This window comes from Acidovorax sp. sic0104, from assembly GCF_019219095.1.
In the GTDB taxonomy this organism is placed as follows: domain Bacteria; phylum Pseudomonadota; class Gammaproteobacteria; order Burkholderiales; family Burkholderiaceae_C; genus Acidovorax.
This window is the reverse complement of sequence record NZ_JAHUWH010000017.1, coordinates 56085-112813: the sequence shown is the minus strand read 5'-3', so window position 1 is coordinate 112813 and position 56729 is coordinate 56085. Positions and strand designations below refer to the sequence as shown.

Here is a 56729-nt window from a genome sequence, read left to right as displayed (position 1 = left end):
CCTTCACATCGCTCACCCAGGCGGACTTGACCCCGGCGGGCGGGTTCAGGCTTTCCACAGTGCCCGACAGCCGCAGGATCTTCTTCCAGGTCTTGCTTTGCTGTGGCGATGTCTTCTGGCTGCTTTCGGCCGCGTCGGCTTTCTGCAGGTCGCCCAGGGAGTTGTAGGCGATGGTCCAGTCGGCCAGGCGGGTGTCGCGGCGGATGTGGTCGGCGGCGAGCATCAGGTTCTCGGTCCAGTTGCCGCATGCGTTCTTCTTCTTGCACAGGGGCCAGGCGGTCTTGATCCAGCGCGACAGCTGCTCGGCCTTGTCGTGGCCGCCCATCTCCAGCGCCACGCCCGCCCCCAGCACGGCAGCGGCCTGGCCTTGCTCGGGGGCCGCCACGAGTACCGCGCCGTTGCCCACGTCCAGCTTGCCCACGCGCAACTGGCGCATCATGGCGTGGGCGTATTCCTCGGCGGTCTTGCCATCCAGGTCTTTCACCAGCAGGGTGACGATCTCCACGCCGGTCTGCTGGGCGTGGTCGTGCATCTGCTTTTCGAATTGCGCGCGGATCGCGGGGTCGAGGATGCCGAATTCGTCGTAGATGAACTGGCCGCCCTTGGAGGGCAGGGCGCCCGCGTCCGCCTTGGGCAGGACCTGGGCCACGGCGGCAGGTGTGGCGGGCATCGGTGCGGGCGATGCCGCGACGGCGGGCGCGGTGGCCGGCGTGCCGGACGGTGCAGGTGCGGGCTTGGCCGCCGGTGCCGAGGACGGGGCTGGCGCGGCTGCGGGCGCCTGGGCCACGGCAATGGCCTTGCCGGGCGCGGTGCCACCCTGGCAGGCAGCGCCGCCGCCCTGCAGCTCGCAGGCCTCGGTCCAGCCTGCGGCGATGGCGGCCAGGCGCTTGCGCCGGCCGGGGTGGGTCTCCCCGTCCTTCTCGGGAATCAGCGTGGCGATGGCGTTCTGCGCGTCCTTGAGCGGTGCGCCCATCTTGAAGAGCACGAAGCCGCTGAACTTGTCGGACTCCAGCTCAATGGGCGGCTGGCTGCCGCCGGGCACGATGGTGTGGCCCGACAGGTGGTGGCCGATCTCGTGCGCCATGATGCTCACGGGGGCCCAGTTGTTGGCCTTGGTGGCGCGGATCACGTCACCCATGAACGAAGGGTTGTACGCGATCACGCGGCGCGGCAGCTTGTCGGGGCCCGCCATGATGACTGCCGCGGCGTTGGGCACCTGGCCCTCCACCACCACGAAGTTGGCGGGCAGGCCGGTGTACTTCATGATCTCGGCCACCACCTGCTTGCCTGTGCCGCCGCCCTTGGACAGATCGGGCGGCGAGAACGCCACGGGGCTGCCGTCGTATGAGCAGGCCTGCAGCGTCGCGGCCAGCTCGGCCACCAGTTGCGCCTTGGTGGGTTTGGGGCCGGCGGTGGCGGCGGCCTTCTGGGCCAGAGCGACGCCAGCGCATGCCAGGCCCAGCAGTGCTGCGCAGGCGATGGCGACGGGACGGATGTTGGCGTTCGGGGTGTGCTTCATGCAGTCAGGCTCCTCAAGTGGCGATTCGGAAGTTCAGGGATGGACGAGGGCCGCCACGCGGAGCACGCGCTGGGCCAGTTCGGTCTGGCCGCGTGTTCCGGTCTTGGCATAGAGGCTTGCCAGCTGGGTACGCACCGTGGGCATCTTCACGCCCTGGTTCTCGGCCATCTCGCGGGGCGTCATGCCCTGCAGCAGCAGGGGCACCAGGGCGGCTTCGGCGGGCGTGAGGCCGTAGAGAGCGCTGCACACCGGCATGGCGGCGCGGGTGTCCTGCACCGTCTCGGGCACCAGCACGAACTGCACGAGCGGATCGCGCATCGCTGCGCCCGGCTGCGCGCGCAGCGGTGCGGCCAGGGCCACCAGCGCATGGTTGTGCGGCGTGTGCAGCCGCGCTGACACCGGGGTTCGCGCGCTCAGGCATGCGGCGAGCAAAGGCGGCAATGCGGCATGGACCTGGCCCAGCTGCAGCGGCTGGCGCGCATGCCATCCGGTGGCATGCCGCAGCAGCAGGCTGCAGTCGTCCGCCACGCCCAGCCAGTTGCGCGCATGGTCGTTCAGGTAGCGCACGGTGCCGTGGGGGTTCACGTGCGCGAGGCCCAGCGGCAGCTGGTCGAGCGTGCGCTCCAGCGCGGCGGTGTGGCGCTCGGCCAGCCGCAGGCGGCGCTGCGCACGCATGAGGCTGCGGACCCAGGGCGTCACTGCGCGCAGCTGTGCGAACTGCGCGGGGGTGAACTCGGGCTGGCCCAGTTCGTTGTACAGCGCCAGCACGTGCATGCCGCACTCGGGGGAGGCCTCGACGATGCTGTTGACCATGGCGTCTATGCCCAGCGGACGCAGGTAGTCGGCATAGAAGCCGCTCTTGCGCAGGTCGCTCGTGGCGATCAGCTGCTGGCTGAGCGAGCCTCCCCGCCCCAGCGCCTGGGCATGCTGGCGTTCGAGCGCGTCGCTCCAGGCGTCCTTCACCTGGATGAGGTCCGCATAGCGCTGCAGGAAGTCGTCGGGCATGCCCCATTGGCTGGCGGCGAGCGGGTCTCCCTCGCCGGGCAGCGGGCAGAACAGCACCAGCTTGCGGCTGCCCAGCGCCTCCCCCAGGTGCCGCAACAGGCGGGGCGCCATGTCGGGCTCGCCCAGGGATTCCAGGCTTTCGGCCATCAGGGTTTCGAACCCGGGGATCCCCAGGTGCTGCCCGTGCCAGTCCTTGCTGCTGCTCAAATGCTCTCCGCGGTCGGTGGTGGATGAATGGGCCGGATGGTAGGAGCGGGCTGGCGGTGGTCACATCATTCAGGTGAATGATGTGACGGACTTTTCACACATTCCGCACACATTCCGCGCGCATATGCGGCGCCGGAACGGGTTCCCGGCCGCGCGGGTGGGGGTTCTACATGCCCATCTGCCACAGCACGAACTCCACCACGCCCCGGGCGTAGAGCGCCGTGGCCTGCCACTTGAGCAGGGCGAACAGGGCGCCGGCCAGCAGCAGCCGCAAGCCGTCGCGGCGCGCATCGAGCAGGTAGAACTGCCGCAGCGCCACCATGAAGGCCAGCGACTGCAATGCGGTCATGTACCAGGGCGACCACTGCTTGTGCCACTTGAGCAGGCCCGCGGAGTGGGCCAGTACCAGCGGCAGCTGGTTGGCCATCTGCAGTGCGATGAACACGGCCTGGCAGTACAGCGCCAGCGTGAGCAGTTCGGTCGCGTTGTAGCCCAGGCGGCCGCGAAACAGCAGCCAGGCGCTGGCGAATGCCGCCGCCGCGCCCAGCGAGAACGACCACTTCGAATAGGCGCTGACCAGGGCGTACATGCTGGCAGCGGCTTCGCTCGGAAACTGGGGCTTGAGGTAGTCGGTGTGGCCCAGCACGATCAGCAGCAGTCCGATGGCCAGGCACAGCAGCGTGAGCGGGTGCGGATGGTCCTTGCGCTGCCCCAGCACGTATTCGCGCGCCAGCGTGCCGGGCTGCGGCAGCACCCGCAGTGCGTTGCGGATAACGTCCCATTCGAACCAGCGAAAGCGCGCCCAGGCCTCCTTGCGCACCGTGGCCGCGCCCATGCGGGTGGCTTTCTTCTGGCCGCACTGCGCGCAGTAGGGGCCTGTGAGCAGGGTGGAGCAGTTCAGGCACTCTGGGGTGTCGAAAAGCGCGTCGGAGGTGGTGTGTGTCACGAACTGGCCGGCAGGACAACAAGGGCCGCGCATGGTAGGGCGGACAGCCCGCACTTGGCATCGTTCAGGTGAATGATGAGCCCGCCGCCAGGCAGCCCGCCCACCGTCTGGAGGACAATGTTCCGCACAGGCTTGCGCGAAAGGCGGCACGTCGTTCACCTGAACGATGACGCCCCGGCGGCGCGTGCCTACCATCCGCCCCTTTCCCGAAAGGACTTCTCTTGAACCCTGCCTTGGGCGAACTGATGGGATCCGTGGCCGACGGCGAGCGGTTCAGCCAGGCGCTGGCCGGCTATGCGGCGAGCTTTCGCGCCGACCTGTTGGGGGGCGCGTTCCTGGCCAGCGGCCTGGATCAACTGGCGCAGTGGGGTGCGCAGTTCGCCGAACACCCGCATGTGGACTACTGGCTGCAGTCCCCGTCGAGCGACGGCGCGCCGGCGCTGCTGGCCATGGGCGTGACCCCGGAGGCGGCGCAGCGCTATGCCACCCACTACCGGCTGAACGACCCGCTGTGGGACGACGCCATGGCGCGGCGCGCGCGCCTGGGGCTCTCGGGCGTGTGGGTGGCGACCGATGCGCCGGAGCAAGCCGCGCGCGGATTTCGCAGTACCGAAATCTATAACGACTTCCTGCGCCAGTACGGCATTGGCACCCGGATGTTCGGCGGCAGCCAGGGGGCATCGAGCCCGGTGGGCAATCTGTTCATGTCGGTGTTTCGCCATGGCGACGACGAAGGCTTCACGCGCGAGGAGGTCACCCGCTTCGAAGCGGAGTTCTCCACCGTGCAGCGCGCCGCCTACCTGCACCGCGAGATGGTGGCGCTGCGCGCCCGCACGCGCGGCATGGAGGCGCTGATGGAGCAGATGCCCATGGGCATCCTGTTCTTCGATACCGCCGGCAGGCTGCTGCATGCCAACGCCCGTGTGCGGGCGCTGTGGGCGGGGGCTGGGCGGGGCAGCCTGCTGCACACGCTGCAGCGGGGGTCGGTGCTGGCGAGCACGTCGGAGCCCGGGCTGCGCGCGCTCTTCATGCAGTCGCTGCAGGGGCGCAGCGGCTGCGTGGAGCTGGACGGCGGGCTGCTGCTGGTCGCGCTGTCGCTGAGCGACCTGGCCTCGCTGGGCATGCTGCACCAGTCCCCCGGCGTGGCCTGGGTGGTGATGGAGCGCAGCCTGGGCTGCGATGCCGCGGTGGCCCTGGCGCGGCAGGCCTACCGCCTGAGCCCTGCGGAAGCCGACCTGCTGCTGGCGCTGATGCGCGGGCAGACCCCGCAGGACTTTGCCGACGCACGCGGGGTGCGCATCACGACGGTGCGCACGCAACTGAGCGCGCTGCTGTTCAAGACCCGCACCGCCCGCCAGCAGGATCTGGTGGCGCTGGTGGCGCGCCTGATGCTGCTGGCGCCCGGCGGCCAGCCGCTGGCCTGACCGGCCCTGGCCCAAGAAGGCGCCCCGCCTTCCATGTTGCACTGCACTGCATAATGCGCGCACGCGGCCCGGCAGGCCGCAGGGAGCTAGGCTCCCCAGGGCCGGGGCCAACGTCATTCGCCAGACAGGAGACAACCAGCCATGGCCCAGAACGTGCTCGCCGTATACCCCGGAACCTTCGACCCCATCACCCTGGGTCATGAAGACGTGGTGCGCAGGGCCACCCAGTTGTTCGAGCGTGTGATCGTCGCGGTGGCGGCGGGCCACCACAAGAAAACCCTGTTCTCGCTGGAAGAGCGGATCGACATGGTCAAGGAAGCCGTCAAGAACTACCCGCAGGTGCAGGTGGAGGCCTTCTCGGGCCTGCTGCGCGACTTCGTGGTGGCACGCGGCGGCAAGGCCATGGTGCGCGGCCTGCGCGCCGTGACCGACTTCGACTACGAGTTCCAGCTGGCGGGCATGAACCGCAGCCTCATGCCCCAGGTGGAAACGGTGTTTCTGACGCCCAGCGACAAGTACCAGTTCATCAGCAGCACCTTCGTGCGCGAGATCGCCGTGCTGGGCGGCGAGGTGGTCAAGTTCGTCTCGCCCTCGGTGCAGGAGCGGCTGGCGGTGAAGGTGAGGTCGCTCACGCCTCCCTGAGCGGCTTTGGCCGGTGTACCGGGGCCGCACAATGCGGTCCAGGCGTTAGGAATTCATCAAATCGATCGCCAGGGTCCTATGGCAGGGCGCGTTCAGCTATCAAATAGGTAGCATTAGCCGGGCGGTGACCGAGGCCGCTTCCTCGCGCAGGGCCTGCAGCATGGGTGCCACTTCCGGCAGCGGCGGGCGGTACAGCGGCAGCAGTGCAGCCACGCTGAACGGGATGGAAAAGGCCAGCCGGCGCAGCACCAGGCGCTCATCGGCCTCGGCCAAGGCGGTGAGCGGGTTCACGATGGCGACGCCCAGGCCGTGCTGCACCATGGCGCAGACGGCGGCGGCACTGTGGGTCTCCACCCGCAGGGGGCGTGACACGCCGGCTTGCTCAAAGCATGCATCGATCTGGCGGCGATAGGGGTCGTCCGCGGAGAGGCTCACAAACGGCTGTCCGGCGAAGTCCTGCGGCAAAAGTACGGAGCGCTGCGCGAGCGCGTGGCCGGCAGGCACGACCGCGACCTCGTCCAGCGTGAGCAACACCTCGGCCCGCGTGCCCGGCGGCGCGGTGGTCTGTTCGGACAGGCCCACGTCGAAGCGCTGGGCGCTCATCCACTCTTCCAGCAGCGGCGACTCCTGCGGGGTGACCGACAACTGCGTCTGGGGGCGGGCCCTGAGAAGGCGCCCGGCAGCGCCGGGCAGCAGGGCATGCGCCAGCGCGGGCAGGCACAGCACCGACAGCTGCACCGCCCCGTCGCGCCCCAGGGTGACGGCACGGTCCACCACCCGCTCGAGCCCCTGCCAGGACCGCTGCACTTCGTCCCACAGCACCAGCGCGCGGGCATTGGCGCGCAGGCGGCCCTGCACACGCTCGAATAGCGCGTAGCCCAGCAGCGACTCGAGCCGGGCCAGCTCCCGGCTCACGGTCGGTTGCGAGCTGTGCAACAGGTCGGCCGCGCCCGTGGCGCTGCCTGCCGTCATCACGGCACGGAAGACTTCGATGTGCCGGTGGGTGATGCGCGAGGCCGGGATGGATTGCATGTCTGAAGCATATCGAATGTGAATGGTTGGCGGAAATTTTGGTATTTGATCAAATACTCTGTGGGAGGCATCATGCTGGGCTTGTCATTGCCGCCACGAGCCGGAGTCCTTCCCATGTCCAACCCCTTTTCCCCCGCCCAGCTGTGGGCCCTGGCCGACCAGTTCGGCACCCCCCTGTGGGTGTATGACGCGGCCACTATCCGCCAGCGCATCGCCCAGGTGTCCAACTTCGAGACTGTGCGCTTTGCGCAGAAGGCCTGCTCCAACATCCACATCCTTCGCCTCATGCGCGAGCAGGGCGTGAAGGTGGACGCCGTCTCGCGTGGCGAGATCCTGCGTGCGCTGGCGGCGGGCTATGTGGCTGGCGGCGAGCCGTCCGAGATCGTGTTCACGGCCGACCTGTTCGACGCGGCCACGCTTGACTGCGTGGTCGAACACGGCGTGCCGGTCAATGCCGGTTCCATCGACATGCTGCACCAGCTGGGCCGCCGCTCGCCCGGCCATGGCGTCTGGCTGCGCATCAACCCGGGCTTCGGCCACGGTCACAGCAACAAGACGAACACGGGCGGCGAGCACAGCAAGCACGGCATCTGGCACACCGACCTGCCAGCCGCCCTGGCGGCCATCGCGCAGCATGGCCTCAAGCTCGTGGGGCTGCACATGCACATCGGCTCCGGCGTGGACTACAGCCACCTGGCCGAGGTCTGCGGCGCGATGGTCAACCTGGTGCGCACCACGCATGCGGCGGGGCACGACCTGCACGCCATCTCCGCCGGTGGCGGCCTGTCCATTCCGTACCGCAGCGGCGACCCGGTGGTGGACACGCAGCATTACCACGGCCTGTGGGACGCGGCCCGCCAGCAGGCCGAAGCGGTGGTGGGCCACAAGCTGGGCCTGGAGATCGAGCCGGGTCGCTATCTGGTGGCCGAATCCGGCGTGCTGCTGGGCGAGGTGCGTGCCGCCAAGAATGCGGGCACCAACCGATTCGTGCTGGTGGACACGGGCTTCAATGAACTCATGCGCCCGTCGATGTACGGCAGCTTCCACGCCATGGAGCTGCTGCGCCGCGACGGCTCCGCCGCTGCTGCCGCTGCGCAACCGACGGTGGTGGCCGGTCCGCTGTGCGAATCGGGCGATGTGTTCACCCAGGGCGACGGCGGCGTGGTGCTGCCGCGCGATCTGCCTGCGGCCGAGGTGGGCGACCTGCTCGTGATCCACGACACGGGCGCCTATGGCGCATCGATGTCCTCCAACTACAACACGCGCCCGCTGATCGGGGAAGTGCTGGTGGACGCCGGCCAGGCCCGCCTGATCCGCCGCCGCCAGACCGTGGACGAACTGCTGGCGCTCGAACTGGGCCTTTGATGGCGGGCTGCTCCGGGGTGGGCGTGGGGCCGACACCCGGTAGGCACGGGACTACGCGCACGCGCAGTGCTGGCGCACAGAGGGGCTGACAGTGCAGCGATAAGGTGGAAACACCTCAGCACTTCACCCCCCTTATCAAGGAGTTCATCATGCCCATCATTGCCTGGCTTCTCGGCGTCCCACTGTCTGTTGTTCTGCTGCTCATGCTGCTTGGCGTTTTCTGATCCAGCCGCCCCCGCAGGGCAACTCATTCGCCGCAGAGCGCTCTTTCGCAGCGCGCTGCGGCGTTTTTCATGGTCCAGTGAACAACACCTTGGCGCGCGCCTCCCACCGCTCGCGCACGGCAGGCTGCCGTTCGTCGCGCTGCACAAATCCTGTCACGACATCTTCTGTGCATGCCGGTAAGCTGACAGCCTCAACCACCCACAGGACTGGCCTTGAGCCTTCACGCGCATTGCACATGGCCAGCCCCTGGAGCCTGTCCACACCGCCTTTGGACTGGCTCTGCGCCCACGGAGGCCGCCTATGCATGCCGAAGGACACACCATCGTCGAGCTCGCCTACCCTGGGGAGTATCTGAGCCGTCTGGGCGCTGTCGAAACCAAGACCTGCAAGATCCGCCTGTCTCGCAAGGGGCAAGGATTGCTTGCCCGCATGTACGCCAGCCGGGGCTATCACATGCAGGCCACGCTGTCGCATGACTGCGACCTGAGCAGCATCGTGGTGCAGATCGACGGGCAGGCCCAGGGGACGCTGTCGGTGCACATGGACGATGGCCATCTGGGAGCTGAGGAGCAGTACCCCGAATACGTCCAGGCCATGCGCGAGCGCGGTGCCCGCATCTGCGAGATCGGCAAGCTGGCCATGGACCCCGGTGTGCGCTCCAAGCAGGTGCTGGGCGCGATCTTCCACATCGGGTGCATCGTGGCCTTCCGCGCCCGCAGGGCCACGGACATCATCGTCGAGGTGAATCCGCGCCATGCACCGTTTTACCAGCGCATGCTGCGCTTCGACCAGCTCGGGCCCGAGCGCATCTGCCAGCGCGTGGGGGCGCCTGCGGTGCTGCTGCACATGAGCGCGGAGAAAGCGCGCCGGCTCATCGACCAGTTTGGCGGCAGGCCTGCCATGTCGAAGGAGGAGCGCAGCTTCTACCCCTACTTCTTCCACCCGGACGATGAAGAGGGGCTGCTGCGCAGGCTGTCTGTCAATCCGTGACGCAAGCTGCCGGGCTGCGCGTGGCCTTGCCTGGCGGGCGCCCGGTCAGGATGTTTTCTTCTTGGGCGGCGGCGCGGGTTTGCGCGCTGGCGCCGCCGCCGGGGCTGCAGGCGCGGCAACGGGTGCAGCGGCAGCGGCGGGTTTGGGGTGAACACGCTGGGCCACAGTCATTGGGGCGCCGCCGGCAAAACTCTCCAGGTTCTTGCCCATGGCCAGCTCCAGCTGCTCAAGGCGTGCCTGTGCAGGCGGGTGGGTTGCCAGGGCCAGTGTGAACATGGGGTTGTCGGGCGTGGCTGTGCGCAGCTGCTGCAGCACCGCCACCAGGCCGTAGGGGTCGAAGCCCGCGCGGGTGGCCAGTGCCACCCCGGTGCGGTCGGCATCGTACTCGTCGGCCTGGTCCAGGCCGCGTGCGTACAGGTTGCGACCGAGTGCCAGCACTTGGGACGCCACCAGGTTGCCCACGGCGTTGGTCTTGATCTGCGACGCCACGAGCTGCGTGAACATGCCCGACTGCGCGGTCTTGCGCATTGCGTGCAAGTGGTGCTTGGCGGTCACGTGCGTGATCTCGTGCGCGAGGATGCCGGCCAGCTCGGCTTCGTCCGCGCAGCGGTCGATGAGCCCCTTGGTAACGAACACATAGCCGCCGGGCGCGGCGAAGGCGTTGTAGCCGGCGTCGTCCAGCACGACGAATGTCCAGGGCAGGTTGGGGCGCTCCGATTGCAGGCTGATCCAGCGACCGAGCTGGTTCACATAGCGCTGCAGCGCCATGTCCGGATGCAGTGGCTTGCTGCCCAGCAGCACGGCGGCCAGCTGACGGCCGATCTCGATCTCGCGGGGCTCGTCGATGCTCTCTACCGAGCGGGTCAGCAGGCTGACGAGGTCATCGCCACGTGCCGCATTGCCGCCGCCGGTCACGGCGCCCAGCAGGCCGCCTGCACTGCTGTTGCTGCTGCCGCCGCCCAGCGAGTTGAGCAGGTTCATCACGTTCTGGCTGTGCCCTGCGGCAGGCAGCAGGCACAAGGCCAGGGCGGCACACGCCGCAGCCAGCCGCTGAGGCTTCATGAAGTTCGGTGATCGCATCGGTGCGGTCCTCAGTTGGGGCTGAAATTGGGGTCGGACGGGTTGGACGACGAGCCGCTGGCTCCCCCTCCCGAGGTCGGGCGGGCGGGCGCCGCAAGCGTTGGCACCGTGCGCGGCTGCAGCGCGGCGTTGGACGCGAACTGGCGTGCCTGGTCCGCATTCACCCGCAACGCTTCCGCCTGACCGACGGCAGCTGGGTTGGGCTGAGCATTGGCGATGTCTTCTGCACCCAGGCCTCGGATACCGACGGTCGATGTGGCCGTGGTGGTGGGGCCGCTGCTGCCGCCGAAGATGCTGCCCACGCCGCGCAGGCCGCTGGTGGCCGAATTGTTGCTGGCGGTGGCCGAGCCGGACTGCGGCCCGAGATCGAACATGTGCACCCAGCCCGTGGCGCCCTGCGGGGTGCTGACCTTGGTCCACGCGCCCTTGCGCTCGTTGCTGCGCGTGACGACCGTGTTGGCGTCCAGCGGCGCCACGCTGGCGCCGGTGTCGGCGGGGGAGTCGCGCAATTGCGTGGCGCGCTTGACCACGGCAGCTTCCTGCGCGTGCACGGCACCGGCCGTGAACGCCATTGCGGCCAATGCCAGCCCAGCGGCAAGGGCTCCGCGATGCAGCCAGTCCATCTTCAACTCCCCAATTTATGATGATTCGGTCATGCTGCAGTCGCAGCGTCAGAACAGGAGATTGTTATGGATTTGGGTATTGCAGGCAAATGGGCACTGGTGTGCGGCGCGAGCAAGGGCTTGGGCTACGGCAGCGCGCTGGCGCTGGTTCAGGAAGGGGTGAACGTGGTCATCAATGCGCGCAACGGCGATGCACTGGCGCACGCTGCTACTCAATTGATAGCGGAAGGCGGCCGTGCAGCCGGCGGTAGGGGCAAAGACGCTCCCAAGGTATTGGCCGTGGCTGCGGACATCACCACGCCCGAGGGGCGCGAGGCCGTGTTTTCTGTGGCGGGCGGGCCCGGCCGGGATTTCGACATCGTGGTGACGAATGCCGGCGGGCCCCCGACGGGCGACTTCCGCGACTGGAACCGCGACGCCTGGATCAAGGCGGTGGATGCCAACATGCTCACGCCCATCGAACTCATCCAGGCCACGGTGGACGGCATGGCGGCCCGGGGATTTGGCCGCATCGTCAACATCACCTCCAGCGCGGTGAAGGCGCCCATCGACATCCTGGGCCTGTCCAACGGCGCGCGCAGCGGGCTCACGGGCTTCGTGGCGGGGGTCTCGCGCAGCAAGATCGCGGCGCGGGGCGTGACCATCAACAACCTGCTGCCGGGCAAGTTCGACACCGACCGGCTCGCGGCCACCGTGAACGCCGCCGCCACCAAGGCCGGCAGGAGCGTGGACGAATTGCGGACCGCGCAGCAGGCACAGATCCCTGCCGGGCGCTACGGCACGGCGCAGGAGTTCGGCGCCATCTGTGCCTTCCTGTGCAGCCAGCAGGCAGGCTATATGACCGGCCAGAACGTGCTGGCTGACGGCGGCGCCTACCCCGGCACCTTCTGACCCGTGCCGCGGCTGGTGATTCGTGGCCCAGTGCTGCGGGTGCAGCCAGTCCTGTCGGCAGTGGGGGTTCTTCTGTGGTCAGGTACACCGTTGGGTTGATATAAACAAAACAGGGCCGCGGCAGCACCTGTTGTCTTCGTGGCTTTTTGCCGACAATCTTTTCGCTAGGTGGAAAAACTTGGTGAAAAATGTCGGCCTACCCGTTGCCATGTACTCAAGGCCCTTCCTGACCCATCGTCTTCGCCCTGCGTTCGCCAGTCTTGCATTGGCCGCGCTGTGCTGCCTGCCCCAGGCCGAGGCGCAAAGCCCTGCGGCTCCGGGTGGCGCCAGCGCGGTGGCGCCCTACCGCCTGCGCATCGTCGGCGGCCTGGCGGGCATCAACCAGTACACGCGGCAGGAGGAGCCCTTCTGGAGCAAGGAGCTCTCGCGCCTGAGCGGTGGGCGGTTCGAGGCCGAGATCGTGCCGTTTGACCGGGCGGGTGTTCCGGGCGCGGAGATGCTGCGCCTGCTGCAGCTGGGGGTCGTGCCTTTCGGCACCACGCTCATGAGCTCCTTCACCGCCCAGTATCCCGAGTACACCGCCCCGGACCTGGCGGGCCTGAACCCGGACATCGCCACGCTCAAGTCCACGCTGACCGCATTCCGCCCCTACCTGGAAAAAGCCCTGCGTGACCAGCACGGCGTGGAGGCGCTGGCGGTGTATGTCTACCCGGCGCAGGTGGTGTTCTGCAAGAAGCCGCTGCGCACGCTGGCCGACCTGGCGGGGCGGCGCACGCGCGTGTCATCGTCCACGCAGGCCGATTTCGTCGGCGCCCTGGGCGGCGTGCCGGTGCTGACGGGCTTTGCGCAGATCATGCCCAGCCTCACGGCCGGAAACACCGAGTGCGCGATCACCGGCACCATGTCCGGCAACACACTGGGCCTGCCCACTGTCACCTCGCATGTGCATGCGCTGCCGGTGACCTGGGGCCTGGCGATCTTCGGTGCCAATCAGGCCGCCTGGGAGGCCCTGCCGCCAGACCTGCGGGCGCTGTTGCGGCGTGAGCTGCCGCGGCTGGAGGCCGCCATCTGGGACGAGTCCGAGCGTGAAACCTCGAACGGCATGGCGTGCAACCGTGGTGCCCCTGCCTGCGTGGGCGGCCGCAAGGGCAGCATGGTGGTGGTGCCCGTGTCACCGCAGGACGAGCGCAGCCGGCAGGAGATACTGGCCTCCACCGTGCTGCCGCGATGGGTGCAGCGCTGTGGCGCGCGGTGCGCCCAGGTCTGGAACCAGACCATCGGTCCAGTGCGGGGCCTGACGGCGGTGCCTGCAAAGCCATGACGAGCAACCCACGCGCAAGGACAACGGCGACAGGCCGCACACCCCGGCCAAGGCGCCCGCGGCAAGACTGCATCCGCGTTGCCGGCGCATGCACTGAATGAGCGAGTCCACCACCCCGCTTCGTATCAAGGCCTTCGTCTGGGCCGCAGTGGCGGTGTTCATGCTGGCGGTGGCTGCCGTGTCTGCAGCGCTGGTGTGGAACGCCCGCAAGGTGGCGCTGGACGACAACGCGGCGCAGGCCACACGGTTCGTGGCAGGGGCCGAAGCGGCGCTCAACCGCTCGCTGCTCTCCGTCGATGTGCTGCTGGCGAGCCTGGATGAACTGCTGGGCCTCTCGGGCGCGATGAGCGACTGGATCGATCCGGAGTCCGCGAGCCAGCGGCTGCGCAGCTCTGCGCGGCAGAACCTCATGGTGCGGTACGTGGCGCTGCTCGATGCCCAGGGCAAGATCATCGCCTCGTCCGACGCCTCTGGCAGCGCGCTGGCGGTGCAATTGCCCGCCGGTTTCCTTGAATCGGTGCTCCAGCAGCCGGTCTCCACCTTGATGATCAGCCCGCCGGTCGTGAGCTTTGCGACGGCCGAGCGCGTGCTGTACTTCGCGCGCCACTTGCGCATGGCCGATAGCGCGCGCGTGATCGCCATTGCCGAGCTGCCGGTGAGCGCGCTCAGCTCGGTGCTGGTCCAGGGCGTGGACATCAGCGGCCTGCAGGTGACGCTGGAGCGCGCGGGCGGGCAGCTGCTGCTGAGCGTGCCCCACCGCGAGGAAAACGTGGCGCCCACACTCAGCCCGCCGCTGGCGGAAGCGGCGCTTGACGGGCCGTCCTGGAGCGCGCCGGCCCGCCTCAGTGGTGAGCCTGCGTTCGTGGTCTACAGGCCCATCCTGTACCAGGACCTGCGCATCTCGGCGAGCGTGCCGCGCAGCGATGCGCTGTCTGGGTGGCGCCAGCAGAGCACCGCGATCGGGCTCACGGGCATGCTGTTCGCCGCCATGATCCTGGCCGCCGGCTGGCTGGCGCTGCGGTATCTGGACCGGCTGTCGCAGGCGCGGATCGCCATCGCGCAGTCCAAGGCCACGCTCGACCAGGCGCTCGAGTCCATGGTGAGCGGATTTCTGCTGCTCGATGCACAGAACCGAGTGGTGCAGTGGAACAGCCGGTTCGAAGAGATCTTCCCGTGGATGCGCACCGTGATGGCGCCCACGGTGCCCTTTCGCCGCGTGATGGAGGAAACCTCCAGGCACCATATGCCGCGTGCCAGCGATGATGAGCGCATGCGCTGGGTGGAGCAGCGCCTTCTCAAGCAAAACCAGCACCTGGAGCCGCACGAGCAGGTGCTGCCCAACGGCCGCACCATCCAGATCACCGAGCGCCCCACGCCCGAAGGTGGGCTCGTGATCACCTACCACGACGTGACGGCCCTGCGCCGCGCGAGCGCCGAGATCGAGAGCCTGGCGTTCTACGACCCGCTGACCAACCTGCCCAACCGCCGCCTGCTGATGGACCGCATGCAGCAGGTGATCGCTGCCAGCGTGCGCAGCGGGCAATACGGCGCGCTGCTGTTCCTGGACCTGGACCACTTCAAGACGCTGAACGACACCCTGGGGCACGAAGTGGGCGACATGCTGCTGCGCCAGGTGGCCGAGCGTCTGAAGACCTGCGTGCGCCGCGAGGACACCGTGGCGCGGCTGGGGGGCGACGAGTTCGTGGTCATGCTGCACGAGCTGTCGCTGCACAGCGAAGAGGCCGCCGCGTACGCCCGCCGCGTTGGCCAGAAGATCCTGCGCAAGCTCAACGTGCCGTATTCGCTGAACGGGCACACCCACCACAGCACCCCCAGCATCGGCGCCACCCTGATGGGCGGCACGCTGCAGCCATCGGTCGATCTGCTCAAGCAGGCGGACATTGCCATGTACCAGGTCAAGTCACAGGGCCGCAACGCGCTGTGCTTCTTCGACCCTCAGATGCAGATCGCGATCAGCGTGCGCGCGCAACTCGAAAGCGACCTTCAACTGGCGCTGACGGGACGCCAGTTCGTCTTGCACTACCAGCCCCAGTTCCATCTGGACGGCCGCATCGTCGGCGCCGAAGCCTTGATCCGCTGGCAGCACCCCGAGCGTGGCCTGGTCGCGCCCGGTGCCTTCATCAGCGTGGCCGAAGAGAGCGAGCTCATCGTGCCCATGGGCCACTGGGTACTGCGCACCGCGTGCGAGCAACTGGCACAGTGGCAGAACGACGCCCGCTACCGGCACGTGCAGCTGTCCGTCAACGTGAGCGCACGGCAATTCCGCCAGCGCGACTTCGTGGCCCGCGTGGTCGAGGTGCTGCGCGAGACCGGCGCGCGGCCCCACCTGCTCAAGCTGGAGCTCACCGAGTCGCTGGTGCTCGACAACGTGGACGACACGGTGGCCAAGATGGGCCTGCTCAAGACCAAGGGCGTGCGCTTTTCGGTGGACGACTTCGGCACGGGCTACTCGTCGCTCGCCTACCTCACGCGGCTGCCGCTCGACCAGCTCAAGATCGACCAGTCGTTCGTGCACAACCTCGGGGTGCGGCATACCGACGACGTCATCGTGCAGACCATCATCGGCATGGCCCGCAACCTGGAGCTGGACGTGATCGCAGAAGGCGTGGAGACACCGGCGCAGAAGGCCGTGCTGGCCGAGTACGGCTGCCAGCTGTTCCAGGGCTATCTGCTGGGCATGCCGGGGCCGGTGGCCACGTTGGAGGCCTTGCTGCGCACGGCAGCGGGCGAAGAAGACGCTGCCTCGCCGGAGGCTCGCTCATAGCATGCCTGGTTCGGCAGCTGCCTTGCTGCCGGTGTCGAAGGGGCCCGTGCAGCGTCGGCGGCCGCGCGCTAGGCCTTTCTGGAAGAGACGACGATCCCGCCCACGATCAGCGCGAACGCCACGCCGTGAAAGAGTTGCGGAGTCTCTCCCAGGAACGCGGCGGACAGGATGCCGGCGAACAGCGGCGTGAGGTTCACGAAGAAGCCCGCAACCGCAGGCCCTGCGCGCTGCACACCCACTCCCCAGAAGCGGTAGGCCAGCACGGCGGGCCCCACCGCGATGAACACCAGCGCGGCCACCAGCGGCCAGCCCCATGTCGCGTGAAAGTGGCCCGTGGCCCACTCCACGCCCGCAAAGCTGCCGGACCACGCCAGGCCGAACACCATCTGCGCCATCAGGAAAGCAGCCCAGTCGCCACGAATGCGGGTGGGCTCGGTGGTGCGCGAGAGCAGCCAGCTGTAGAACGCCCATGAGATGGTGGCCAGCATCATGAACAGGTCCCCTGGCACGAGGCGGAAGGCCAGCAACTGCGCCCATTCCCCCCGGCTGAGCACCAGCAGCACGCCGCAGATCGACAGCAGCGCGCCCAGCAACTGGCGCTGCGTCACGCGCACGCCGAAGAACAGGCTGCCCACGGCCAGCATCCATACCGGCATGCTGGAGCCCACCAGCGTCACGTTGATGGGGGTGGAGGTCTGCAGCGCCATGTACTGGAACGCGTTGTACAGGCCGATGCCCAGCAGCCCCAGCAGCGCATAGCGGCGCCAATGTGGCCACAGCGGGCTGTCCTTGCGCAGCACGCCGTGCGCCAGCGGCAGCAGTACGCCGAAGGCCAGGACCCAGCGGATGAAGTTCAGGGCGATGGGCGAAATCAGCTCGTGCACTAGCCGTCCCACCACGGCATTGCCGGCCCACAGCATCGGCGGAATCACCAGCATCGCCGCCGTGCCGGGCGTCAGTTTTTGTGTCATGGGGCTGCACTGTAACGGTGCGCTGCCGGCAGTGCTGCCCGGTGTGCCAAAGTCCTTGGCGAATGGCGGTTGCCCGCGGGCGGCAAGGGGACGGGATTCGTGGCAGGATGGCCGCCGTTGTTTTGCATCCCCCATTCCAGGAGACCCAGTCCATGAGCCTTGCCGTCCAGATCCGCCAGCACGGCGGTCCCGAAGAACTCCACCTGGCCGATGTCACCGTGGGCGCGCCCGGCCCCGGCGAGATCCGCATCCGCCACCACGCCATCGGCCTGAACTTCATCGACGTGTACCACCGCACGGGCCTGTACCCGCTGAAGATGCCTGCGGGCATCGGCATGGAAGGCGCCGGTGTGGTCGAGGCGGTGGGCGAGGGCGTCACGCACCTGAAGGCGGGCGACCGAGCGGCCTATGCCAGCCAGCCGCCCGGCAGCTACTGCGAAGTGCGCGTGATGCCCGCCAAGACGGTGTGCAAGCTGCCCGACGCCATCAGCTTCGAGACCGGCGCGGCCATGATGCTCAAGGGCCTGACAGCACAGTACCTGCTCAAGAAAACGCTGCCGGTGGAAGGCCTGCAGCCCGGCGACCATGTGCTGTTCCACGCTGCTGCGGGTGGGGTGGGCCTGATCGCCAGCCAGTGGGCCAAGGCGCTGGGCCTGCAGCTCATCGGCACGGCAGGCTCCGACGCGAAATGCCAGCTGGCCCTGGCCAACGGCGCGGCGCACGCCATCAACTATCAACAAGAGGATTTCGCGGCCCGCGTGAAGGAGATCACCGGCGGCAAGGGCGTGAAGGTAGTCTACGACTCGGTGGGCAAGGATACGTGGGACAAGTCCCTCGACTGCCTGCGGCCCTTCGGCCTGATGGCCAGTTTCGGCAATGCCTCGGGCCCCGCACCGGCGTTCGCGCCCGGCTCCCTCGGTGCCAAGGGCTCGCTCTACGTCACGCGCCAGACGCTGTTCACCCACATCGCCACGCGCGAGAGCACGCAGGCCATGGCCGACGACCTGTTCGCGGTGGTGGCCAGCGGCCAGGTCAAGATCCACATCGACCAGCGCTACCCGCTGGCCGATGTGCAGCAGGCGCACCGCGACCTCGAAGCCCGCAAGACCACTGGCTGCACCATCCTCACGCTGTGAGCGCTGTTGTGCAGAACCTGTCGTTCGAGGCCTGGGTGGCGGGCGCGCGGCAGTCCGCCCGGCGCCCGCCTGCGCAGCCCCGCCAGCCGTTGGTGGCGGCGGGGCAGGTGGTGGGGTCGCTGGCGGAAGGATTTTTGAACCAGATCAGCCACCAGCGCTTGCTGGATAAGCGCTATAAGCTATCAAATAAGGAGCATTCGGGTGCCATGGCATGGTGCCTCGATGTGCCTGCCGATGCCACGACCGATGCGCTCAACACGCTGGCGGCGGCTGTGCGCGACGCGGGGCTGTGCGGCCCCTGGCGCGACGAGCAACTGGCTGTGTGCAACCCGGCGGGCCAGGTCGTGGGCACGGTGGAGCGCGGCGCCGTGCGCGTGCTGGGCATCACCACCCGCGCGGTCCACCTGGTGGGCCTGGCGCCTGATGGTCGCATGTGGGTGCAAAAGCGCTCCATGACCAAGCCCAACAACCCCGGCCTGTGGGACACGCTGATGGGTGGCATGGTGTCGGCCGCCGACACGCTGCCCGAGGCGCTCGCGCGTGAAACCTGGGAAGAGGCGGGACTGCGGGTAGGGGCGCTCACGGCCCTGCGGCACGGCGGCCATGTCGACTTCAGCCGCCCCAGCCGCGAAGGCGGTGGCGCGGGCTACATGCTCGAGCGCATCGACTGGTTTCGCGCCGAGGTGCCCGAAGGCATGCAGCCCTGCAACCAGGACGGCGAGGTCGAGCGGTTCGACCTGTTGCCGACCGATGCCGTGCGCGATCAGGTGGCGCAAGGCCTTTTCACGCTGGAAGCCGGGCTGGTGATTGCGGGGTTTCTGGGGCTTTGACGGATGGATCCGTGGGCAGGCAGCCCAGCCCCAGCAGCGTGGTCCGCACGGCCTCGTCGAGCGGCGTGTGGGGCTCGGTGCCCAGGACGGCCCGCAGCTTGTCGTTGGCCATGCGCACGGGCTCGCGCCACAGGTAGCGCATCTCGCGCAGTTCGCGCAAGGTGGCCACGAACGGCGAAGCCAGCGCGACCAGCCACCATGGAAACGCACGCACAGCGGGCTGCGCGCCGCCGCTGGTCACCACGGCGCGGCGGATCGCGCCGGCCATCTGCTGGCCGTCCGCGTCCCAGTGCCCGGCCATGTGGAACGGGGCGAACCCCGGCAGGTCGGCACGTCGCTCGATCAGCTGCACCATGGTGCGCGCCACGTCGGGCAGGTAGGACCACTGGTGGCCCACGCCGGCATTGCCTGGCAGCGAGACCATGGCGACGGGCCTGCCGGGCTTGACCAGGCCCTGCGCGAACCAGCTGTTGCCCACCTGCGGCCCGAAGTAGTCGCCCGCACGCACGATGATCACGCGGCAGGTCGCAGGCGTCAGCGGGTGCGGCACGGTGGCCTGTTGCAGTCGCCGTTCCAGTTCCACACGCACGGCGCCCTTGCGGGTCAGGGGGCGTTGCGGCGCGTCTTCACGCAGTACCGGAAACGCATCGGGCCCGTAGTTGTAGACCGTGCCGGGCAGCACCACCGAAGCGCCCACGGCGGTGGCGGCGGCGATGGTGTTGTCGATCATGGGCAGCACCAGCTCGCCCCAGCGCCGGTAGCCCGGCGGGTTGACGGCGTGCACGATCACGGCGCAGCCCTCGGCGGCGGCCAGCACGTCCTCGGGGCGCATGGCGTCGCCGCGCCGCCACGCCATGCCGTCACGCTGCTCGCCCGCATGCGGTGCACTGCGGTGCAGCGCCACCACCTGCCAGCCCGCGCCGCGCAACTGTCGCGCCACCTCGCCACCGATGCCGCCCGTGGCGCCCAGAACCAGAACCTTGTTGCCGTGTGCCATCAGACCACTCCTCGAAACTGTTGCGATGCAGGGCAGTGTGCGCGGGGTGTCGGCAAAATGAAATTACTGAAAACAGGTGCGAGGCTATACATTTATGTATGACTCAAGCATCCCATGATCCGGTTGGCTGGGAGCTGTACCGCTCCTACCTCGGTGTGTTGCGCGAGGGCTCGCTCTCCGGCGCGGCCCGCGCACTGGGCGTGACCCAACCCACGGTGGGCCGCCATGTCGCCGCGCTGGAGCAAGCGCTGGGCCTCACGCTGTTCACCCGGTCGCAGCAAGGCCTGCTGCCCACGGAGGCGGCCCTTGCGCTGCAGCCGCACGCCGAGGCCATGGGCCATTCGGCGGCCGCCCTGGTGCGGGCTGCCAGCGGCCACGGCGACGGTGTGCGCGGCACGGTGCGCGTGACGGCCAGCGAGGTGATCGGCGTGGAGGTGCTGCCCCCCATCCTGGCGCAACTGCAGGCCGACCACCCGGCACTGCGCATCGAGCTGGTACTGAGCAACCGCGTGCAGGACCTGCTGCACCGCGAGGCTGACATCGCCATCCGCATGACCGAGCCGCGCCAGGAGGCGCTGATCGCCCGGCGCGTGGGCGTGGTGGACATCGGGCTTTACGCGCATTCCCGCTACCTGCAGGCGCACGGCATGCCTGCATCGCTGGCGGACCTGCAGCACCACCGCCTCATCGGGTTCGACGAAGAAACCCCGTTCCTGCGCACAGCCCGCAAGGCCGTGCCAGCCTGGCGCCGCGAGTCGTTTGCCTTGCGCAGCGACAGCGACCTGGCGCAACTGGCCCTGGTGCGGGCGGGGTGCGGCATCGGTGTGTGCCAGGTGGCGCTGGCGCGGCGCGCGCCCGAGCTGCTGCGCGTGCTGGGGCCGCAGTTCGCGGTAGGGCTGCAGACCTGGGTGGTGATGCACGAAGACCTGCGCAGCAGCCCGCGCTGCCAGCGCACTTTCGAGGCGCTGGCGCGGGGGCTGCAGCAGTACATCGACGGCGCCGCCTCCGCGGGGCAGTGACGGGGCCATGACGGGGCTGTGACCCGCCGGGGTGGCCACGGCTACCCGGCGCCCGTGCGTTGCGCCGCCACCGCCTTCACCAGATCCCACGCGGCCTGCGCGATGGGCGACAGCGCGCGGTTGCGGCGGTGCACCAGCATCACCTCGCGGTCCACGCGCGGCACCAGCGGGCGCACGGCCAGGCGGGCCAGGCCTTCCGGGGGCAGGGCCAGCGTGGGGATGACCGAGATGCCCAGGCCCGCGTCGAGCATGCGGAAGATGGTGGTGGGGTGGCCCACTTCCTGCGCCACGGTGTGGGCCACGCCGTGTTCGGCCAGGGCGCGGTCGATCAGGCGGCGGCTGCCGGAGTCGTGGTCCAGCAGCACCAGGGGCTCGCCCTGCAGGTCGCTCCAGCGCACCTGGCGCTTGCGGGCGAGGCGGTGGCCGGGCAGGCATGCCAGGCAGAACGGCTCGGTCAGGATGCTCTCGCAGTGCAGCGCGTCGCGCTCGCCAGGGTCGATCACCACGCCAAAGTCCACCTCGCCCGACAGCACGCTGGCCAGCACCGCGCTCTGCATGCGGTCCAGCAGCACCAGCTCCAGCCCCGGCAGGCGCACCTGGGCCTGTGCGATGCAGTCGGGCAGGAGGTTGGCCGACAGGGTGGGGCTGCTGGCCACGCGCACGCGCCCGCGCCGTTCGGTGGCCATGTCCTGCACATCCTGCAAGGTGCTCTCCAGCTCCTCCAGCACCCGGGGCAGGCGGGCCGCCAGGCGCTGGCCGGCGGCTGTCAGCGTGACCTCGCGGGTGGTGCGGTTGAGCAGCTGCAGGCCCAGCTGGCCTTCCAGTTCGGTGATGGACCGGCTCACGGCCGGCTGCGTGAGGCCCACGGCGTCGCCGGTGCGGCTGAAGTTGCGTGTCGTGGCCACGGACTGGAAGACATGCAGTTGACGCAGGGTGACATTCATGCGCATGAATCATAAATCCATCAGAGAAATCCATTTCTCTTTTCAATCTGCCACCTTTCCAATAGCCGAACCGCCCGATGTTCTGCCCGCCTGGGCAGGGGTTACCGGGCCGGATCTGCTTGTTCTGCTTTTTTGGTGGTGTTCCATGGCCCGTTCCCGATTTCTCCCCGACAACTTCACGCTCGCCCTGCTCGGCACGGTGGCCCTGGCAAGCCTGCTGCCCGCGTCAGGGGCTGCGGCCCAGTTCTTGGAGGGGGCTACCTTGGCGGCGGTCGCGCTGCTGTTCTTCCTGCACGGCGCCAAGCTCTCGCGCGATGCGATCGTGGCGGGGCTGTCGCACTGGCGGCTGCACCTGATGGTGGTGGGCAGCACGTTCGTGCTCTTCCCGCTGCTGGGCTGGGCGCTGCGGCCGGTGCTGCTGCCGCTGGTCACACCGCAGCTGTATACGGGCGTGCTCTACCTGTGCGTGCTGCCGGCCACGGTGCAGTCGGCCATTGCGTTCACCGCCGTGGCGCGGGGGAACATGCCGGCGGCCATCTGCAGCGCGTCGGCCTCCACGCTGCTGGGCATCGTGATCACGCCGATGCTGGTAGGGCTGCTGCTGCCCGAGGCCCAGGCGCACGGTGCGGCGGCGCAGCAGGGCACATTGGCCAACATCGGCCGCATCATGCTGCAGTTGCTCGTGCCTTTCGTGGCCGGCCACCTGCTGCGGCCCTGGATCGGCGGTTTTGTGCAGCGCCGGGCGGCGGTGCTCAAGTATGTGGACCAGGGCTCCATCCTGCTGGTGGTGTACACCGCGTTCAGCGCTGCGGTGGTGCAGGGGCTGTGGCGGCAGCTGCCCCTGCCCGCGCTGCTGGGCCTGGTGGTGGTGTGCGCGGTGCTGCTGGCCCTGGCGCTGGGCCTGACCACCTGGACTGCGCGGCGCATGGGCTTTTCGACCGAGGATGAGATCACGCTGGTGTTCTGCGGCTCCAAGAAGAGCCTGGCCAGCGGCGTGCCCATGGCCAAGGTGCTGTTCGCATCGCACGCCGTGGGGGCCATCGTGCTGCCGCTGATGGTGTTCCATCAGATGCAGCTGATGGTGTGCGCCGTGCTGGCCCAGCGCTATGCTCGGCGCAGTGTGCAGCCGAATGATGCTACTGAAAACGTAGCTGTCAGCGCTTGATGGGAGAGCGTTGCAGGCCTTTTTTGGCTCAGGCCTGGTCGTTCAGCGCGCGCAGGCGGCTGGGTGCCAGCGCCCCTGCGGATTCGAGAATGGGGTAGGCCACCGAGCACAGCAGCGAGTTGATGCGCTTGAGCTCGCTGATCAGGTCGATGTGCAGCGAACTGGTCTCGATGCTCTGCACCGTGTTGTCCGACAGGCGTGCGAGGTGGGTGGCCGAGTAGGCGTGTTCCAGGTCGCGAAAGCGTGCTTTTTCTTCCAGCAGCTTCTGCGCGTCGCGCACGCTGCCGTTGAGGAACACGCTCATCGCCAGCCGCAGGTTGTCGATCAGGCGAGCGTGCAGCTCGTTGATCTCTTCCATGCCGGCTTCGGAGAAGCGCCGACCCTTCTTGATCTTCTTGTCCTCGATGTCGATGAGCACGCGCTCGATGATGTCGCCGATCTGCTCCATGTTGATGGTGAAGCTGATAATGTCCGCCCAGCGCCGGCCCTCTCGCTCATCCAGCGCCTCGCGCGAGATCTTGGTCATGTAGTACTTGATGGCCGAGTACAGTCCGTCCACCTCGTCGTCGAGCTTGCGCAGCTCTTCGGCCAGCTTGATGTCGTCTGTGCGGATCACCTTGTGCAGCCCGAGCAGCATGGACTCGACCACGTCGGCCTGGTGCAGGGCCTCGCGCGCGGCGCAGGAGATGGCGAGCGACGGCGTGGCCAGCGCGGACGGGTCCAGATGCTGGGGCCGCGCGCCGGCGGCGGCCTCGGCCTTTTCCTGCGGCAGCAGGCGCTGCACGGTGCGCGCCACGGTGCCCGTGAGACTGATGCAGACAATGCCCACCACCAGGTTGAAAGCCAGGTGGAACAGTACGACCAGCGAAGCGATTTCGGGCACGTAGGGCCGCACATGCTCCAGCCACAGGCCGGTGAGCGGCGTCATGATGACCACGCCGATGATCTTGAAGAACAGGTTGCCCAGCGGCACCTGGCGCGTCTGCACGTTGGCTTTCATGGTGGTCAGCACCGCCAGCACGCCGCTGCCCAGGTTGGCTCCCAGCACCAGCCCCAGCGCCACGTCGGGCGGGATGCCGCCCGAGCCGGCAAGCGCCGCGGTGAGCAGCACGGTGGCAAGGCTGGAGTACGCGACGATGGCCAGCAGCGCGCCGGTGAAGATCTCCAGCAGCAGGTCGCTGGTGAGCGCCCCCAGCAGGGTGCGTACCGTGGGCGACTGGGTGAGCACGGTGGTCGATTCGGTGATCAGGCGCAGCGCCAGCAGCATCAGCCCCAGGCCGATCAGCACCCGCCCCACGCGGCCCACGGCGGTGCCCTTGCGCGCGGTGAACAGCACCACGCCGACGAAGATCAAAAGCGGCGAGAGCCAGGACAGGTCCATGGAGAACACCACCGCCATCACGCTGGTGCCCACGTCGGCGCCCAGCATCACGGCCAGCGCCGCAGGCAGGCTGACCAGCCCCTGGCCCACGAACGAGGACACGATGAGCGCCGTGGCGGTGCTCGACTGCACGACGGCCGTCACCCCGATGCCCGAGAGCACGGCGGTGAACCGGCTGCTCACGCTGTGGGCGATCAACTGGCGCAGGTTGGCGCCGAACACGCTCAGGATGCCGGTGCGCACCAGGTGGGTGCCCCAGATCAGCAGCGACACGGCTGCCAGCAGATTCAAAAGATGCTTCATCGAAAGACCGTCGTTTCTTTTCTTCTTCTTGTTGGTTGCGCTCGCAAACAGCATGCCCCCGGCCCGCTGAGGACACAAGGTGCATGTCACGTGGTATCTGAACGGTTGTTCAGAGGGCGACGTTTACATTTTTGTGCCCGGAGGCGGTGGCAGACAGGTGCAGGTCTGCGGTGCCGGGCTGCGCGACTTCCGGGGCAGGCGGGCACAAATCCTTGCACGCGCCGGCCTTTGTCACAAAACTGACACATAAGCATACTCCTGATTCCATAGCGTGGGGGGATGCCCATGTTGCGCCAGGGGTACGGGCGGGCAGCCGTGGCGGGGACGGCAACAGACTGCAATGGCAAGCCCCAAAAGGAAACGGCCCGCACGGGGCGGGCCGGGAGCGAATGCGCGGTGCGCAGTCCGGTGGCGGCGCGCGCTGTCAGCGTGCGTGCGCCCGCTCGCGCCGCATCCGCAGCAGCTCGTCCAGGATCAGGCAGGCTGCCCCGACGCTGATGGCCGTGTCGGCCAGGTTGAACGCCGGAAAGTGGCCGCCAGGGAACATGCCCGACAGGAAGTCCCAGTGAAAGTCCAGGAAGTCCACCACGTAGCCGTGCATCAGCCGGTCGACCACATTGCCCACTGCGCCGCCCAGGATGCTGGCCAGCGAGAAGCAAAACAGCTTCTGCCCCGGGTGTGCGCGCAGCTGCCACACGATGAAGATCGTCGCCGCCACGCCGATGCCGGTGAACAGCCAGCGCTGCCAGCCCCCCGCATCCGCCAGGAACGAGAACGCCGCCCCGGTGTTGTGCGCCCGCACGATGTTGAAGAAGCCGGTGATGAAGGTGGAGTCCCCCAGCCGGTAGTTGTCCAGGATGAGGGTCTTGGTGATCTGGTCGGCCACCAGCAGGAACACGGCCCAGGCCAGCCAGGGCCAGATGCTGGGGCCCGAGCGCCTCGAGGGGGAGGTGCCGCGCGCCATCACGCGTGCCTCCGGTTCTCGCCCGTGCCGTACAGGTTGCTGGTGCAACGGCCGCAGATGGTGGGGTGCGCCGCATCCTGGCCCACATCGCCGCGGTAGTGCCAGCAGCGCTCGCACTTGGCATCGGAGCTGGGCTTGACGCTTATCTGCAAAGCGCTGCCAGCTACCAATTCGATAGCAGAGGTGATGAACACAAACTTCAGGTCGTCGCCCAGGCTGGCCAAGAGCGCGTGGTCCTCGGGGGCTGCCGTCAGCACCACGTTGGCCTGCAGGGACGAGCCCACCTGGCCGCCCGCGCGCAGGGCCTCGATCTCCTTGTTCACCACGTCGCGGATCTCGCGCAGGCGGCTCCACTTGGCCAGCAGGCCTTCGTCGGCACCGGCGATGGATCCGTAGGTTTCCAGGAAGATGGAGTCGGACGAGCCGAACACCTTCCAAGCCTCTTCGGCCGTGAACGAGAGGAACGGCGCCATCCAGCGCAGCATGGCGTGCGTGATCTGGTAGAGCGCGGTCTGCGCGCTGCGGCGCGCCAGGCTCTTGGGTGCCGTGGTGTACAGGCGGTCCTTGAGCACATCCAGGTAGAAGCCGCCCAGGTCTTCGGAGCAGTACAGCTGCAGCTTGGCCACCACGGGGTGGAACTCGTAGACCTTGTAGTGCGCGAGCACGGTGGCCTGGAACTCGGCCGCGCGCGTGAGCGCATAGCGGTCGATCTCCAGCATCTGGTCGAAAGGCACGGCATCCTTGGCCGGGTCGAAGTCGCTCACGTTGGCCAGCAAGAAGCGCAGCGTGTTGCGGATGCGGCGGTAGGCGTCGACCACGCGCGCAAGGATCTTCTCGTCGCCTGCGATGTCGCCCGAGTAGTCGCTCGCGGCCACCCACAGGCGGATGATCTCGGCGCCCAGCTTCTTGTTGATCTCCTGCGGGTCGATGCCGTTGCCCAGCGACTTGCTCATCTTGCGGCCCTGGCTGTCCACGGTGAAGCCGTGGGTCAGCAGGCCCTTGTAGGGCGCACGGCCTTCCAGGGCGCTCGCCAGCAGCAGCGAGCTGTGGAACCAGCCGCGGTGCTGGTCATGGCCTTCCAGGTACAGGTCGGCCTCGGGGCCGCTGTCGTGGTGCACATCGGGGTGTGTGCCGCGCAGCACGTGAAAGAAGGTGGAGCCGGAGTCGAACCACACTTCCAGGATGTCGGTGCTCTTGGTGTAGCAGACGGCGTCCTCGGCGCCCAGGATCTCCTCGGGCGTCACGCGGCTCCAGGCCTCGATGCCGCCCTTCTCGACTATTGTTGCCGCCTGGTCCATGATCTCCATGGTGCGCGGGTGCAGCTCGCCCGAGTCCTTGTGCAGGAAGAAGGGGATGGGCACGCCCCAGCTGCGCTGGCGCGAGATGCACCAGTCGGGCCGGTTGGCGATCATGTCGTGCAGGCGGGTCTTGCCGTTCTCGGGGTAGAAGCTGGTGTGCTCGATGGCGTCCAGCGCGATCTGGCGCAGCGTCTTGGCGGGCTTTTCGCCGGCCTTGGTGAACACGCCTTCGCCTTCGTCCATGCGGATGAACCACTGCGCCGCGGCGCGGTAGATCACCGGCGTCTTGTGGCGCCAGCAGTGCGGGTAGCTGTGCGTGATCTCCTTGGTGGCCATCAGGCGGCCGGCATTGCGCAGCGCCTCGATGATGACGGGCACGGCCTTCCAGATGTGCTGGCCGCCGAACAGCGGGAAGTCGGGCGCATAGGTGCCGTTGCCCTGCACGGGGTTCAGGATGTCGTCCAGGGCCAGGCCGTGCGATACGCAGGAGTTGAAATCCTCCAGCCCGTAGGCGGGCGAGGAGTGAACGATACCGGTGCCGTCGTCGGCCGTGGCGTAGTCGGCCAGGTACACGGGCGAGAGGCGGCGGTAGCCGGCATCGACGTCGTACAGCGGGTGCTCGAAATCCAGGCCGCCCAGGTTCTTGCCGGCGGTGGTGGCCAGCACCTGGCCGGTCAGGCCGTAGCGCTCCAGGCACGAGGCCACCAGCGGCTCGGCCACGAGCAGCAGGCGCTCGCCGGCATCCACCAGCGCGTAGGTGATCTCGGGGTTCAGGTTGAGCGCCTGGTTGGCGGGGATGGTCCAGGCGGTGGTGGTCCAGATCACCACGAAGGCGTCTTTCGTCAGCGCGGGCAGGCCGAAGGCCGCCGCCAGCTTCGCCGGTTCATGGGCCTTGAATGCCACATCAAGCGTGGTGCTCTTCTTGTCGGCGTATTCGATCTCGAACTCGGCCAGCGAACTGCCGCAGTCGAAGCACCAGTACACGGGCTTCAATCCCCGGTACACGAAGCCACGCTCCATCACGCGCTTGAACGCTCGGATCTCGCCCGCCTCGTTGGCGAAGTTCATGGTCTTGTAGGGGTTGTCCCATTCGCCCAGCACGCCCAGGCGCTGGAAGTCGCCCATCTGCTGCGCGATCTGCTCGGTGGCAAACGCCCGGCTCTTGGCCTGCATGTCGTCGCGGGACAGGTTGCGGCCGTGCTTCTTCTCGATGGCGTTTTCGATGGGCAGGCCGTGGCAGTCCCAGCCGGGCACGTACAGCGCGTCGAAGCCTTCGAGCTGGCGCGCCTTGGTGATCATGTCCTTCAGGATCTTGTTGACCGCGTGGCCCATGTGGATCTGGCCGTTGGCGTAGGGCGGGCCGTCGTGCAGGATGAACTTGGGCGCGCCCCGGCGCGCATCGCGCAGGCGCTTGTAGATGCCCTTTTCGTCCCACTCCTTGACCCAGCCCGGCTCGCGCTTGGGCAGGTCGCCGCGCATGGGGAACGGGGTGTCGGGCAGGTTCAGGGTGCTGCGGTAATCCGGTGCGGTGGATTCGGGGCTGGCGTTGTCGGACATGGGGGAGCCTTAAAACGGGGCATTCCGGGGCAGGCCCGGAGCAAATGCGGGAAGCAACAAGGAGGGGCGAACGGTTTCCGGCCTGCAGGGCAGGCGCTGCGCAGGCAGCCCCCTAAATTCGGTCGCGCGTGGTCTGGCGCCGGGTCTCGGTGTGGTTGGTGGCTGCGTGGGCCGATGCGAAGTAGGCGCGCGCATCGGCACAGTCCTTGGCGATGCCCTTCGTCAAGGCATCCAGACCGTCGTACTTGAGCTCGTCGTGCAGTTTGTGCAGCAGTTCCACGCGGACGATTTTACCGTACGCCCCTTCCGGGCCCAGTTCGGCGGGCCATTGCAGGCAATGGGTTTCCAGCAGCACGCGCCCGCCATTGACGTCGTCGGGATCGAGCGAGGGGCGCACGCCCAGGTTGGCCACGCCCTGCAGAGGGGCTTCTCCCAGGCCGTGCACCAACACCGCAAAGATGCCGCTGGCGGCGGGCTTCCAGTGCGCAAAGCGCAGGTTCAACGTTCGAAACCCGTCGCCGGCGCCTGCGCCGGTGGCGCCCAGCTCCCGGCCGAGCTTGCGCCCGTGCACCACGTGGCCGGAGATGGTGTAGGGCCGCCCGAGCAGGCGCGCGGCCGATTCCATGTCGCCACGGGCCAGCGCCTCGCGCACAGCCGAGCTCGACACCCTGAGGCCGTGCACCTCGTAGCTGTTCATGCGCGCCACGTCGAAGCCCCGGGCCTGGCCGGCGGCGTCCAGCATGGCGTAGTCGCCCGCGCGCTGGCGCCCGAACCGGAAATCGTCACCCACCAGTACATAGCGCGCGCCCAGGCCGCGGATGAGCACCTCGTCGATGAACTCGGCCGGTGACTGGGCCGCCAGCCGCGCGTCGAACGGCAGCACCACGGTCTGCTGCACGCCGCAGCGCGCCAGTTCGGTGAGCTTGTCGCGCAGCGTGCCGATGCGCGCGGGCGCCAGCTCGGGCTTGTTGTGGGCGCCTGCGAAGTAGTCGCGCGGGTGGGGCTCGAAGGTCAGCACGCAGCTCTCCACCCCCCGGTGCGCAGCCTCGCTGTTGAGCAAGGCCAGCATCGCCTGGTGGCCCCGGTGCACCCCATCGAAGTTGCCGATGGTGAGCGCGCAGGCGTTGGCGATGCCTCGGTGGTGGAATCCGCGGAAGATCTTCATTGGTTTGTTATCTTTTTGATAGCAGCACGCGCATATCCATCAAGCGCAGGACGTCAATATGTCATCGAAACGGAGTATATTGTGACCGAGGGGCCTTCCAGAGCAGGGTGGCCCGCGAGACATCCGCGTTCCGATTGCTAGGGAGCCTCTGTACGAATCGGGCGGCAAGTGGGCGCTGCGGATTGGGATGGGCTGCAAGGCGTAAAGCGCAGCAATAGCCGTAGCTATTGCAAGCATTTGCAACGCCGCAGACCGCCCGAGACCGCAGATGCACACGGCGCGCCGATTCGTGCAGAGGTTTCCTGGTGTTCATTCTTGTTCCAGGAGGCGTGTTTTGAAGGTCTTGAAGCTGTCGGCCCAAGGGCTGCCCCAATCTTGGATTTCGCTCGAACAGGCGGTCATCCACTACGCCGCCGACGAGGTGCGCTGGGAATCGGGCGCCCACATCGCCCTGTACCGCGGCGGGCACAACGCCGTCACGGGCGAGCAGTCGGTGATCGCGGTGAACAGCATCATCGGCACCAAGGGCGTGCCGGGCATCAACCCGTTCGGCCTGAAACCCAGCCTGACCAACAGCAAGCTCTTCGCCCGCGACCGCAATGTCTGCGCCTACTGCGGCGGCCACTTTCACGAAGAAGACCTCACGCGCGAACATATCGTGCCCTTTGCGCGCAACGGGCAGGACCACTGGATGAACGTGGTGACCGCGTGCCGGCCATGCAACCACCGCAAGGGCCCGCGCACCCCCGAGCAGGCCCACATGCCGCTGCTGTACACGCCCTATGTGCCCAGCCTCTGGGAGGACTTCATCCTGCGCAACCGGCGCATCCTGGCCGACCAGATGGAATTCTTGATGGCCCATGTCCCCAAGTCGTCCCGTCTTCTTGCTTAGGGCAGCGGTCAATACGACCCCGCTGGCGTCGTTGCTCGGTCTTGCCGTACTGGGGCCTGCCTACCCTTTTTCGGGCATCGCGTTGCCCGGCCTGGGGGCTGGTTGCAAGGCGCGCGTGCGCAGCAAGGCAGGCACCTTGCAAGTGCGGGCAACGCCGCAGGCAGTCCCCAGGCCGAGCAACCCGGAGGGAAGGCCCTTGCCGGCGCGCCACTCGTCGTTGCGCTGCGTGCGTGTGCAAAAGGCACACGCGGCGTCGCGCGCCTAGATTGGCAAGCGGGCAATGGCCTTCGCGACCCCGAAAAGAGGGTAGGCAGGCGCTCAGTACTGCCCGCGACCGGGCGCCTAGCCATCGGGGCCGTCTTGGCCGCTCTGGGTGGTGCGCAGCGCGGAGTACAGACACCGCACTGCGCCCGTCACTTCGTCACTTCAGTAGGTCAGCTCCAGAAGCACCACATGGCCGCTCGCCGCAGGCCATGTCTGTCCCACCACGCGCTCTCCGTTGAACTCGGCGGCAATCGGGCGCTGTCCGCCTGCGGGTTTGACCTTGGCGGACGCTACACCGGCGCCGGCCGGCACGCCTGCGGGCGCCGCGCCGTCCAGCAGCATCTTGTCCCGCGCGGGGTCCAGGTAGCCACGGGGCCGGGTGAGGGTGACGATGGCGTCTGCGCCCTTGTCGGCGTCGGCGATGCGCTCGGGGCGCAGGTGGATCAGATCGCTGCTGCGCGGGAAGCCGCTGCGGTAGATGTGGGTGGTGGCATAGCCGGGGGCCGACACCACGAACTCGTGCGGCACGCCGGGCTGGGTGGCCAGCGGTCCCCAGGTGCCGTCCGCGCCGACCGTTTTGCGCAGCAGGGGCCCGCCGGCGCGGGCGCCGGTGGCGGGGTCGGTGGCGTAGACCACCAGCTGAGCGCCGGCCAGGGGCAGGTTGTTGCTGAAGTTGCCGGTCTTCGCGTCGGCGGAATCCACGCCCAGGCCCGTGATCTTGCCGTTCAGCACCACGGATTTTTCAGCGGCGATGTCGACGCGCGCCGGGGCCTTGCCGGTGATGAAGCGGTAGGTGGCTTCGAACGCGGCGGCCGAATACGAGGTCTCGCGGTGATCGATGCGCGGGATCACGACATTGGTGGCCCCCTTGAGCTCGGGCCCTGCGGCGGTGACGTTGGTGGGCGTGCCCTTCTGGCCGATCCACAGTCCATCGGGCTGCGCGAACTTGTCGTTGCCGTCCGAGCGGATGGTCATCCATTTCACCGGGCCGCCCACCTCGTCGCCGGCGGCGTTCTTGGGCGCATTCAGGCCGGTGAGGAAGGGGCCGGTGCCCGAGAACTCATTGCCTTCTCGAAATCCGGGGATGGCCCACACGCCATGGTTGGGCGTGCCGCCAAGGATGGCGTGGCTCACCGCTCGGTCGCCGCCGCCGTTGTAGACGTAGTTGCGGATCGCGTTGCCGCCGCGCGAGTTGCCCACCAGCACCACCTGGCGGGCGCCGGTGCGCTGCAGCACCTTGTCCACCTCGGCCTTCAGGTAGGCCATGTGCTCGGCCGCCGAGGTGCGGCCCGGCTGCGGCTTGGCGTCGTCATCGCGCGAGAGCGGGTAGGGCAGGTCGATGGCGTGCAGGCGCTCGCGCGGCCAGCCGTTGGACTCGAAGCGCCACACGGTGGCCTGCCACAGTGCGGCGGTGTCGCCGTTGCCGTGCACGAAGACGATGGGCGGCGCTTCGGCGAGGCTCGGTGCGCGGGTTGCGCAACCCGCCAGGGCCAGTGCGGCGGCCGCAGCGGCGCCCCACAGAAGCGATCGGCGGGGCAGTGAAAACGTATTCATCGCAAGAGCTCCAGAAAAGAAAAAATGCCCGTGGACCGGGGAATCCACGAGCATCGTTCAAGGGTGTTACGCGCCTGCGTCAGGCAAAGACGCCCGCCGTATCCTGCATGCGGGCCGACACTTCGCCCAGGTGGTGCAGCGTGTCGCCGAACGTCATCTCCAGCTGCGTGAGCTTCTTGAAGTAGTGGCTGCCGATGTACTCGTCCGTCACGCCGATGCCGCCATGCAGTTGCACGGACTGCTGGCCCACGAAGCGCATCGATTGGCCCAACTGCACCTTGGCGCGGGCCATGGCCGCGCGGCGCTCGGCCGCCGGGGCGCCGAGCTTCAGGCTGGCGTAGTAGCTCATCGAGCGGGCGAGTTCGAGCTGCATCTTCATGTCGGCCACGCGATGGCGCAGCGCCTGGAAGCTGGCGATGAACACGCCGAATTGCTTGCGCTGGTTCATGTATTCGACGGTGAGCGATACCGTCTTGTCCATCACGCCCACGGCCTCGGCGCAGGTGGCGGCGATGCCGGTGTCCACGGCCAGTTCCAGCGCGGCCAGGCCGTCGGTGGTGATGAGCGTGGCGGGCGCGTTGGCCAGCCGCAGTTCGGCCGCACGGCTGCCGTCCTGCGTGACGTAGCCGCTGGCGGTCACGCCCGATGCGGAGCGCTCGACCAGGAAGAGGGCGATCTTGCCCTCCAACTGCGCGGGCACGATGAAGGCGTCGGCCTGGTCACCGGCGGGTACTATGCTTTTAGTAGCTGTCAGCGCATATCCAGATTGCGCTGGAGCCGCTTTTGCATCGCAAACGTCCAGGCGGTAGCGCGCCTTGCGCTCCTGGTAGGCCAGCACCACCAGGGCTTCGCCGCTGGCCACGCGGGGCAGCCAGGCGCCCTGCACATCGGCGGGTGCGTAGTGCGACAGCACGCTGCTGGCGATGAAGGCCTGGGCGATGGGCTCGAGCACCATGCCGCGGCCCAGTTCCTCGGCCACCACCATCGCATCGATGGCGCCCTGGCCCATGCCGTCGTGGGCCTCGGGCACGGTGAGCGCGGTCAGGCCCAGTTCGGCCAGTTCGCCCCAGGCGGCGCGGTCGAAGCCGCCGGCGGCCACTGCGGCGCGGCGGCGCTCGAAGGTGTAGCCCTTGTCCACCCACTTGCGCACGGCGTCGCGCAGTTGTTCCTGGTCGTCAGAAAAATCGAAATCCATGTTCTTGTCTCCTTAGCCCAGCACAGTCTGCGCGACGATATTTCTTTGCACTTCATTGCTGCCACCATAGATGGTGGTCTTGCGCAGGTTGAAGTAGGTGGACGCCAGCGGCGCGTTGGCGGTGACGCCGCCAGGGAAGTCGCCCTGCCAGCCGGCTTCCATCGCCTCTTCGATGAAGGGCAGGCTGAACGGGCCGGCGGCCAGCATCATCAGCTCGGCGTAGCGCTGCTGGATCTCGCTGCCCTTGATCTTGAGCAGGCCGGCGATGTCGAGCGAGTTCTTGCCCGACTTCTCGGCCGACAGCACGCGCAGCACGAGCATCTCAAGCGCCACGATGTCCACTTCGAGCAGGGCGATCTGGTCGCGAAAGCGTGTGTCGTCCCACATGCCTTCGGTCTTGGCGATGCGCTTCAAGCGCTCCAGCTCGCGCTTGCTGCGGTTCACGTCGGCGATGTTGGTGCGCTCGTGGCTCAGCAGGTGCTTGGCGTAGGTCCAGCCCTTGTTCTCCTCGCCGATCAGGTTCTCGGCGGGCACCTCGACGTTGTCGAAGAACACTTCGTTGACCTCGCACTCGCCGTCCAGCAGCTTGATGGGGCGCACCGTGACGCCCTTGGACTTCATGTCCAGCAGCAGGAACGAGATGCCGGTCTGCGGTTTGCCCTCGGTGCTGGTGCGCACCAGGTTGAACATCCAGTCGCCATGCTGGCCCAGGGTGGTCCAGGTCTTCTGGCCGTTGACGATGTACTTGTCGCCCACGCGCTCTGCGCGGGTCTTGACGCTGGCCAGGTCCGAACCCGATCCGGGTTCGCTGTAGCCCTGGCTCCACCACACTTCGCCGCTGGCGATCCCGGGCAAGAAGCGCTTTTGCTGCTCGGCACTGCCAAAGGCCATGATCACCGGGGCCACCATCACCGGGCCGAAAGGCACGATGCGGGGCGCGCCGGCCAGGGCGCACTCTTCCTCGAACAAATGCTTTTGCACGGCCGTCCAGCCGGGGCCGCCGAACTCCTTGGGCCAGCCGAATCCCAGCCAGCCCTTCTTGCCCAGGATCTTGGCCCAGCCTTGCAGATCGTCGCGGGTCAGGCGCAAGGCGTTGTGCACCTTGTGGGAGATTTCTTTTGGAAGGTTGGCGTGTACCCACGCGCGAATCTCTTCGCGGAAGGCCTGCTCTTCGGGGGTGAATGCGAGATCCATGCGGTTTGTCTCCAAGTGATCCCGCATTTGTAGCACGGTCGTTCGTTTTAGTCCTGTCCGGGTGGTGACATTTCGTGGGCGATGCCCAGCTCGGCGCACAGGCGCTGCACCGTGGCCTGCAGGGCGGCCACCTGCCCTTCGAGGGCATCCACCCGCGTCTGCAGTGCGGCGGCGGCGGTGCCCCCGCTACCGCTGGTGGCGGGCGCTGCGGCGCTGGTATCCACTGGCCCGCACATCAGGTGGGCCCACCGCTGCTCGCGCGCGCCGGGCGCGCGGGGCAGCAGCACCACCAGCGGGCCTCCTTTTTCAGCGTTGCGCTCCTGCAGCTCGTCGAGGAAGGCTTCCACCGACGAGATGTCGGCAAAGCGGTACCAGCGCTCGGCATTGATGCGCAACTCGCCCGCCGTCTGCGGCCCGCGCAGCATCAGAAGGCCCAGCAGCACGGCCGACTGTTCGGGCACGCCCACGCCGCGCTGGAAGTTGTGCTCCCAGCGCGTGGTGCGGTTGCCGCTGGTCTCAAAGGCCAGCGTCAGCAGCTTGAGCGAATCCAGCGCTTCCTGGGCCTCGGCGTCGCTCAGGCTCATCACCGGATCGCGGCTGGTCTTCTGGTTGCAGCCGGTGACCAGGCCGTTGAGCGACATGGGGTAGCTGTCGGGCACGGTGCGGGCTTTTTCCATCAGGGTGGCGAGCACGCGGGCTTCGTGGAGGGTAAGGGGGCGGATGGCGGGGTCGAAGGGCATGGCTGGGATAATCCGGTGCAATTTATGAAGAACATCGTCATTCTGATCTCGGGCGGCGGCTCCAACATGGCGGCCATCGTCCGCACCGCGCAGCAAGAGGGCTGGGAGCAGCGCTACGGCGCGCGCGTGGTGGCCGTCGTCAGCAACAAGCCCGAGGCCGCCGGCCTGGCCTTCGCGCGAGAGCAGGGCATTGCCGCCGAAGCGCTGGACCACAGGGGGTTCGCCAGCCGCGAGGCGTTCGATGCCGAACTGGCCGCGCTGATCGACCGGCACGAGCCAGCGCTGGTGGTGCTGGCGGGCTTCATGCGCATCCTCACGTCGGGCTTCGTGGCGCGGTACGCGGGGCGCCTGATCAATATCCACCCGTCTCTGCTGCCGGCCTTCACCGGCCTGAACACCCACCAGCGCGCGATCGATGCGGGTTGCAAGGTGGCTGGCGTGACGGTGCACCAGGTGACGGCCGAACTGGATGTGGGCCCCATACTGGACCAGGCCGTGGTGCCGGTTCTGCCCGGCGACACGGCCGACGCGCTGGCGGCCCGGGTGCTCGCGCAGGAGCACCTGATCTACCCACGGGCCGTGCGGGCTCTGGTGCAGCGGCCGTAGACATTTTTCCAGCGCTCGATTGCTATCTTTTTGGTAGCTTCTTACGCTTGTCAGTAAAGCGTTGGCGGCCATTTTGTGGCCGGGAGGCGACCGGAGAGCCCGGGTCGCTCACAGTGCGGCAGGTTCAGCCGGCGGCGTATCGTCCGCACATTTCTCGAAGCGTGGGCGCAGCACGCCGTCCACCAGCACCGGCTCCTCGAACATCGCGGCAGGCCGTACCCACAGGCCGTGCTGGCCGTAGAGCGCGCGGTACAGCGTCATGGGCTCCAGCGTCTCGCTGTGGCGCACGGTGTCGAGCACTTCATAGAGCATGCCCTTGTAGTGGCGGTACAGCCCCGGCGGAGTGCGGATGAGGTCGGGAAGATCGTCGTCGGTCATGAGGGGGCGTTTTGGTGGTTGGCAGGTGGTTCGTTAGGATGGCGGGCTGCGCCAGTATTTTGTGCGGCGAAGGCGGTGTTCGGCGCTAGATTCATGCGCGGACCGCCCGGCAGCAGAACAAAACCAACCGTACCGAGTGAGAGGGACACCGTGGACCAGGCAGATTTTGTGCACCTAGTGCGCATGAGCGAGCATGCCAGTGCCGACAACAGCAGTGCGTACCGGCGCAGCGTGGCCGCCTTTGCGGCACTGGGCTATGCCTGGGTGCTGGGTTGCCTTGTGCTCGCTGGCGCCATCGTGGTGTGGGTGGTGCCCCAACTGCTGCACGGGCGCTTTCGCTTCGCCATGGTGTGGCTGCTGCTGGGCGCGGGCGGCCTGCTGTGGGTGAGCCTGCGCGCTCTGTGGGTGCGGCTGGACGAGCCCGAGGGCGTGGAGATCACCCCCCTGGAGGCGCCCGAGCTCTTCGAGGCGCTCGAGCGCATTCGCCGCAAGATCAAGGGCCCGCCCATCCACAAGGTGCGGCTCGACAGCGAGTTCAATGCCAGCATCCAGCAGCTGCCACGCTACGGGTTGCTGGGAGGCGCCGTCAACCATCTCACCATCGGCCTGCCGCTGCTGATGGCCCTGGACCGTCCGCGCTTCCTGGCCGTGCTGGCCCACGAATACGGCCACTTGCGCGGCGACCATGGCCGCTTCGCCGCCTGGATCTACCGCACCCGGCTGTCGTGGATGCGGCTGAACCACAGTCTGTCCGACGACGAGGGTGTGGCGGGAGCTGCCACGCAGGCCTTCATGCGCTGGTACTTCCCGCGCTTCTCGGCCAAGACCTTCGCGCTGGCGAGGCAGGACGAGTACGAGGCCGACCGCATCGCCGGCCGTCTGCTGGGGCGCGAGGTCACGGCGGCCGCGCTGGCCGAGATCGAAATACGCGGGGCCTGGCTGCAGGAGGAGTTCTGGGGAAACCACTGGTGCGCTGCCGCTGGCAACCCGCTGCCCGTGGGGCCGTTTCGCAGCATGCGCCGCCGCCTGGCCGAGCCGCCGGACGCGGCCTTTGCCAACGATGCCATGCGCCAGGCGCTCAAGCGCATCAGCAGCGTGGACGACACACATCCCGGCCTGCGCGACCGCATCGAGGCGCTGGACGCCGCACCCACCGTGCCCGACTGGTCGCGCGGCAACGCGCTGAGCCTGCTGGGCCCCGAGGCCAAGCGCTGGGTGGCGCATTTCGACAAGGAGTGGTGCCGTGAGAACGCCACGGAGTGGAAGCAGCACCACGCGTGGCTGGAGCGTGTGCGCGCGCGTGCCGAGGTGCTGGGCGCATCGACCGCCCAGAGCAGCGCAGCCGACCTGGTGGAGCTGGCGCGCCTGAAACGCCACCTGGACCCGCGCGCCGATGTGCGCGCGCTGTACGAGACCGCGCTGGCACGCAGCCCCGAGCACCCCGCCGCGTTGCGCGGGCTGGTCACCTGCCTTGCCGAGGACGACCGCGATGGCAAGCTCGCACTGCTGCACCGGCTGTGGGACACCGGCAGCGGCGATCGCTATTGGGCGGCGCGCACGGCGCTGGCCGAGCTGGAAACCCCGCGGCTGGGGAAGGACCACGATGCCGCCGCCTTCAAGCAGTGGCGCAAGCGGCTCGAGCGCGCGCAGGAGTCCGAGGATCGTGCGTGGGAGGAACTCTCGGGCACGTCATTCTTCGGTCAGATCTCACGCCACGACCTGAGCGAATTCGAGTTGGCCGAACTGAAGGCGGAGCTGGCCCGCTGCACGCCGCTGTCGCGCTGCTGGCTGGTGCGCAAGAACCTGCGCGAGTACCCCCAGCGCCGCGCCTACCTGCTCTTTGTGGAACTCCCCGGCATGGACGATGACGGCCGCTATCACCTGTGCCGAGCGCTGGAGCGCAATCTGAGCATTCCGGGGCCCACCCTCGCGCTGTGGGCGGGCGAATCGCCCACGCTCAAGGAAATCCAGCGCTACGCGTTCGATCCGATCTTCACGAGGTAAGCCAGGCCTCCTGAGCCGCATAGTGTCCTCACTCAAAGGCGGGGCGCGCAGGCAGAGACTGGCGCACCCCAAGCCAGTGCCACCGTGGAGCTGGCTCTGCCAGGCCACGGGTGGCGTCCCCCTTGGGAGGAAGGCGCGAAGCGACACAGGGGGGCTTTCAGAATGGGACAATAGGGGGATGCACCCCAAAGTTCTTCTCGACGCCTGCGCCGAACTCGTCCGCCTGACCCTCACCTTCGAACACCCTGCCGACGCGGTGGTGTCGCGTTTTTTCCGTGACAACCGGGGCCTGGGTCCCCGCGAGCGGGCCACGCTGGCCGAGACGGTCTACACCGTGCTGCGCAAGAAGCTGCTGTTCGACCACATGGCGCCTTCGGGTTCCGGGCCGAAGGAGCGGCGTCTGGCCATCCTGGGCTTCTACGGGCCGCGTGATTTCCTCAAGAGCGCATTGACCGACCAGGAAAGGAACTGGCTTGAGCAGTGCGACGCCGTCACGGTGGACGACCTCATGGAGCGCCACCGCCACAACCTGCCCGAATGGCTGGTGCAGCCCCTGAAGGATCAGCTGGGCACGGGCTTCTGGCCGCTGGTAGAGAGCCTGTCGAGCGCTGCGCCGCTGGATTTGCGCGTCAACGCGCTGAACGACAAGCGCGCCGATGTGCAGAAGGAATTGGCCAAGGCTGGCATCAAGGCACTGCCTACTCCGTATTCCCCCTGGGGCCTGCGCATCGATGGCAAGCCTGCGCTGACCAAGCTCGAGGTCTTCACCCGCGGCGCGGTGGAAGTGCAGGACGAAGGCTCCCAACTGCTGGCGCTGCTGCTGGATGCCAAGCGCGGCGAGATGGTCGTGGATTTTTGCGCCGGCGCGGGCGGCAAGACGCTGGCGATTGGCGCGAGCATGCGCAACACCGGGCGCCTGTACGCGTTCGACGTGTCGGGCCACCGGCTCGACGCCTTGAAGCCCCGGCTCGCCCGCAGCGGACTGTCCAACGTCCACCCTGCGGCCATTGCCCACGAGCGGGATGACCGCGTCAAGCGCCTGGCGGGCAAGATCGACCGCGTGCTGGTCGATGCGCCGTGCTCGGGCCTGGGCACGCTGCGCCGCAACCCCGACCTGAAGTGGCGCCAGACGCCCAAGGCGGTGGAGGAACTGGTGGCCAAGCAGACCGCCATCCTGGCCAGCGCCGCGCGGCTGCTCAAGTCCGGCGGCCGTCTGGTGTATGCCACCTGCAGCATCCTGCCGCAGGAAAACGAGGCCATCGCGGAGGCCTTCAGTGCTGCGCACCCGGACTTCGAACTTCTGGATGCGGCCGAGCTGCTCACGCAGCTCAAGGTGGAGGGCGCGCAGGGACTGTGCAGCGGCGGCGAGATGGGCACTGGATATCTGCGCCTGTGGCCTCATGTGCACCAGACCGATGGCTTCTTTGCCGCCGTCTGGAAGAGGAAGTAACCCCCCTGAGCCGCTGCGCGTCTTCCCTCAAGGGGCGAGCGACGAAACATACCTTGAAGCGGCGTGCCGCTGCGTCGCTTCGTCCGCTCTGGCACAGGGGTTGCATGCCTTGTCGTGCAGGCGACGCAGGTGCCAATTCACCCTTGCTACTGCGGATAACCTCTGATCGAAAACAGGGAGCCTCCCTTTAAAATCCTCCGACCCGCCACCGCTGGTGGCCGGGTGTCTTGTACAAGGTTTTTCTCACTATGCTGTTACCCGATTGGGCTGTACTGAACGCTGCCATCGACTGGCTTGGCCATGGATTGTGGAATCTGGCCTGGTGGCAGATCGTGTTGTACACCCTGGCGACCACCCACATCACCATTGCGGCGGTCACCATCTTCCTGCACCGTGCGCAGGCTCACCGGTCTCTTGACCTGCACGCCGTTCCCTCACATTTCTTCCGATTCTGGCTCTGGATCGGCACAGGCATGGTCACCAAGGAATGGGTGGCCATCCATCGCAAGCACCACGCCAAGTGCGAAACGGTGGACGACCCGCACAGCCCGCAGACGCGGGGTCTGGACACCGTGATGTGGCGCGGCGCCGAGCTGTATCGTGCCGAATCGAAGAACCTGGAGACGATGAAGAAGTTCGGCCACGGCACGCCCGATGACTGGATGGAGCGCAACGTGTACACGCGTTTCGGATGGCAGGGCGTGGGCCTGATGCTGGTCCTGAACCTGGCCCTGTTCGGTGCGCTGGGGGCGGCTGTCTGGGCCGTGCAGATGCTCTGGATCCCCTTCTGGGCCGCGGGGGTGGTCAACGGCATCGGCCACTACTGGGGCTATCGCAACTTCGAAGCCACCGATGCGAGCACCAATCTCTCGCCCTGGGGCGTGATCATCGGCGGCGAAGAGCTGCACAACAACCACCACACTTACCCCACGTCGGCCAAGTTCTCGGTCAAGCCGTACGAGTTCGACATCGGCTGGGTCTACATCAGCCTGATGCGGAAGGTGGGCTGGGCTACCGTCAAGAAGGTGCCGCCCAAGCTGCAACTGGGCGACGTGAAAGCCGTGGCCGACGAGAAGACGCTAGAGGCCTTGATCGCCAACCGCTACGAGGTGATGGCCGGCTATGCGCGCGGCGTGCGCCAGGCCTGCAAGGAAGAGATCGCCGCGCTCAAGGCGCGCCAGGCGGACGTTTCGGTACTCAAGGCCGCCAAGCGCTGGCTGCACCGCGATGCCGAGAAAGTGCCCGCCGTCGCGCTGCCGCAACTGGCCCAGGCGCGTGCTGCGCACCCCGCGCTCGACAAGATGGTCACCATGCGCGAAGAGCTGCGCCAACTGTGGCTCAATACATCGCAGTCCCGCGAGCAGCTCACGGCCGACCTGCAGGCCTGGTGCCGCCGGGCCGAGGAAAGTGGCATTGCCGCACTGCGCGAGTTCTCGCTGCGGCTGCGTGCGGCCCAGGCCTGAAGCGACCGGGCAGACCTCTGCGGTCCGCCAAGGCCTTGCCTCCCGGGCAAGGCCTTTTTCTTTGGGCGCTCCTGGTCACCGCGTGGCGTGCAACGCGCCGCCGTATGTGCGGCCTTTTTTCCCCAATCGGCCTGCCAAGGCGCGCATCCACCGTGCGGCCACGTGCCGCAGCCTGGGTGCCGGCGTGCCTTCGGTCACCTGGATTTCCGCGCGGCAGTGCAGGGCGTTGTCCACCAGGACCCATGCAGCCTGCGCCTGTTTCACATCGCGCGGCAGGTAGTCGCCGGCCTTGAGCCTGGCGTGGGTAGGTGTGTGCAGGGCGTGCCCGCAGTTGTCCGGGGTGAAGCGCACGCACACTTCTCCTTGCGTCGCGCGCAGGAAACCTCCTGGCGGCAGGTATAGCCAGAGGCTCTGGCCGGGCAGGAGACCCATGGTGGTTGTGGTGGGGGAAATGCTGGATGGACTGGGCTGTGGCATGGTGCGGTGTTCCTGAACGGGGTGGCTGCAGAAGGCCTTTAGCGTAGGAAAAGCAGGCCTCGCCCACTAGGTACACGCGGCCGCAATGCGGGCTAGAACAGCATCGATTCCTGGTGTCCTGTTATGGTTGCATCTTGCCTTTCCTGTATCTGTACCGGTCCAGGGTGTTGCGGCAGGATGTCGCCTTGACCTGTTGTTGCCGCGTTTGAGCCCACGGTCGCACTGAGAGCCTGCCATGCCTTCTTCTTCCTCCGACAAACGGGAAGCCCCGCTGTACCGTCAGCTGGCGGCCTTGTATGAACAGGCGATCGCAGCAGGCAGCCTGGCGCCCGGCATGCGCATGCCGTCGGTGCGCGAGCTATGCCAGCGCCACCAGGTGAGCCTGACCACGGCGCTGCAGGTGTTGCGCCATCTCGAATCCCAAGGCTGTCTGGATGCGCGCGAGCGGGTGGGCTACTTCGTACGCGAGCCGGGCGGCGTGGCGTTGCCCCAGGCCCGCGAGCCTGAGCTGCACGAGCCCCTGGCTGAGGATCCGCACGTCTTTGCGGGCATCAATGAGCGAATTTCGGGGTTTCTGGAGAAAGCCCGCCGTGCCGGCCCGCTCCCGCTTGACCTGGGCAGCGCCATGCCGGCGCCCAGCCTGTTCGACGCGGCCGCACTCAACCGGATGGCCCACGCACTGCTGCGCGAGCAGCCCGATATCCTGGTGTACGGGCCGTCGGCGCCCACCACCCATCCCGAGTTCCAGCAGGCCATGGCACGGCACGCGCTGACCTTCGGTGTGTGCGTGGCGCCGGCAGACATCGGCGCGACGCACGGCAACTCCGAAGCGGTGAACCTGGCCCTGGATGCGGTGGCGGAGCCAGGCGACGTGATCGCCGTCGAGTCCCCCACCTTCTTCGGCATCCTGCAGGCCATCGAGGTGCGCGGGCTGCGCGCGCTGGAGATTCCCAGCAGCCCGCACACCGGCATGTCGCTGGAGGCGCTGGAGTTGGCCGCGCGCAACGAGCCCCGGCTCAAGGGCGTGGTGGTGGTGCCGCACCTGCAGATGCCCCAGGGCAGCGTGATGCCCGATGCACACAAGCAGCGCCTGGTGGCACTGTGTGTGGAACATGGGCTGGCACTCATCGAGGACGACATCTACCGGGAATTCGTGGAATCGCCGCATGTACTGCGCCCCGCCAAGGCATGGGACCGGCCGGGCGATGCAGGGCAAGTGATCTATTGCGCATCGCTCAGCAAGAGCTTTGCGCCCGGCCTGCGCCAGGGCTGGATGAGCGCCGGGCGCTGGCAGGCCCGTGTGCAGATGATCAAGTTCGCCCGCACGCGCAACATGCAGACATGGTCGCAGCTGCTGGCGGCGCGCAGCGTGGACTCGCCGGCCTACGAGCGCCACATGCGCCGCATGCGTGCGCAACTGCGCCTGCAGCGCGAGCAGGCCGCCCGGGCTGTTGCGCGGTACTTTCCGCCGGGCACTCGCCTGAGCCTGCCACCGGGCGGCCTGAGCCTGTGGCTGGAGCTCCCGCAGGGGCTGTCGTCCACGCGCCTGTACGACGAGGCGCTGCACAAGGGCATCCGCGTGGCACCGGGTCCCATGTTCTCGAACACGGGGCGTTACGAGCACTTTCTGCGGCTGAGCTGCGGGATGCCATTCACCGCCGAGGTGGAGGCGGGTTACCGCACGCTCGGCGCGCTTTTGGCGGCGCAGTGCGCCGAACTGCCGGCCGTTCGCAAGGCCGCCTGAGAACGTGTTGACGGCCTGCGGGAGGCCGGATTCCGTACGGCCATAAAAAAACCGCCCAGGAGGGCGGCTTCTTGGGGAAGGCAGGCTGAATTACTTCAGCTTGATTTCCTTGTATTCGACGTGCTTGCGAGCCTTGGGATCAAATTTCATGATCAGCATCTTCTCGGGCATCGTCTTCTTGTTCTTGGTCGTGGTGTAGAAGTGGCCGGTACCCGCAGTGGATTCCAGCTTGATCTTGTCGCGTCCGCCTTTGCTTGCCATGGTGCTTCTCCTTAGGCTTGGCCACGTGCGCGCAGGTCTGCGAGCACCGAGTCGATACCGTTCTTGTCGATCAAACGCAGGGCAGCGCTCGAAACGCGCAGGCGCACCCAGCGGTTTTCGCTCTCGACCCAGAAACGGCGGTATTGCAGGTTCGGCAGGAACCGGCGCTTGGTTTTGTTGTTGGCGTGGGAAACATTGTTCCCGGTCATGGGCTTCTTGCCCGTTACGTCGCAGACGCGTGCCATGAGGACACTCCGATACTTTTTAACGGCCGTTTGCGGGCGCCCTGGGCAATCCTTGCCGAGGGCTCGCTGGCGGCCTCACCTCGCCAGAAAGGGTGGCGGTAACCCGGTTTTGCTGCCCGAACTGCCGCGCAAAGGCGAAGCCGAATTCAGCAAAGCCACGGATTATAGCCTGGCCACTGCTTTTCCATCAAGCTTCCTGTTCCAGGAAGCGCTGGGCGTCCAGCGCGGCCATGCAGCCCGTGCCTGCGCTTGTGATGGCCTGGCGGTACACGTGGTCCTGAACGTCGCCGGCGGCGAACACGCCGGGCACGCTGGTTTGCGTGGCAAAACCCTTGAGTCCGCCCTGGGTGATGATGTAGCCGTTTTCCATCTCGAGCTGGCCCTGGAAGATCTCGGTGTTGGGCGCGTGGCCGATGGCGATGAAGCAGCCTTGCAGCTGGATGTTTTCCGTGCTGCCGTCCTTCGTGCTTTTGATGCGGATGCCGGTCACGCCGGTGTTGTCGCCCAGCACCTCGTCGAGCGTGTTGAACAGCTTGAGCTCGATCTTGCCGGCGGCGACCTTCTCGTTGAGCTTGTCCACCAGGATGGGCTCGGCCTTGAACTTGTCGCGGCGGTGCACCAGCGTGACCTTGCGGGCGATGTTCGACAGGTACAGCGCTTCTTCGACGGCGGTGTTCCCGCCGCCGACCACGCAGACATCCTGCTCACGGTAGAAGAATCCGTCGCAGGTGGCGCAGCCGGACACGCCCTTGCCCATGAAGGCTTCTTCCGAGGGCAGGCCCAGGTACTTGGCCGATGCGCCCGTGGCGAGAATCAGCGCGTCGCAGGTGTAGGTGCCGCTGTCGCCGGTGAGGGTGAAGGGGCGCTGGCTGAAGTCGACCTTGTTGATGTGGTCGAAGATCACCTGGGTCTTGAAGCGCTCGGCGTGCTCCAGGAAGCGCTGCATCAGGTCGGGGCCCTGCACGCCGTGGACGTCGGCGGGCCAGTTGTCCACCTCGGTCGTGGTCATCAGCTGGCCACCCTGGGCCATGCCGGTGATGAGCACCGGATTCAGGTTGGCGCGCGCCGCATAGACGGCGGCCGTGTAGCCGGCGGGGCCGGAGCCGAGAATCAGAACTTTCGCGTGTTGGGTGGTGGACATGGTAAAAGCCTGTGTTTTGCGCCCGCTACACGGGGCGCTGTTGGGAAAGCTGGGGGGCAGGGCGCCAAGTATCAACCGCTCACGGTCGGTGCAAGCTGCTCCAAATTCAATCACGGCGATTGTAAGAACCGATGGATGTCCCGTTGCGGTTCAGGTGCAACCGCACCTTGCGCGCCAGGTCTTTCACGGGTCCGCGAAAGTGCATGCCACATCGAGAGGAGAAGCTTTTTATGTCGACGATGTTGTCCAACCTGGATCTGCTGCGCCGGGTGCCCCTGTTTTCGCTGCTCACGGTGACGCAGGCCGAGGTGATCAGCGGCGCGGTCATCAAGCGCCGCTTCAAGCGCGGCGAAACCCTGGTGGAGCAGGGGCACAAGTCGGACGCGCTGTTCATCCTGCTGACCGGGCGAGCCCGGGTGATGACTTCCGACAGCCGGGGCCGCGAGGTGATCCTGGCCACGCTCTCGCAGGGCGACTATCTGGGCGAGATGAGCATCATCGACAACGAACCCCATTCGGCCACCGTGCGCGCCGAGGTGCAGACCGACGTGCTCATGCTCGGCCGCACCGAGTTCGCGCGCTGCCTGACCGAGAACGCCTCCATGTCGCTGGTGGTGATGCGCGGGCTGGTCAAGCGCCTGCGCCATGCCGACCGCAAGATAGAGTCTCTGGCACTGCTGGACGTGTATGGGCGCGTTGCGCATGCACTGCTCGATTTCGCCACGCCCGATGCGCAGGGCCAGTTGATCATCAAGGACAAGATCTCCCGCCAGGACCTGGCCAAGATGGTGGGCGCTTCCCGCGAGATGGTCAGCCGCGTGATGAAGGACCTGGAAGAGCGCGGCTTCATCGAGGTGCTGCCCAGCGGCGCTACGCTGCTCAAGGACCGGTTGAACGCACTGGGTTGACGCGCAGGGAGCTGTTGGCGGGGATCGGTGGCGGCTGCTGCCGGTGGTTGCGTTAAGCTCGCTGCGCACGCATATGACCTATTCCCTCAATACCCTGAACGCATCGTCCGCGGCGAAGTCGCCGCCCCGCACGGGTGCTGCCCGTTTCGGCCATGAGATCGGCCTGATGGTGGGCCTGCTGGCCCTGGTTTTCTGGTTGCTGGCGCTCGTCAGCTACTCCGCGCAGGATGCGGCTTTTTCCAATTCCGGTGCGCGGGATGCCCGCATGGTGGCCAACTGGGCCGGCAGGTTCGGCGCTTGGCTGGCCGACGGCAGCTACTTCGCGCTCGGCTTTTCCGTGTGGTGGTGTGTGGCGGCGGGCGTGCGCGCCTGGCTGTCGTCGCTCGCGCGCTGGATGCGCGGCGGCGAGCAGGTGCCGGGTGCCGCCAGTCCTATGCAGCGCCGCGCGCTGTTCTGGGGCGGGCTGGTGCTGCTGATGTGCGCCAGCACGGCCCTGGAATGGTCGCGGCTGTACCGCTTCGAATCGCTGCTGCCGGGCGGGCACGCCGGTGGCGTGCTGGGCTATGTGGTGGGGCCCGCCAGCGTGAAGTGGCTGGGCTACACCGGCTCGGCCCTGCTGTCGATCGTGATCGCCGTGCTGGGCGCGGCGCTGGTGTTTCGTTTCTCGTGGGGGCACGTGGCGGAGACGCTGGGGTCGCGCATCGATTCACTCGTGCAGTCGCGCCTGGCCAAGCGCGAAGTCGCCAAGGACGTGGCCGTGGGCCGCAAGGCGGCCCGCGAGCGCGAGGTGGTGGTGCTGGAAGAGCGCATCGAGAGCGAGGTGCAGCACCCCGAGCCCATCCAGATCATCGAGCCGGTCCTGGTGGACGTTCCGCAGAGCACCCGCGTGGTCAAGGAGCGCCAAAAGCCCCTGTTCACCGAGATGCCCGACAGCAAGCTGCCCCTGGTGGACCTGCTCGACGGACCGCAGCAGCGCCAGGAAACCGTGGCGCCCGAGACGCTGGAGATGACCAGCCGGCTCATCGAGAAGAAGCTCAAGGATTTCGGCGTGGAGGTGCGCGTGGTCGCGGCCATGCCGGGCCCGGTGATCACGCGCTACGAGATCGAACCCGCCACGGGCGTGAAGGGCTCGCAGATCGTGGGCCTGGCCAAGGATCTGGCGCGTTCGCTGAGCCTGGTGTCCATCCGCGTGGTGGAAACCATTCCGGGCAAGAACTACATGGCGTTGGAGTTGCCCAACGCCAAGCGCCAGTCCATCCGGCTGTCCGAGATCCTCGGCTCGCAGGTCTACCACGAGGCCAAGAGCATGCTCACCATGGGCCTGGGCAAGGACATCGTGGGCAACCCGGTGGTGGCCGACCTGGCCAAGATGCCGCACGTACTGGTGGCCGGTACCACGGGCTCGGGCAAGTCGGTGGGGATCAACGCGATGATCCTGTCGCTGTTGTACAAGGCCGAGGCGCGCGATGTGCGCCTGTTGATGATCGACCCCAAGATGCTGGAAATGTCGGTCTACGAAGGCATCCCGCACCTGCTGGCGCCCGTGGTCACCGACATGAAGCAGGCGGCCCACGGGCTGAACTGGTGCGTGGCCGAGATGGAGCGCCGCTACAAGCTGATGTCCAAGCTCGGGGTGCGCAACCTGGCGGGCTACAACACCAAGATCGACGAAGCCAAGGCGCGCGAGGAGTTCATCTACAACCCCTTCAGCCTGACGCCGGAGGAGCCCGAGCCCCTGCAACGCCTGCCGCACATCGTGGTCATCATCGACGAGCTGGCCGATCTGATGATGGTGGTGGGCAAGAAGATCGAAGAGTTGATCGCCCGCCTGGCGCAGAAGGCGCGGGCGGCCGGCATCCACCTGATCCTGGCCACGCAGCGGCCCAGCGTGGATGTCATCACCGGCCTGATCAAGGCCAACATCCCGACCCGCATCGCGTTCTCGGTGGGCTCCAAGATCGACAGCCGCACCATCCTGGACCAGATGGGCGCCGAAGCGCTGCTGGGCATGGGCGACATGCTCTACATGGCCAGCGGCACGGGTCTGCCGATACGGGTGCACGGCGCCTTCGTGTCGGACGAAGAAGTACACCGTGTCGTCAGCTACCTCAAGGAACAAGGGGAGCCGGACTACATAGAGGGCGTGCTCGAGGGCGGAACTGTGGACGGTGACGGTGATCTGTCAGGAGAAGGCGGCGGCGGCGATGGGGGCGAGAAGGACCCCATGTACGACCAGGCCGTCGAAGTGGTGCTCAAGGACCGCAAGGCGAGCATCTCGTACGTGCAGCGCAAGCTGCGCATTGGCTACAACCGGTCGGCGCGCCTGCTCGAAGACATGGAAAAGGCGGGCCTGGTGAGCGGCCTCACGGCCAGCGGCCAGCGCGAAGTGCTGGTTCCCAACCGCAGCGAGTGAAAGGCCGACAGGCCGGGCCATCGTGCCGGCCTGGACCGCACCCCCCAGGAGTTTCTGTTGAAAAAGATCGCCACTACAATTTTGATAGCAGTTGCCGCAGGCGCAGCAAGCGCTGACGGCCTGAAGAACCTGGAGTCCTTCATGAAGGGCAGCCAGACGGGCAAGGCGGAATTCACGCAGACCGTGACCTCTCCGCCCAAGGACGGCCAGGCAGCGCGCACCAAGCAATCGAGCGGCAGCTTCGAGTTCCAGCGTCCCAACCGCTTCAAGTTCGTCTACAAGAAGCCCTTCGAGCAGACCATCGTGGCCGACGGCCAGACGTTGTGGCTCTACGACGTGGACCTGAACCAGGTCACGCAGCGCGCCCAGGCACAGGCGCTTGGCACCACGCCGGCAGCGCTGTTGGCATCGGCGCCGGACCTGTCGGCCCTGAAGGCCGAATTCACGCTTGAAAACGCTCCAGACCAGGACGGCCTGCAGTGGGTGCTGGCCACCCCCAAGACCAAGGAAGGCCAGCTCAAGAGCGTGCGCGTGGGCTTTGCCAGCGAGCAACTGGCAGCCCTGGACATTCTGGACAGTTTCGGCCAGCGTTCGCAGATCCGCTTCAACGGCATGCAGACCAACGCATCGCTGCCGGCGGGCACCTTCCAGTTCAAGCCGCCTGCAGGGGCGGATGTGGTCAAGCAGTAGAGCGGCGCAGTCCTGCTCCGCGCGCACTGGGGCTCAGGCCAGCAGCAAAAGAGCCAGCCCGATGGCGGCGGGCACGGACTGGATGAACAGGATCTTGCGGCTGGCTGTGGCCGCGCCGTACAGGCCGGCGACCAGCACGCACAGCAGGAAGAACACCTTCACGCCCAGGCCTGCGGCGTCGCCCAGGTACAGGCCCCAGAACAGCCCTGCGGCAAGAAAGCCGTTGTACAGGCCCTGATTGGCAGCCAGCACCTTGGTGGCTGCGGCCTGCTCCCTGGACTGGCCGAAGGCCTTGCGCCCGGCGGGCTTTTCCCACAGGAACATCTCGAGCACGAGGATGTAGACGTGCAGGACGCCGATCAGGCCGACGACGATATTGGCTGCAAGGGACATGGCTGGCAGGCTCCGGTAATGGACGGGAATGTGTGAACTGGCCGGCCTGATACTAGACGCTGGGTTGCTCCATGTCTGTCACCTGGGGGCCGTACCGGGCTGGCAGCCGCCGGCAGTGCCGTCGGCGCGGCGCAAGAAGCTCGTGTCGGGCAGGGCCGCATCCTGCACGCACGCCATGCCCGTTGCGGCCTGCGGGCCAGGCGGATGTGATGGAATCGGAGCATGACCGAAGCGCCTCCATCGCCCCACCTGCACCAGCCCCTGGCCGAACGGCTGCGCCCTCGCACGCTCGGCGAGGTGATAGGCCAGCAGCATGTGCTGGGCCCCGGCATGCCGCTGCGCCTGGCGTTCGAGTCGGGCCGGCCCCACAGCTGCATCCTGTGGGGGCCGCCGGGCGTGGGCAAGACCACCATCGCGCGGCTCATGGCCGATGCGTTCGATGCGCAGTTCATCAGCATCAGCGCGGTGCTGGGCGGGGTCAAGGACATCCGTGAGGCGGTCGAGCGCGCCCAGGCGGCGCGCGACGGGCTGATGCAGCAGCGCACCATCGTGTTCGTCGACGAAGTGCACCGCTTCAACAAGAGCCAGCAGGACGCCTTCCTGCCGCATGTCGAATCGGGCCTGTTCACCTTCATCGGCGCCACCACCGAGAACCCGTCGTTCGAGGTCAACTCCGCGCTGCTGTCGCGCGCTGCCGTGTATGTGCTGCAGCCGCTGTCGGAAGAGGATTTGAAGCAGATTGTGGCTCTGGCGCAGACGGAGAAAGCGCTTCCAGCTATTGAAAATGTAGCAATCGACCGCCTGGTGGCCTATGCCGACGGCGACGCCCGCCGGCTGCTCAACACCCTGGAGACGCTGGCCATGGCCGCTGCCCAGGAGAAGCTTGCCGAGATCACCGACGCCTGGCTGCTCAAGGTGCTGGGCGAGCGCATGCGCCGCTACGACAAGGGCGGCGAGCAGTTCTACGACACCATCAGCGCGCTGCACAAGTCGGTGCGCGGCTCGGATCCCGACGCCGCGCTGTACTGGCTGGTGCGCATGCTCGACGGCGGGGCCGACCCGCGCTACATGGCACGCCGCCTGGTGCGCATGGCCAGCGAAGACATCGGCCTGGCCGACCCGCGCGCGCTGCGTCTGGCGCTCGACGCCGCCGAGGTCTACGAACGCCTGGGTACGCCCGAGGGCGAGCTGGCGCTGGCCGAGTGCGTCGTGTACCTGGCCGTGGCGCCCAAGTCGAATGCGGTCTACAAGGCCTACAACGCGGCCCGCGCCTGGGTGAAGAAGGACGGCACCCGCCCGGTGCCGATGCACCTGCGCAATGCACCGACCAAGCTCATGAAAGAGCTCGATTACGGCAAGGGCTACCGCTACGCACACGACGAGGAGGGCGGCTTTGCCGCCGGCGAAAACTATCTCCCCGATGGCATGCCCGAGCCGGGCTTCTACCAGCCGGTGGAGCGAGGCCTCGAAATAAAGATTGCACAGAAATTGCGCGAGTTGCGCGAACGCAATGCGTCAGCCGAGCCACCCCAGGGGCTGGGCGACGATTCTTGACGCCGCGCAAAACGGGGTGCGGCACACATCGTCATGCTGATTTTGCATCGGATTGGTAATAAGTTTGCACATCAATATTCCTGCTTGCATCATGCAGGCTTATGAATCGCGTTCCGCGCTGATGTGGCCCGAACCCGAGGGAAAACCCCGCCCGGCTTGGTGGGGGCCGCTTGTGACTACTCGCTACAATCCCGACCACAAACCCGCACAGCTGCATTTCTGGCGGGTTTTTTGCTAGATGGCAGTCGGGCCCACAAGGCTGTACCGATTCCGGTGCCAAAGCGGTGGGTGCGTCACAAACGAAGGACTTCTCTTATGGACATTTTGCTGCAACAGATCATCAACGGTCTGGTTCTCGGCAGCATGTACGCCTTGATAGCCTTGGGCTACACCATGGTGTACGGCATTATTCAACTGATCAATTTCGCCCACGGCGAAGTGCTGATGATCGGTGCACTCACCAGCTGGAGCTGCATAGGGATGATGCAGGGCGCAATGCCCGGCGCCCCCGGCTGGGTCATCCTGCTGCTGGCCACCATCATTGCGTGCGTGGTGGCTGCCACCCTGAACTTCACGATCGAGAAAATCGCCTACCGGCCGCTGCGCAGCAGCCCGCGCCTGGCTCCCCTGATCACCGCCATCGGCATGTCGATCCTGCTGCAGACGCTGGCGATGATCATCTGGAAGCCCAATTACAAGCCTTATCCGACGCTGCTGCCCAGCTCTCCGTTCCAGATCGGCGGCGCATTCATCACCCCCACGCAGATCCTGATCCTGGGTGTGACGGCCGTCGCGCTGGCCTCGCTGGTCTATCTGGTGAACCACACCAACCTGGGCCGCGCCATGCGCGCCACGGCAGAAAACCCCCGCGTGGCTTCGCTGATGGGCGTCAAGCCCGACATGGTGATTTCGGCCACCTTCATCATCGGCGCCATCCTGGCGGCCATCGCCGGCATCATGTACGCATCCAACTACGGCACGGCGCAGCACACGATGGGCTTCCTGCCCGGGCTCAAGGCCTTCACGGCGGCCGTGTTCGGCGGCATCGGCAACCTGGCCGGCGCAGTGGTGGGCGGCATCCTGCTGGGCCTCATCGAAGCCATCGGCTCGGGCTACATCGGCACGCTCACGGGCGGCCTCCTGGGCAGCCATTACACCGACATCTTTGCGTTCATCGTGCTCATCATCATCCTGACGCTGCGCCCTTCGGGCCTGCTGGGTGAGCGTGTGGCGGACCGAGCCTGAGGAGCACCACACCATGAAGAACACCAAAACCAACTGGGTCATCGGCGCGATCGCGCTGCTGGTGCTGCCACTGATCCTGCAATTCTTCGGCAACGCCTGGGTGCGCATTGCCGACCTGGCCCTGCTGTACGTGATGCTGGCCCTGGGCCTGAACATCGTCGTGGGCTACGCCGGCCTGCTCGACCTGGGCTACGTGGCGTTCTACGCCGTGGGTGCCTATTTGTTCGCACTGATGGCGTCGCCGCACCTGGCCGATACCTTCGCCGCGTTCGCTGCGATGTTCCCGAACGGTCTGCATACCTCGCTGTGGCTGGTCATACCGGTCGCGGCATTGCTGGCGGCATTCTTCGGGGCGCTTTTAGGGGCACCCACGCTGAAGCTGCGCGGCGACTACCTGGCCATCGTCACGCTGGGCTTCGGCGAAATCATCCGCATCTTCCTGAACAACCTGGACCACCCCGTCAACCTGACCAACGGCCCCAAGGGCCTGGGCCAGATCGACTCGGTCAAGATCTTCGGCCTTGACCTGGGCAAGCGCCTGGAGCTGTTCGGCTTCGACATCAACTCCGTCACGCTGTACTACTACCTGTTCCTGGTGCTGGTGGTGATCTCGGTGGTCATCTGCTATCGCCTGCAGGACTCGCGCGTCGGTCGCGCCTGGATGGCCATCCGCGAAGATGAAATCGCTGCCAAGGCCATGGGCATCAACACCCGCAACATGAAGCTGCTGGCGTTTGCCATGGGCGCGTCGTTCGGCGGCGTGTCGGGTGCGATGTTCGGTGCGTTCCAGGGCTTCGTCTCCCCCGAGTCGTTCAGCCTGATGGAGTCGGTCATGATCGTCGCCATGGTGGTGCTGGGCGGCATCGGCCACATCCCCGGCGTGATCCTGGGTGCCGTGCTGCTGTCGGCGCTTCCCGAAGTGCTGCGCTACGTGGCAGGGCCGCTGCAGGCCATGACGGACGGCCGCCTGGACTCCGCCATCCTGCGCCAGCTGCTGATCGCCCTGGCCATGATCATCATCATGCTGCTGCGCCCCCGCGGCCTGTGGCCTTCGCCCGAGCACGGCAAGAGCCTGACGCAGAAGACCTGAAGCCGAACACCACCGAAAGTTAGCAATGACAGAGAAATCCAATGAAGTGGTGCTGAAGGTCGCCGGTATCTCCAAGCGCTTCGGCGGCCTGCAGGCCCTGTCCGACGTGGGCATCACCATCCAGCGCGGCCAGGTCTACGGCCTGATCGGCCCCAACGGCGCCGGCAAGACCACGTTCTTCAACGTGATCACCGGCCTCTACACGCCGGACGCCGGCTCGTTCGAACTCGCTGGCAAGCCTTACGAGCCCACGGCCGTGCATGAAGTGGCCAAGGCCGGCATTGCCCGCACGTTCCAGAACATTCGCCTCTTTGCTGAGATGACGGCGCTGGAGAACGTGATGGTGGGCCGCCACATCCGCACCAAGTCCGGCCTGGTGGGGGCGGTGTTCCGCACCAAGGGCTTCAAGGAAGAAGAAGCCGCCATCCGCCGTCGCGCGCAGGAATTGCTGGACTACGTGGGCATCGGCAAGTTCGCCGACTACAAGGCGCGCACGCTGAGCTACGGCGACCAGCGCCGCCTGGAGATTGCCCGCGCCCTGGCCACCGACCCCCAGCTCATCGCACTGGACGAGCCCGCGGCCGGCATGAACGCCACCGAGAAGGTGCAGCTGCGCGAACTCATCGACCGCATCCGCAACGACAACCGCACCATCTTGCTCATCGAGCACGATGTGAAGCTGGTGATGGGTTTGTGCGACCGTGTGACGGTGCTCGACTATGGCAAGCAGATCGCCGAGGGCAACCCGGCCGAAGTGCAGAAGAACGAAAAAGTGATCGAGGCCTATCTGGGCACCGGCGGGCACTGAAGGACATAACAAATGGCCGAAAAATCCAACAAAGTTTTATTGCAGGTCAAGGGCCTGAAGGTGGCCTACGGCGGTATCCAGGCCGTCAAGGGCGTGGACTTCGAAGTGCGTGAGGGCGAACTGGTGTCGCTCATCGGCTCCAACGGCGCCGGCAAGACCACCACCATGAAGGCCATCACCGGCACCCTGGGCATGAACGATGGCGACATCGAATACCTGGGCAAGAGCATCAAGGGCAAGGGCGCCTGGGACCTGGTCAAGGAAGGCCTGGTGATGGTGCCGGAAGGCCGCGGCGTGTTCGCGCGCATGACCATCACCGAGAACCTGCAGATGGGCGCCTACATCCGCAAGGACAAGGCCGGCATCCTGGCCGATATCGAGAAGATGTTCACCATCTTCCCGCGCCTGCGCGAGCGCAAGGACCAGCTGGCCGGCACCATGTCCGGCGGCGAGCAGCAGATGCTGGCCATGGGCCGCGCGCTGATGAGCCAGCCCAAGGTGCTGCTGCTCGATGAGCCCTCCATGGGTTTGTCGCCCATCATGGTGGACAAGATCTTCGAAGTGGTGCGCGATGTGTACGCCCTGGGCGTGACCATCGTTCTGGTGGAGCAGAACGCCAGCCGCGCGCTCGCCATTGCCGACCGTGGCTACGTGATGGAGTCCGGTCTGATCACCATGACGGGCCCCGGCCAGGGTCTGCTGAACGATCCGAAGGTGCGCGCGGCCTACCTGGGCGAGTAAGCAGCTACCGCGCGCCGCAAGGCCCATCCGCCGGGGCGGGGCCAGTCCGCAGAATCAAAAAAGCGCAGCTTTCGAGCTGCGCTTTTTTGTTTTGGGGAGCGGTGCCTGCGTGGCCGGCAGGCTGCCCGGCACGGGCCTCAGAAGCGGTACTGCAGGCCCACGGTCGTCAGGTTCACCGAATCGTCGCCGTCCGAAAACTTGAACTTGTGGCGCTCCCATTCGACCACTGCCGCCCATTGCGGCGTGAAGGCCCAGCGCGCGCCCAGGCCGTAGGACAGCCCGAAGCCGTCTTCCTTGCCCAGCGAGACGCCCGTGGCCGCGAGGCCGGAGGTGCGTGTGCGGCCATAGGTGGTGCCGATCTTGCCGAACACGTCGAACTGCTCGCCCAGCGGCGCACGGCCGACCAGGCTCAGGTTGAAGCCGTGGGCCTTGGTGTCACCGCCCAGGCGGTGCGCCGTACCGGCGTTCAGGTAGCCCAGTTCCACGCCCACGTTGCGGTGGAAGAAGCCGCCGGCGTAGATCTTGTAGGCATTGCCCGAATCATCCTGGCTCAGCCCCAGACCTGCGGGGCCGTTGCTCAGGCTGTAGTTGGAGCGGCCGCCGTTCAGCCCGATGTAGCCGTCCTGGGTATAGGGCAGCACGGACCCGCGGCCGGAACCCCCGTCGTACGCTGCCGCGGTCGATGGCGGTGCGGAGGACGATGCGCTGGATTGGGCCTGCGCGCTCGCCAGGGTGCAGGCTGCGATGGCCAGGGCCAGCGGAACCTGGCGGGTGAAGAAAGTGCTCATGGAGGATGTCCTTGCTGAAGTCGTGGGTCTTGAAGGCCTGCGCAGGTGCGCAGGGGCCGCTCCGCTCGGGGCGTCGGTCCAATCTACGGCGCTGCGAGCCGCATGCTGTGGGAGCTCGTGGCGCTTATTTGTAGGAGCGCGCCGACCCTGCGCAGCGCCTTGCGGCAGTCATCCCTGCAATTGCTATGGATTGGATAGCGGTTGGCGCTTGCTGGTAGGGCGCAGACGGCCAATTTCGCCCCCGTATCAGCAACGTGGTGCCTGCCTGCAGGCGTCGTGCGGCGGTCCGCGCTGGCGTGGGCGTGCGGAAGGCAGGAGCGCAGGAAGGCGGGCGGTTAAACTCCCGGAGTCACCAAAAAGTCATGTGAATGTCATGGCTTTGTCTCTTTTCAAAAAACCGATCCCCCTGCAGGAGCCTCCATGCTGTTTGCCAAGCTGTTGCCACGCGAAGGCAATTTTTTCGAGATGTTCAACCAGCATGCGGACCGGATCGTCGAGGCGGCCCGGGCGTTTTCGCAACTGGTGGCCAACTACAACGATCCGCACCTGCGCGACAAGTACAACCAGGACGTGGACAACGCCGAACGCGCCGCCGACCGTGTGACGCACGAGGTGAACAAGTCCATCCACAAGACCTTCATCACCCCCATCGACCGTGAGCAGATCCACACGCTCATCAACACGATGGATGACGTGGCCGACCTGA

50 protein-coding genes (2 of these 50 cut by a window edge) are annotated in these 56729 nt (G+C 67.1%); 26 read left to right on the top strand and 24 right to left on the bottom strand.

Features of this window, described 5'->3' with window-relative positions; all coding sequences use genetic code 11:
* The 3 genes from KW835_RS22160 to KW835_RS22150 form a co-directional block, all read right to left on the bottom strand.
* On the bottom strand, positions 1-1519 hold the 5' portion of the coding sequence (locus KW835_RS22160) for a YgcG family protein (protein WP_218386453.1). Its footprint begins 209 nt before the window's first position; the window shows 1519 of its 1728 coding nt (coding positions 1-1519); its start codon is at positions 1517-1519; the stop codon falls past the left edge of the window.
* A gap of 33 nt (positions 1520-1552) precedes the next feature.
* A complete protein-coding gene (locus tag KW835_RS22155) occupies positions 1553-2731 on the bottom strand; it encodes a helix-turn-helix transcriptional regulator (RefSeq protein ID WP_218386451.1) in 1179 nt (392 codons plus the stop codon).
* A gap of 166 nt (positions 2732-2897) precedes the next feature.
* Positions 2898-3677: a DUF3667 domain-containing protein gene (locus KW835_RS22150; RefSeq protein WP_218386449.1), complete on the bottom strand. Its 780-nt coding sequence runs from the start codon at positions 3675-3677 to the stop codon at positions 2898-2900.
* A 221-nt stretch (positions 3678-3898) separates the two neighbouring features.
* Here KW835_RS22150 and KW835_RS22145 point away from each other — a divergent pair, with 221 nt between their 5' ends.
* Both KW835_RS22145 and coaD read left to right on the top strand, forming a co-directional pair.
* Complete coding sequence (locus KW835_RS22145) at positions 3899-5101, top strand: helix-turn-helix transcriptional regulator (protein WP_255593806.1); 1203 nt, start codon at positions 3899-3901, stop codon at positions 5099-5101.
* A 141-nt stretch (positions 5102-5242) separates the two neighbouring features.
* Complete coding sequence (gene coaD / locus KW835_RS22140) at positions 5243-5743, top strand: pantetheine-phosphate adenylyltransferase (protein WP_218386447.1); 501 nt, start codon at positions 5243-5245, stop codon at positions 5741-5743.
* 99 nt (positions 5744-5842) lie between these two features.
* Here the strand turns inward: coaD and KW835_RS22135 are convergent, their stop codons facing one another.
* Positions 5843-6775, bottom strand: a complete 933-nt coding sequence (locus KW835_RS22135) for a LysR family transcriptional regulator (protein WP_218386446.1) — start codon at positions 6773-6775, stop codon at positions 5843-5845.
* Between the two features lie 114 nt (positions 6776-6889).
* Here KW835_RS22135 and lysA point away from each other — a divergent pair, with 114 nt between their 5' ends.
* Positions 6890-8140: a diaminopimelate decarboxylase gene (gene lysA / locus KW835_RS22130; protein ID WP_218386445.1), complete on the top strand. Its 1251-nt coding sequence runs from the start codon at positions 6890-6892 to the stop codon at positions 8138-8140.
* Positions 8141-8665: 525 nt separating this feature from the next.
* Positions 8666-9355, top strand: coding sequence for a long-chain N-acyl amino acid synthase (locus KW835_RS22125; RefSeq protein ID WP_218386444.1), 690 nt, complete (start codon positions 8666-8668; stop codon positions 9353-9355).
* A 45-nt stretch (positions 9356-9400) separates the two neighbouring features.
* On the opposite strand, the gene KW835_RS22120 is transcribed toward KW835_RS22125, so the two are convergent.
* Together KW835_RS22120 and KW835_RS22115 are read right to left on the bottom strand one after the other, a co-directional pair.
* On the bottom strand, positions 9401-10435 hold the full coding sequence (locus tag KW835_RS22120) for a M48 family metalloprotease (protein ID WP_218386443.1): 1035 nt from the start codon (positions 10433-10435) through the stop codon (positions 9401-9403).
* A gap of 11 nt (positions 10436-10446) precedes the next feature.
* Positions 10447-11058 (bottom strand): SH3 domain-containing protein, encoded by a 612-nt coding sequence (locus KW835_RS22115; RefSeq protein WP_218386442.1) that lies wholly within the window; start codon positions 11056-11058, stop codon positions 10447-10449.
* A 66-nt stretch (positions 11059-11124) separates the two neighbouring features.
* Here KW835_RS22115 and KW835_RS22110 point away from each other — a divergent pair, with 66 nt between their 5' ends.
* From KW835_RS22110 to KW835_RS22100, 3 genes are all read left to right on the top strand, one after another.
* Positions 11125-11949, top strand: a complete 825-nt coding sequence (locus KW835_RS22110) for an SDR family oxidoreductase (RefSeq protein ID WP_218386441.1) — start codon at positions 11125-11127, stop codon at positions 11947-11949.
* A gap of 208 nt (positions 11950-12157) precedes the next feature.
* Positions 12158-13270: a TRAP transporter substrate-binding protein gene (locus KW835_RS22105; RefSeq protein ID WP_255593805.1), complete on the top strand. Its 1113-nt coding sequence runs from the start codon at positions 12158-12160 to the stop codon at positions 13268-13270.
* A gap of 97 nt (positions 13271-13367) precedes the next feature.
* Positions 13368-16055 carry an EAL domain-containing protein gene (locus tag KW835_RS22100; RefSeq protein ID WP_218386440.1) on the top strand — a complete coding sequence of 896 codons (2688 nt, stop codon included), beginning with the start codon at positions 13368-13370 and terminating at the stop codon, positions 16053-16055.
* Between the two features lie 68 nt (positions 16056-16123).
* Here the strand turns inward: KW835_RS22100 and KW835_RS22095 are convergent, their stop codons facing one another.
* Positions 16124-17026 carry a DMT family transporter gene (locus KW835_RS22095; protein ID WP_218386439.1) on the bottom strand — a complete coding sequence of 301 codons (903 nt, stop codon included), beginning with the start codon at positions 17024-17026 and terminating at the stop codon, positions 16124-16126.
* A 152-nt stretch (positions 17027-17178) separates the two neighbouring features.
* Here KW835_RS22095 and KW835_RS22090 point away from each other — a divergent pair, with 152 nt between their 5' ends.
* Positions 17179-18162, top strand: coding sequence for a quinone oxidoreductase (locus KW835_RS22090; protein ID WP_218386438.1), 984 nt, complete (start codon positions 17179-17181; stop codon positions 18160-18162).
* Positions 18159-18992 (top strand): NUDIX domain-containing protein, encoded by an 834-nt coding sequence (locus KW835_RS22085; RefSeq protein ID WP_218386436.1) that lies wholly within the window; start codon positions 18159-18161, stop codon positions 18990-18992. The genes KW835_RS22090 and KW835_RS22085 overlap by 4 nt, the downstream gene beginning before the upstream one ends.
* On the opposite strand, the gene KW835_RS22080 is transcribed toward KW835_RS22085, so the two are convergent.
* Positions 18946-19989, bottom strand: a complete 1044-nt coding sequence (locus KW835_RS22080) for an NAD(P)H-binding protein (RefSeq protein WP_218386435.1) — start codon at positions 19987-19989, stop codon at positions 18946-18948. The genes KW835_RS22085 and KW835_RS22080 overlap by 47 nt on opposite strands.
* A 98-nt stretch (positions 19990-20087) precedes the next feature.
* Between KW835_RS22080 and KW835_RS22075 the strand changes: the two genes are divergently transcribed.
* On the top strand, positions 20088-21008 hold the full coding sequence (locus tag KW835_RS22075; protein WP_218386434.1) for a LysR family transcriptional regulator: 921 nt from the start codon (positions 20088-20090) through the stop codon (positions 21006-21008).
* A 41-nt stretch (positions 21009-21049) separates the two neighbouring features.
* On the opposite strand, the gene KW835_RS22070 is transcribed toward KW835_RS22075, so the two are convergent.
* Positions 21050-21952, bottom strand: a complete 903-nt coding sequence (locus tag KW835_RS22070) for a LysR family transcriptional regulator (RefSeq protein ID WP_218386432.1) — start codon at positions 21950-21952, stop codon at positions 21050-21052.
* Between the two features lie 145 nt (positions 21953-22097).
* Here KW835_RS22070 and KW835_RS22065 point away from each other — a divergent pair, with 145 nt between their 5' ends.
* Positions 22098-23117: a bile acid:sodium symporter family protein gene (locus tag KW835_RS22065; RefSeq protein WP_218386430.1), complete on the top strand. Its 1020-nt coding sequence runs from the start codon at positions 22098-22100 to the stop codon at positions 23115-23117.
* A gap of 28 nt (positions 23118-23145) precedes the next feature.
* On the opposite strand, the gene KW835_RS22060 is transcribed toward KW835_RS22065, so the two are convergent.
* The 4 genes from KW835_RS22060 to KW835_RS22045 all read right to left on the bottom strand — a co-directional run bounded on the left by KW835_RS22060 (position 23146) and on the right by KW835_RS22045 (position 29785).
* A complete protein-coding gene (locus tag KW835_RS22060) occupies positions 23146-24801 on the bottom strand; it encodes a Na/Pi cotransporter family protein (RefSeq protein ID WP_218386429.1) in 1656 nt (551 codons plus the stop codon).
* Positions 24802-25225: 424 nt separating this feature from the next.
* On the bottom strand, positions 25226-25765 hold the full coding sequence (lspA, locus tag KW835_RS22055) for a signal peptidase II (protein ID WP_218386428.1): 540 nt from the start codon (positions 25763-25765) through the stop codon (positions 25226-25228).
* On the bottom strand, positions 25765-28620 hold the full coding sequence (gene ileS / locus KW835_RS22050; protein ID WP_218386427.1) for an isoleucine--tRNA ligase: 2856 nt from the start codon (positions 28618-28620) through the stop codon (positions 25765-25767). Before ileS ends, lspA begins: the two co-directional genes overlap by 1 nt.
* Before the next feature lie 112 nt (positions 28621-28732).
* A complete protein-coding gene (locus KW835_RS22045; protein ID WP_218386425.1) occupies positions 28733-29785 on the bottom strand; it encodes a bifunctional riboflavin kinase/FAD synthetase in 1053 nt (350 codons plus the stop codon).
* Positions 29786-30119: 334 nt separating this feature from the next.
* On the opposite strand from KW835_RS22045, the gene KW835_RS22040 reads away from it, so the two are divergent.
* Entirely contained in the window at positions 30120-30677 is a 558-nt protein-coding gene (locus KW835_RS22040) for an HNH endonuclease (protein WP_218386424.1), read from the top strand.
* 426 nt (positions 30678-31103) lie between these two features.
* Here the strand turns inward: KW835_RS22040 and KW835_RS22035 are convergent, their stop codons facing one another.
* The 4 genes from KW835_RS22035 to KW835_RS22020 form a co-directional block, all read right to left on the bottom strand.
* Entirely contained in the window at positions 31104-32495 is a 1392-nt protein-coding gene (locus tag KW835_RS22035) for an alpha/beta fold hydrolase (RefSeq protein WP_218386422.1), read from the bottom strand.
* 79 nt (positions 32496-32574) lie between these two features.
* Entirely contained in the window at positions 32575-33690 is a 1116-nt protein-coding gene (locus KW835_RS22030) for an acyl-CoA dehydrogenase family protein (RefSeq protein ID WP_218386421.1), read from the bottom strand.
* Positions 33691-33702: 12 nt separating this feature from the next.
* Positions 33703-34884: an acyl-CoA dehydrogenase family protein gene (locus tag KW835_RS22025; RefSeq protein ID WP_218386419.1), complete on the bottom strand. Its 1182-nt coding sequence runs from the start codon at positions 34882-34884 to the stop codon at positions 33703-33705.
* 47 nt (positions 34885-34931) lie between these two features.
* Entirely contained in the window at positions 34932-35624 is a 693-nt protein-coding gene (locus KW835_RS22020) for a YceH family protein (protein ID WP_218386418.1), read from the bottom strand.
* Between the two features lie 24 nt (positions 35625-35648).
* On the opposite strand from KW835_RS22020, the gene purN reads away from it, so the two are divergent.
* On the top strand, positions 35649-36230 hold the full coding sequence (gene purN, locus KW835_RS22015) for a phosphoribosylglycinamide formyltransferase (protein WP_218386416.1): 582 nt from the start codon (positions 35649-35651) through the stop codon (positions 36228-36230).
* Positions 36231-36338: 108 nt separating this feature from the next.
* Here purN and KW835_RS22010 read toward each other — a convergent pair whose 3' ends face one another.
* The gene (locus KW835_RS22010) at positions 36339-36608 is read right to left on the bottom strand and encodes a DUF1653 domain-containing protein (protein ID WP_218386409.1); all 270 of its coding nucleotides are present in this window, start codon (positions 36606-36608) and stop codon (positions 36339-36341) included.
* Between the two features lie 150 nt (positions 36609-36758).
* Between KW835_RS22010 and KW835_RS22005 the strand changes: the two genes are divergently transcribed.
* The 3 genes from KW835_RS22005 (at position 36759) to KW835_RS21995 (ending at position 41525) form a co-directional block, all read left to right on the top strand.
* Positions 36759-38612, top strand: coding sequence for a M48 family metallopeptidase (locus KW835_RS22005; protein ID WP_218386391.1), 1854 nt, complete (start codon positions 36759-36761; stop codon positions 38610-38612).
* 178 nt (positions 38613-38790) lie between these two features.
* Positions 38791-40062: an RsmB/NOP family class I SAM-dependent RNA methyltransferase gene (locus tag KW835_RS22000; protein ID WP_218386390.1), complete on the top strand. Its 1272-nt coding sequence runs from the start codon at positions 38791-38793 to the stop codon at positions 40060-40062.
* Between the two features lie 248 nt (positions 40063-40310).
* Positions 40311-41525, top strand: a complete 1215-nt coding sequence (locus KW835_RS21995; protein WP_218386388.1) for a fatty acid desaturase — start codon at positions 40311-40313, stop codon at positions 41523-41525.
* 75 nt (positions 41526-41600) lie between these two features.
* Here the strand turns inward: KW835_RS21995 and KW835_RS21990 are convergent, their stop codons facing one another.
* Positions 41601-41957, bottom strand: a complete 357-nt coding sequence (locus KW835_RS21990; protein WP_218386386.1) for a hypothetical protein — start codon at positions 41955-41957, stop codon at positions 41601-41603.
* 280 nt (positions 41958-42237) lie between these two features.
* Here KW835_RS21990 and KW835_RS21985 point away from each other — a divergent pair, with 280 nt between their 5' ends.
* A complete protein-coding gene (locus tag KW835_RS21985) occupies positions 42238-43746 on the top strand; it encodes a PLP-dependent aminotransferase family protein (protein WP_218386384.1) in 1509 nt (502 codons plus the stop codon).
* 90 nt (positions 43747-43836) lie between these two features.
* On the opposite strand, the gene rpmG is transcribed toward KW835_RS21985, so the two are convergent.
* The 3 genes from rpmG to trxB form a co-directional block, all read right to left on the bottom strand.
* Positions 43837-44007, bottom strand: a complete 171-nt coding sequence (rpmG, locus tag KW835_RS21980; RefSeq protein WP_007859760.1) for a 50S ribosomal protein L33 — start codon at positions 44005-44007, stop codon at positions 43837-43839.
* 11 nt (positions 44008-44018) lie between these two features.
* Entirely contained in the window at positions 44019-44252 is a 234-nt protein-coding gene (rpmB, locus tag KW835_RS21975; RefSeq protein ID WP_015013086.1) for a 50S ribosomal protein L28, read from the bottom strand.
* A gap of 187 nt (positions 44253-44439) precedes the next feature.
* A complete protein-coding gene (gene trxB / locus KW835_RS21970; RefSeq protein WP_218386383.1) occupies positions 44440-45393 on the bottom strand; it encodes a thioredoxin-disulfide reductase in 954 nt (317 codons plus the stop codon).
* Between the two features lie 230 nt (positions 45394-45623).
* Here trxB and KW835_RS21965 point away from each other — a divergent pair, with 230 nt between their 5' ends.
* The 3 genes from KW835_RS21965 to lolA all read left to right on the top strand — a co-directional run bounded on the left by KW835_RS21965 (position 45624) and on the right by lolA (position 49404).
* Entirely contained in the window at positions 45624-46301 is a 678-nt protein-coding gene (locus tag KW835_RS21965; RefSeq protein WP_218386381.1) for a Crp/Fnr family transcriptional regulator, read from the top strand.
* A gap of 73 nt (positions 46302-46374) precedes the next feature.
* Positions 46375-48714 (top strand): DNA translocase FtsK, encoded by a 2340-nt coding sequence (locus tag KW835_RS21960; RefSeq protein ID WP_218386378.1) that lies wholly within the window; start codon positions 46375-46377, stop codon positions 48712-48714.
* 57 nt (positions 48715-48771) lie between these two features.
* On the top strand, positions 48772-49404 hold the full coding sequence (lolA, locus tag KW835_RS21955) for an outer membrane lipoprotein chaperone LolA (RefSeq protein WP_218386376.1): 633 nt from the start codon (positions 48772-48774) through the stop codon (positions 49402-49404).
* Between the two features lie 33 nt (positions 49405-49437).
* Here lolA and KW835_RS21950 read toward each other — a convergent pair whose 3' ends face one another.
* Complete coding sequence (locus KW835_RS21950; protein ID WP_218386374.1) at positions 49438-49797, bottom strand: DUF1304 domain-containing protein; 360 nt, start codon at positions 49795-49797, stop codon at positions 49438-49440.
* A gap of 222 nt (positions 49798-50019) precedes the next feature.
* Between KW835_RS21950 and KW835_RS21945 the strand changes: the two genes are divergently transcribed.
* The 5 genes from KW835_RS21945 to KW835_RS21925 all read left to right on the top strand — a co-directional run bounded on the left by KW835_RS21945 (position 50020) and on the right by KW835_RS21925 (position 55235).
* The gene (locus KW835_RS21945; RefSeq protein WP_218386373.1) at positions 50020-51351 is read left to right on the top strand and encodes a replication-associated recombination protein A; all 1332 of its coding nucleotides are present in this window, start codon (positions 50020-50022) and stop codon (positions 51349-51351) included.
* A 315-nt stretch (positions 51352-51666) separates the two neighbouring features.
* Positions 51667-52596 carry a branched-chain amino acid ABC transporter permease gene (locus KW835_RS21940; RefSeq protein ID WP_218386371.1) on the top strand — a complete coding sequence of 310 codons (930 nt, stop codon included), beginning with the start codon at positions 51667-51669 and terminating at the stop codon, positions 52594-52596.
* A gap of 13 nt (positions 52597-52609) precedes the next feature.
* Entirely contained in the window at positions 52610-53686 is a 1077-nt protein-coding gene (locus KW835_RS21935) for an ABC transporter ATP-binding protein (protein ID WP_218386369.1), read from the top strand.
* Between the two features lie 25 nt (positions 53687-53711).
* Positions 53712-54494, top strand: coding sequence for an ABC transporter ATP-binding protein (locus KW835_RS21930; RefSeq protein ID WP_218386367.1), 783 nt, complete (start codon positions 53712-53714; stop codon positions 54492-54494).
* Between the two features lie 12 nt (positions 54495-54506).
* Positions 54507-55235, top strand: a complete 729-nt coding sequence (locus KW835_RS21925; RefSeq protein ID WP_218386365.1) for an ABC transporter ATP-binding protein — start codon at positions 54507-54509, stop codon at positions 55233-55235.
* Positions 55236-55372: 137 nt separating this feature from the next.
* Here KW835_RS21925 and KW835_RS21920 read toward each other — a convergent pair whose 3' ends face one another.
* Positions 55373-56023 carry a porin family protein gene (locus tag KW835_RS21920; RefSeq protein ID WP_218386363.1) on the bottom strand — a complete coding sequence of 217 codons (651 nt, stop codon included), beginning with the start codon at positions 56021-56023 and terminating at the stop codon, positions 55373-55375.
* Between the two features lie 420 nt (positions 56024-56443).
* On the opposite strand from KW835_RS21920, the gene KW835_RS21915 reads away from it, so the two are divergent.
* On the top strand, positions 56444-56729 hold the start of the coding sequence (locus KW835_RS21915; RefSeq protein WP_218386361.1) for a DUF47 domain-containing protein. Its footprint extends 362 nt past the window's final position; the window shows 286 of its 648 coding nt (coding positions 1-286); its start codon is at positions 56444-56446; its stop codon lies off the right edge, out of view.

Bases quoted from the DNA above. Each gene is read 5' to 3' on its own strand.
- coaD (WP_218386447.1), top strand. From the start codon at position 5,243: ATGGCCCAGAACGTGCTCGCCGTATACCCCGGAACCTTCGACCCCATC.
- KW835_RS22135 (WP_218386446.1), bottom strand. From the start codon at position 6,775: ATGCAATCCATCCCGGCCTCGCGCATCACCCACCGGCACATCGAAGTC.
- lysA (WP_218386445.1), top strand. From the start codon at position 6,890: ATGTCCAACCCCTTTTCCCCCGCCCAGCTGTGGGCCCTGGCCGACCAG.
- KW835_RS22125 (WP_218386444.1), top strand. From the start codon at position 8,666: ATGCATGCCGAAGGACACACCATCGTCGAGCTCGCCTACCCTGGGGAG.
- KW835_RS22120 (WP_218386443.1), bottom strand. From the start codon at position 10,435: ATGCGATCACCGAACTTCATGAAGCCTCAGCGGCTGGCTGCGGCGTGT.
- KW835_RS22115 (WP_218386442.1), bottom strand. From the start codon at position 11,058: ATGGACTGGCTGCATCGCGGAGCCCTTGCCGCTGGGCTGGCATTGGCC.
- KW835_RS22110 (WP_218386441.1), top strand. From the start codon at position 11,125: ATGGATTTGGGTATTGCAGGCAAATGGGCACTGGTGTGCGGCGCGAGC.
- KW835_RS22105 (WP_255593805.1), top strand. From the start codon at position 12,158: ATGTACTCAAGGCCCTTCCTGACCCATCGTCTTCGCCCTGCGTTCGCC.
- KW835_RS22100 (WP_218386440.1), top strand. From the start codon at position 13,368: ATGAGCGAGTCCACCACCCCGCTTCGTATCAAGGCCTTCGTCTGGGCC.
- KW835_RS22095 (WP_218386439.1), bottom strand. From the start codon at position 17,026: ATGACACAAAAACTGACGCCCGGCACGGCGGCGATGCTGGTGATTCCG.
- KW835_RS22090 (WP_218386438.1), top strand. From the start codon at position 17,179: ATGAGCCTTGCCGTCCAGATCCGCCAGCACGGCGGTCCCGAAGAACTC.
- KW835_RS22080 (WP_218386435.1), bottom strand. From the start codon at position 19,989: ATGGCACACGGCAACAAGGTTCTGGTTCTGGGCGCCACGGGCGGCATC.
- KW835_RS22075 (WP_218386434.1), top strand. From the start codon at position 20,088: ATGACTCAAGCATCCCATGATCCGGTTGGCTGGGAGCTGTACCGCTCC.
- KW835_RS22070 (WP_218386432.1), bottom strand. From the start codon at position 21,952: ATGAATGTCACCCTGCGTCAACTGCATGTCTTCCAGTCCGTGGCCACG.
- KW835_RS22065 (WP_218386430.1), top strand. From the start codon at position 22,098: ATGGCCCGTTCCCGATTTCTCCCCGACAACTTCACGCTCGCCCTGCTC.
- KW835_RS22060 (WP_218386429.1), bottom strand. From the start codon at position 24,801: ATGAAGCATCTTTTGAATCTGCTGGCAGCCGTGTCGCTGCTGATCTGG.
- lspA (WP_218386428.1), bottom strand. From the start codon at position 25,765: ATGGCGCGCGGCACCTCCCCCTCGAGGCGCTCGGGCCCCAGCATCTGG.
- ileS (WP_218386427.1), bottom strand. From the start codon at position 28,620: ATGTCCGACAACGCCAGCCCCGAATCCACCGCACCGGATTACCGCAGC.
- KW835_RS22045 (WP_218386425.1), bottom strand. From the start codon at position 29,785: ATGAAGATCTTCCGCGGATTCCACCACCGAGGCATCGCCAACGCCTGC.
- KW835_RS22035 (WP_218386422.1), bottom strand. From the start codon at position 32,495: ATGAATACGTTTTCACTGCCCCGCCGATCGCTTCTGTGGGGCGCCGCT.
- KW835_RS22030 (WP_218386421.1), bottom strand. From the start codon at position 33,690: ATGGATTTCGATTTTTCTGACGACCAGGAACAACTGCGCGACGCCGTG.
- KW835_RS22025 (WP_218386419.1), bottom strand. From the start codon at position 34,884: ATGGATCTCGCATTCACCCCCGAAGAGCAGGCCTTCCGCGAAGAGATT.
- KW835_RS22020 (WP_218386418.1), bottom strand. From the start codon at position 35,624: ATGCCCTTCGACCCCGCCATCCGCCCCCTTACCCTCCACGAAGCCCGC.
- purN (WP_218386416.1), top strand. From the start codon at position 35,649: ATGAAGAACATCGTCATTCTGATCTCGGGCGGCGGCTCCAACATGGCG.
- KW835_RS22010 (WP_218386409.1), bottom strand. From the start codon at position 36,608: ATGACCGACGACGATCTTCCCGACCTCATCCGCACTCCGCCGGGGCTG.
- KW835_RS22000 (WP_218386390.1), top strand. From the start codon at position 38,791: ATGCACCCCAAAGTTCTTCTCGACGCCTGCGCCGAACTCGTCCGCCTG.
- KW835_RS21995 (WP_218386388.1), top strand. From the start codon at position 40,311: ATGCTGTTACCCGATTGGGCTGTACTGAACGCTGCCATCGACTGGCTT.
- KW835_RS21990 (WP_218386386.1), bottom strand. From the start codon at position 41,957: ATGGGTCTCCTGCCCGGCCAGAGCCTCTGGCTATACCTGCCGCCAGGA.
- KW835_RS21985 (WP_218386384.1), top strand. From the start codon at position 42,238: ATGCCTTCTTCTTCCTCCGACAAACGGGAAGCCCCGCTGTACCGTCAG.
- rpmG (WP_007859760.1), bottom strand. From the start codon at position 44,007: ATGGCAAGCAAAGGCGGACGCGACAAGATCAAGCTGGAATCCACTGCG.
- rpmB (WP_015013086.1), bottom strand. From the start codon at position 44,252: ATGGCACGCGTCTGCGACGTAACGGGCAAGAAGCCCATGACCGGGAAC.
- trxB (WP_218386383.1), bottom strand. From the start codon at position 45,393: ATGTCCACCACCCAACACGCGAAAGTTCTGATTCTCGGCTCCGGCCCC.
- KW835_RS21965 (WP_218386381.1), top strand. From the start codon at position 45,624: ATGTCGACGATGTTGTCCAACCTGGATCTGCTGCGCCGGGTGCCCCTG.
- KW835_RS21960 (WP_218386378.1), top strand. From the start codon at position 46,375: ATGACCTATTCCCTCAATACCCTGAACGCATCGTCCGCGGCGAAGTCG.
- KW835_RS21950 (WP_218386374.1), bottom strand. From the start codon at position 49,797: ATGTCCCTTGCAGCCAATATCGTCGTCGGCCTGATCGGCGTCCTGCAC.
- KW835_RS21945 (WP_218386373.1), top strand. From the start codon at position 50,020: ATGACCGAAGCGCCTCCATCGCCCCACCTGCACCAGCCCCTGGCCGAA.
- KW835_RS21940 (WP_218386371.1), top strand. From the start codon at position 51,667: ATGGACATTTTGCTGCAACAGATCATCAACGGTCTGGTTCTCGGCAGC.
- KW835_RS21935 (WP_218386369.1), top strand. From the start codon at position 52,610: ATGAAGAACACCAAAACCAACTGGGTCATCGGCGCGATCGCGCTGCTG.
- KW835_RS21930 (WP_218386367.1), top strand. From the start codon at position 53,712: ATGACAGAGAAATCCAATGAAGTGGTGCTGAAGGTCGCCGGTATCTCC.
- KW835_RS21925 (WP_218386365.1), top strand. From the start codon at position 54,507: ATGGCCGAAAAATCCAACAAAGTTTTATTGCAGGTCAAGGGCCTGAAG.
- KW835_RS21920 (WP_218386363.1), bottom strand. From the start codon at position 56,023: ATGAGCACTTTCTTCACCCGCCAGGTTCCGCTGGCCCTGGCCATCGCA.